Origin of the sequence: Myxococcus xanthus (assembly GCF_013116825.1) — a bacterium.
In the GTDB taxonomy this organism is placed as follows: domain Bacteria; phylum Myxococcota; class Myxococcia; order Myxococcales; family Myxococcaceae; genus Myxococcus; species Myxococcus xanthus_B.
The window spans coordinates 57,672-115,342 of record NZ_JABFNS010000005.1; the positions used below are offsets into that span (position 1 = coordinate 57,672).

The following is a 57,671-nucleotide window of genomic DNA, read 5'->3' on the forward strand; positions in this document are numbered from 1 at the left end:
AAAGGAGCGTGCACGGGTATAGCTGCCAGGACCGACGCCCCATTTTTCATGTGTCAGCCGGAGATGGGCGTCCGAGGCGAACGAACGGACACGTCGGGCGACACCTGGGGCCTCCAGGAACCGCTCTTCCTTGAGGGAGCCGTCCGGCCAGTACGTGAACGTGACCTTCTCCGACCACGAGGCACCGGCCATATCCGCCGCACGGGCCTTCCACTGGAGCAAGCCCGTGGAGGTTCCGCCACTGCACGCACCGGAAGGCGTCCCCGTTCGGTAGCAGAACACCTCGTAGTTGCCTTCGGGCTGCTGAACCCATGAAAGACGCCCGGCGTCGTACCCGTAGCGGGTCACCACGTCCACCTGCCCCGCCGTACGCACCGCCTGCGACGTCAGGTGGGGGCCATCCCAGGTCAACACGGTCGTCACGCCGCTGGCGTCAACGCGCTCCGTGATGTTCCCGGCAACATCGTAGGCATTGAACTGAGTGACGAGCGGCGTGCTGGCGGCGCCAGCGGGGAATCGCGATTCACGCATGAGCCGGTTCTTGCGGAAGCCGGTCGTCTCGGAGTCGGCCCAGTAGAAGTACTGCGTGAGCGGAGAGGCGCCGGCCGCGGGGCAATCCGTGGCGGCCTCGCTCTCCACCCAGCAAGGACCATGGACCTCGAGAACCCGGCCTAGCGGGTCCGGAGTCTCATCTCCCGTGCGCTGGACGAAGTAGAACGTCCCGATCCACCGCTTTCGCGAGGTCCAGGCCAGGGTGCTGCGGTCCATGTCCCAGGTCCACCCCGACTGAATGGTGGCCACCCGGCGGCCCGAAGCGTTGTATCGATGAAACGTCCGGGCCCGCTCACCGGCGCTACCCAAGAGACTCGCTTTCTCGATGGACGCCAGTTGCTGCTGCCCACCGGGCCCGTAGCTGTACGTGAAGAACTCCTCACTCAGGGCGCCGGTGCCCGTCATGTCCTGAGCACCGCGCAGGACCGTCGTCTTCTCCAGCGTCATGGCGGAGGCGCCGGTGCCTGCCCCAGGCGGCGCATGGACGTAGACCTCCCAGGCATCCCGCTTGTTCTTGGCGGCGCGCTCATAGGCCGGCGACGTCTCGGTCGCGCACGCCCATTCGTGGCGCACGCTTCCCGGGCTGCATGCGCCGGCCACGTCACATGAGTCCACCGTTTGGTAGACGCGGGGCACGCCCCCGGCCTCCGGGCCGGGCAGTGAGGTGTAGACCCGTGAAAACGACGCAGGCGACTCCTGCCCGTTTCCGCGGCCCGCCAAGGACTCCGTCACCGCCTGTGACCACGGTTCTGAGCCGCAGCAGTCACTGCCGGGCAGGCACAGGCTCTGGGCGATAGCGCTCGCGGGCAACAGGAGGAACACCATGCCCAGGAACGAAACGGAAGGACGTATGTACGGCTTCATCGAGGCTCCGCGACGGCGCCCGTCCAGCCCTCGGGCGGGACGCACACCTGCCCTCCGGCGGAAGGATGAATCTGGATGCAACCCCAGGTCTTCGGGCAGTCGTTCTCACTGCTGCATTGCTGGCTGCAGAAATAGTCCGTGTCGAGCCGCGGCCCCGCCCGCAGACAAAGTCGGGAGAGACACTCGGACTCGCCACCCGCGGCACAGCGCTCACCAAGCGCCTTGGTTCGCTGCTTGGCCGGCACGAACTGGTGGTCCGGCTGTACGATGGGAGCAGGCGTAGGCGCTTCCGTCTGCGATTCAGTGCTGGGAACGGGCTGCTCACTGCAGCCAGCCCCCCACGTCAAGACCAAGCCAAGACCCAAACGCAGCAGCGGCACTCGGACCGTCATGACGGGCTGCCAAAAGGGACCCCACACGCCATGGCGCGTTCGCGACGAGGTCATCACGTCTCCCCCTCTTTCGAAGCTCCGGACGATGGGACCCCTGCATCCGGAGCCCCCAGCGCGTCCGAGAAGCGTTTGACGGGGATCTTTACTTCCAAATCCTTCTTCAATCGGCTCTCCGCCTCACGCCGCGCATCAGCGCCCAAGCGGCCCTTGGCTTCTTCGAAGGACGGAACCACGCTCTCCACCGCCGCCAACGCCTGGACCACATGAATGCCGTAAGGCGTCTCGAACGGCCTGCTCAGCTCATCCTGCTTCAATGCCGCAGCGGCCTCGAAGAACATGGAATGCACCTGCCCCTCCCGGATGATGCCTAGCTCTCCGCCACGCGCCGCGGAGGCTTCGTCTTGACTTGTCTCGCGTGCCACGGCCTCGAAGGATTCCCCTCCGAGGATGCGGGCATAGAGCATGTTTGCTCTGTCTCGCGCGCCCCTGCGCTCAGCCTCCGTGGCATTGTCAGACCAGCGAATGATGATATGTCGCACGTGAACCTGCCGCCGCGCGAGCGTGCTCTTCACGTCGTCATAACGGCGACGCAGTGCCGCTTCGTCCGTGACATGCTTGAGCTCCTGTTGGAGCAGAGCCTGGGCCAGGACTTCGCGGCGGCTTGCGGCAAGCTGCGCGAGAATGTCAGGTCGCTTGTCGAGCCCTAAAGCGCTCGCCTGCTCTGCCAGGCGAGTGCGGTCAATCAAGGCCTCAAGATGCCCGTCCCGCGTGTCCGAGTTCACGGCGTGCTGAGCAGCATAAGCCTCAACGTCCGCTTGCCGCAGTTCCGCTCGCCCCACTTGCGCGACCACGTCATCGTCACGACAGCCCAATCCCGACCCAAGCGACAGAAATGAAACAGTCCAGAATGTGCGACACAGGAGGCGGCGGAGCACCGGTGTGCTCCGGACAGGAGAAGGGGAACTCATGGGAAATTGATGTTCTGGGATTGGAGACGTGAGCCGTTTTCGACGGTCACCGAACCGGTGGCTTCCAGCGTGTCAGGTGTCGCTACCGCGGCTCTGCCACGGACAGTGAAGTTGCGGAAATGCTGGACGCCTTCAGGCGTCCCAAAAAGCGGCGTCGGTCCGCTACGGGTCTGGGTGCCGATTCGGCCCTTGTTATCAAAAATAAGGTCTCCAAACGGTTCTTGATATGCCTTCAGGAAGACGGAACCCGCCCCGCCCTCACCGAAGCCAGCCGCGGAGATACTCGTCCACGTGTACGACGTTGTCTCCATGTCGTAATAAACAGCCACGCGTCCTCCGCCACCATTGCCCGTCCCCTCTGCCTTGATCGTGCCCGTTCCGGACAATGATCCGACCTCGAGCAGGATGCTCCCTCCCGAACCATGTTGGCCTACTGCACTGGCGTCGAGCGTCCCCCCCTGGGCCAGGGACAAGCTCGCGGCCTTCAGCAACAGAGCGCCGCCACCATTTCCGCCCTTCGTGCTCGTGTTCGCGGTTCCCGGCCCCCCCGAACCGAAGGTCAAGGGGAGCTTGTAGTCGCCGTACGCAGGCATGGCGGGATCGGTGCCAGGATTGGAACCAAGTCCGGCATGGCTGCCTGCGGCTGTATCCGACGCGGAGAGTTCATTTCCGAACGTCATTCCGCGACGGCTCTCATTCCCCGGCTGCCGGCCTCCCAGGTAGCCCTGGGCCGCGACGGAGATGTGTGAGGATGTTCCAACAACGACAGGGCCGGTAACGTCCAGTTCGAGCGTCGCAGGCAACCCGTCTACAAGACGCTGCTGCCTCAGGTAGGACTGATTGCCGGTCACGCTCAATGAGTTCAGGCTCAATGTGGCGCCACCGACCACGTTCAACTCCGAACTGATTCCGGAGATCGTGACCGCCACCCCGGGGGCGAACGCCCAAGGCTTGCGCAGGCTCACATGCGCGCCAGTCAATACATTCAGCACATTGAGTTCGCCCGATACGGAGCCGTGGAAGGTGAGCTCACTGCTCAACTCCGCGGTCAGCGCCACCAACGACACATCGCCGAAGACATCCACGAAGCTGTCTCCGCTTACTGTGATCCGGTCGAGGGCCCCGGCGTCGACGCGGGTGACTCCATTCGATTCCGCAGACGAAGACCATTGCGAGCCTTGCTTCATGATCAGTTCACCGTGTTCCTGAAGGTCGCTCTTCAGGAACACGGTACCCGTGCCTGCGTAGTATCCGGCTGCGGAGACACTGTTCCAATTGAAAGAGGTCAAAGTCGAGTCGTAGTAGATTGCCACGCGCCCACCGCCGCCCCCCCGCGCGCCGCTGTTCCCAACGCCATTGGCGGCAATCTTTCCAGTGCCGGTCAATGCGCCGACCTCGATGTGAACACCTCCACCCGCGCCCCCGTAACCCTCGTTGGACAGGCCCGGCACCGAACCGTTGGCAAGGACCTCTCCATCCAGCCGCAGGGTCGCAGTCCTTAGCCGCACCAAGCCACCACCATTACCACCAGACGCCGCTGGCTCGACGCCTCCCGCTCCGCCTGAACCCATTTCCACGGGAGACCTGAAGTCACCGTAGGCGGCCATGCGCTGCTGGGCCCCGTCTACCGTTGCAGCCCGGCCCCTGCCCGCGTGGCTCCCTGCCGCGAAGTAGAGCGCGGTCGGAGCATTCCCCTGTGTTCTGCCCCCGCGGCCGTTACCGGCTTGCCAGCCCCCCAGGTAGCCGCGGCCACTGACGTCGATCTTGCCGCCGCTGTAGAGATGCACCTCATTTGAGACGGTGAGATCCAGGAAGTTGCTCCCCTCCGTCGTCTGGGGGGCATGCGTCACGACTCCATTCTGCAGGACGAACATGTTCCTGAACGTATGCGCACCATCAATTTGGAGGGTCTGACCGCCCCGAATGATGATGTCCTGCCCGTCGAAGCGGAGGTCGTCAGCCGCAATGACAGGGGTGGTGTCCGCCGGATACCTTGCATCCAGCACCACGACGTCTTGGAAGGCCTCGCTCACTTGTCCGTGTTGGTCCTGAACGACCAGCGAGACCCGAGCCATACCACTGGATACGGGAAGGTAAGTCCGCCGGAGCGAACTGCCGCTTGACGGAGAAATCAAACGATCTCCCACCACAACACCGTCCACTCGGAACTCCGCCCAGGCGAGGCGGCGCTCATCCGTAGCATGGCCGAGGAACTCTCGCGGTTGTCCAACCACCATGTAGGTCTGCGAATTCAACGTGACGTTAGGCGGTAGGTTCGCGCGCACGGAGATGGTCTGGGCCAGGTTCGTGGTTGCGCCCAGATTGTCGGTTGTACTCGCCGCAATCTCCAACTGCGTTGCGGTCGCACTTAGCGTGATTGTTCCGCAAATCTCCCGACAGGTCGGTGTCGCGCACGCCCCCGGCTCAGTCATGGGGACCCCATCGACCGTGGCGACAAGGTCGACGATGCGGACGTCATCGTGCGCCTGTGCGCACGCCTTCACCGTATCCCGCTGGATTGGCTGAGTTGGCGACACCGAAGAATAGAAATATGGGGGCGGATTGGGCTGCAGAACCGTCGTGCGCTCGACTGTCGCCGTGCGGCCGCGCGAGTCAGTGGCGACAGCCCGGAACACCACATTGGGACGCTCACTGAGTCTGGGAAGTGTATAACTGACGGTCATGTTCGACGAAGTCGTCGAACCGATTTCGCCGCCGTCCGCATACACATGAATACTTGCCAGGTCCCGATCCACGTCGTTTGCCGACGGTATGATGGAAATGGTCGCCCCCTCCGTCGCGGACGTGGGCGGGCTGGTTGAGGCGAAGTTGATGGTCGGCGCGGCCCCGTCCGCAACCACGGTGTAGTCTTGGGAGACGCGTGTCCGGCGGCCAGCTTGGTCAATGGCGGTCAACGCCAGCGCTACCGATTGCCCGACAGAGTCTTCAGGAAGCAGGAGTGGGTGCTGAAGTGTAACGTTTCCTACTGCCTCTGGTGATACTGCGATCAATCGGCCATCCTGCTCTAGTTCGAGCCAGAGGACGCCGTCGTCGGTGCCTCGCAGCGTCAAGCTGTTGACGAACGGGCCTGCTCTCAGGGTCTGCGGAAGTCCAGTGGGAGTTACAGGCGGCTGCGTATCTCCAACAGTGCTTACCGGAATGGATGCTTCTGCCGTTCGACCTGCTCCATCCGAGATGAAGACGGTCAATGGCAGTGAGCCAGAACTCCCGAAGACGGGAGCTCGGAAGGAACCTTCGAAACGGTTCGGACTCGTCAGGCTCTGATGGAGCGTTCCGAGATGGGCTGCGCCCAGGCTCGCTGAAACGGTAAAGGGGGGAACTCCGTTTTTCTTGGTGGCAACTACATTCAGTTTTGCGCCGGAATGGATGACTGTGGCTTGGACTGGACTCGTTACTTTCATGCTTGGTGCTGTCGTTGTGCTCGGGCGCACAAAGACCTCCACCGGCAAGGACAATGAGGAAGCGCCTCCCGCACCATACGCACGAATTTGAACCAAGTAAGTGTTTCCGACTCCTGACCCAGGAACGAGCCAGCTCGCGGTCATGCTCGTTTCATCCAGCGCCATGACAGGGCGGCCATCGACGAACAGCTCCGCGCCATCCAACCCAATCCCCCGAGCTATCGCGACGAACCTGGCTTCGCCGCCAGCCGGTACTTCGATGCGCCCCTCCGCGTTCAGGATTCTTACAGTCGGAGTTCCCACAACGGGAGCAGTGTAAGCGCGCACGATTCCAGAGGCTCCAGCGCCGCTGTCCGCAACGAGAATCCGGCCTGACGAGAACTGGGCGTCCTGGGCATTCGTTGCCGCCAACAAGGCAAGGCGCTCCGTAGGCGCCTCAACCGGGAAGTGCCAGACTTCAACGCCAGCGCTCCCTTCGCTCACGATTGCCAACCTGCCCTCAATCCTGATGCGCTGTACGGTCCCCGCGGTTGGCAATGTTCCAATCAAACGCGGCGACGATTCATCGCTCAAATCAAAGACCGAGATTGAATTACCCCCGCTCGTAACAGCCAGGTGTCCATCCAGTGCGACCAATGTGGCCGGAACAGGGAGCGTCGTTTGCTGCCGGAGTTGCCCCGACGGCATCACCCCCATGAGCGCGACGCCGTGTCCCCCCATGGCCACCAGCGCCCGACGCTCGTCGCCTGCGATGTCGAAAGCCGTGCGTCCGAGTGCCAGTGATTGCCGATGGGTTCCCGATGGCCATAGCACGGAACTCACGGTGCCCGCCGAAGAGATTGTCCAGATGCGGTCGGACGCAACAGCGAGTCGAGTCACGGCACCGAGGGCCTGCTGAAGCGCATTCGAGGTACTGTCATTCCAACCAAGCCGCCCCTCTAGGTGCTCATCTGTATCGGCGACGCGGATGGCCTGACCGTCGAGCGCGATGACATCGCGCTTCCAAGTCTCCACCTGCCGAATGTCAGCCCCTGCCAGGGACACCTCCCTGAGGGTCGGCCCTCGTCCTCCGGAAACATCAATGGGGCGCAATCCGGACGACCCGGCCGCCACCAATGCGCCTCCCCGGAATGGCGAAAGTCCAAGCGCAAAGTTTCCGACCCCGATGCTTCCAGTGTCGATACCCGCAGACGATTCAGGCAGGCGCATGACCTGAACGCCCGTGTCACTGGCCACGAGCATGACTCCGCCCCGGATCTGGACATCGTTGGCAGGCAGCCGAGTTTGAGACATGACCCGAGGTGTCCACGGCTCGCGGTAGTCCACGACGAGCAACCAGCCGTCGTCACTGAGCGCATAGGCAATTCCGCGCACGACTGTCAGCGCCCGGATTCCTGCTGACACTGGGATAGCAGGGACCCGATAGTGCGTACTTGAAGTGGCGTTCCTTGCGAATCCGCGGAGCGTTCGATCGGTGCCAATGACGACAAGGTCCCCATCTCTCTCCGCAACCCGAACCTGATCCGGATCCGGGATCAGGTTGAATTCATACTGATGCACGCTATTCGTGCCATGGAGGATTGGGACGGATATCGATGAAGTGCCCTGAATGACAATCGGCCCTTCCGGATGGCCTCCCACGAAGCGTCTCACGGAGCTAGAACCAGAAGAACCAGTTTCGGCTACGACGGGAGAAGTCGGATCGCTTATGTCAATAGCCTCAACTCGATATGTAGAGTTGGTAGGGGAAATTCGGGTGGCATGAAACGTGTTGGATGCCCCCACGCTGGAATAGATTCCTTGAAGCTTCGACACCACCCGTGGGGATGTTGGCACGCTGACGTCAACAAACCAGAGGCCCTGCTCCCCAAGTGCCAGGGCCACATGTTGATCGAGAACCGCGAATCCAACAGGAGCCTTGGGGGTTGTCAGCGTCCCGAGCGCCTCAAGCGAGAGCTCATTCACCGGCCCACTCAGCTGTCCGATCCACAGGCCTGTCGACGTGGAGACATACACCCGGTCCCCCAACCGGGTGACGTGTGACGCTCTCTCAAGCGAAATACTTGCAACTTCTTGGGGCTGGACGGGATCGACCACGGTCCGATTCACCGAAAGGGTCGAAACGTTGCCCGACCGGTCCTCGGCTTGCGCAGTGAGCGTCAAAACCGTGCCCCGCAACATTCCGCCAGGGACTTGATACGCGAGCCCCCATCCACCGCGAGCCTGGCGAACCCCGTCAATGGACAACTCGAGGGAGACGCGTTCCAGGTCAGCGTTGTCGGTTGCGACAACGCCAGCGGTCAATTCGCTTCCTGCCGCGATGTACTCGCCCGATGGGGCGGTGTGGATGTCGGTCAGGACTGGCGGTGTCACATCATCGACGACATTGAGTACGAGGGTTGCCGGCTCGGACTCGTAGCCGACCCCGTTGCGTGCCACCGCGGTCACATTCACCGTCCGAGCTCCGCCGCCAAAGGGAATCCGCACAGGCAACAGTGCGTGGGTCCCGGCCCTCCGACCCGCCTCCTCTCCGTCTATCCGAAGAAGGATGCTCTCGCCTCCCGACGCGGTCTCGACAGCCACCTCAACCGTGACAAGTGCGCCTTCGTAGATGGGCCCAGAATCCGCCCGCCGCAGCAGACCAATGACGGGGCGTGACATCCCCGCTCCGTCATGCACCAGCACCGTCCGTGTCAGCGGTGTGCCTCGAGTCCCTTGTGTGTTCAGCGCAACGAACGTGACCTGAACCTCGCTAGGCGTTCCCGTCGGAACATCGGGAGCAAGGAGTTCGCCAGCCAACCTGGGCGACTCCAAGATGACCGGGGGGCCGCCCGCGATGGACACCTCTACCCGCGCGACCTGTGCCGGGTGGTCTGGCCGTACCACGATCGGGAAGTAGGCCCCCTCCCCAACCTCAGCGGGCATGCTCACGTCAGCAAGAGACGGCCCCTCTTCCTGCCCAGGAGCACTCAGCAAGACCTCGCGTTGCACCACGGCCTGCCGGCCCGCGAGGTCGCGAACCCTCAACTCCACGGACGCGGAAGAACCTGTCGTGGGCAGATCAACCCAAAGAGGAAGCCGCGTGTTCCGGCTCTCCACGACAACCCCATTGACGGACACGTCCGCCATGAATCCGTTGAGCGGGAGTGCGTCATCCGACACGACTGCGGCCAGCGGAACCCGCGTTCCCTGAGTCGCGGATGAGGGCAGGCTCAACTCGATCTGGGGGGTCGCGGGGCCGCGAATCATCGAAAGTTGCGCCACGCCTCTTGCCGTTCCAGCAATCAATGCCCCCGGGACCCAGGTGGCCCTCCCCTTGAGCGCCGGGTACACACCCGCGCTCATGGGCGAACCGCGGACATCCATGACGCGGGCACCCGAGGCTGTTCCCAGCACCAGGAGCTCACCAAAGGCCGAGGCATTCACCGCTTCGGCGCCAAGCGGCGCGTCCCCTCGGCTCATCAGTTGCGTTTGCTCGAGCTCCGTTTCGACCAGCGAGAAACAACGGACCGCGGTCCCTGCGACACAGACGCCGCCATCCGCAAGCGCCGCAATCGCTGTGTTCAATGCACTGCCGAGGGAAGCACGTGCGAGCTCCCGAGGCGAATGCACAGTCGCCACGTCCAGCGCGACCACCTCGGTGGCAGTCGTCGCAAAGAGCAGATTCCCTTCAGCGGCCAGGGACGTCACGTCACCCAACAGCAGATGGCGCCCCATGGAGCCGTCCGCGTGCCGCAACTCAATTCCTTGATCGGACGCAACAGCGATCCAATCCCGAGCGCCATTCAGCGCATTGGGCGCACGAACAAGTGGCACCGAGTCCGAGGGCTTCTGCTCGAGCGAAGGCAACGCGAAGCGCTCAAGTGTTCCCACCCCTCGTTTGCGAAGGGCCACGACGATCTCATTACCGACGAATACGGCGCCCACGGGCGTGCCAGTAAAGCGGTGAGAGGCCACTCTTGCACCCGACTGCCGGGTGCGGAGTTCAAGCTCGCCACCACTCCCACCATCCGAGCGAACGACCAGGACATGATCTCCCCTAGAGACCAAGGCCACGGGGGCCATGCTGTCCTCGGCGTCCTCTACGACGCGGACCTGGCCGACGGCCATCACAGCCAACACCCCTTGCTGCTCGGCGACCGCGGACGCCCCGCCCGGAGCCTGGACCGTTGCGCGCATGACGACGGCGGCACCTTCGGGGCCTTCCGGCAACAGCGTTTCTCGCGAAGCTCCATCAGGAGCGGTTTGCAGAGGCAACTGGATATCCGCGAGGCTGGCTGACAGTTCGGGAGGCACTCCTGCGTCTGTCGCACCGGTCAGAGTGAGCGTTGTCCCCCCCAGGAGCAGCGGACCGGAGGGCTCATGCGCGAGCGCGACCCCCACGTGGCTCTGGCCATCGTCCGCGACGTTGACCCGGACGCGAGCCGCCTGACTCGACACACCTGCCTTGTCCGTCACCTCCGCCGTGATTTCTAGTGGCGCCGTGCCTCCATCCAGCACTGGGGCCGTAAATTGCGCCTGCCAGGGCGGCTGCGTCAAAACCTGTTCATCGGTTCCCGCCGTGACACGAACAGATGCGATCGCAACAGCGGCGGCCGCATTGACGGTCACTCCGAACGGCTTGCCTTCCACAAGGTTCGTACCTGCATCTGGCGAAGTGATTTCGGCGAATGGCCGAGTCGGCGACGGATCTACTGTGAACGAGGCCGTGGCCTCGCCTTCGTTGGCTCTGAAATCACGTGCGACGACTCGAACCACGTGCGGCACAGCGCTCGTCACGAAAGGTGCTTGCCACGAGACTCGCCACGGCTGCCCATGCGCCAGACCGACCGAGGTTCCATCAACGAAGAACTCGACCTCATTGACGGCGTTCTCGTCCGAGGCAATGGCCTCCATCAACACGATCGAGCCGCCCACCACCTGCGCACCTGTCATGGGCGTCCGCACCACCACGGACGGAGGCACGGAATCCCGCGTCACCGTGATGACCCTCGGATCTGCGGCGGTGACCAGGCCCTTGTCGTCCATGGCGTACGCGGTCACAACGCGCTGTTCACTGGTCACGGAGCCTTTCAGTAGCCGCAGGGGAATAGCGCGAGTCAGCGTCACGCTCGCTCCCGTTTGACCCTCCAGTTTCGCCAGAGGGATGCCGTCCACGTGGAGCTCGACCGAGGTGACCCTCGAGTTGTCGATGGCCACGACGACGACGCTCTCCGTGCCACCCTCTCCCCGAGTCACGTCAGCGACAGGCTGCTGGATAGTGACCGCGGGCGGCGAGTCTTTGACGACCTGAATCTCCACGTTGACGGGATCACTGATGTTCCCGCTCGCATCCGTCGTCGTCGCCGTCAGGCGCTGGGAGGTGCCCTCTTCAATTTCGGACCACCGGTACTCATAGTGGCCACCGGGCGAGCGAAGCACGGGCATGTCATTCACGCTGAGGGCAGTCGTCACGGGATGCCCGCTGTCGTCCGTACCCACGACTTGGAACGACCAGTTCACGTCCGCTGCGAATGCGTCCTGGTCCACCACGATGGCGCCGCCCGAACGGCGGATCTGGACCGTCGGCTTCACGATGTCCAAGGTGCGGAACGTCCGGCTGTAGGCTCGGGCCACGTTGCCAGCGACGTCGGTGACTCCCGTGGCGGTCACGGCGTACTGCGTCGTCGAACGGAGGCTCTCCGCAGGGGTGAACCGCAGGGTTCGCCCATCCGCCAGGAGTTGAGACACACCCGAAACGGGGACACCCGACGGGTGGAGGCGCAACTGCAACAGGTCGGCGCTCGCGGTCGACAACGGCTCATCGAACCGGAGGTCGAACACGGACGTCAGTGGCACGTTCGCATTGCCGATGGTGTCCATGGGTTCGATGCGTTCCCACTCCGGGGCGCGCACGTCACCGCGGTAGACCGCATCTGGAACTACGACTGGATCGGAGCCGGGTTGAGACAGTGTGAGCGACAGGTGGCCAAGGGCTCCCTGGGGCACGAGTGCCTGCACGCGGGTGGCCCGGTTGTCCTGGGTCGACGCGACAGCGCCATCGAAACGGACTTCCAAACCGTGGTGGAAGCCAACGCCCGAAATCGTGACCCAGCCGCCCGCCATGTCCACGGTTCGCGGCGTCACGTCGACAAAGCTCATTGGCGCGACATACACGAATGGCGTCACCGCAGCGGCGCTCGCGCCGTCACCACGGACGACCCGGACCACCGCCGGCCCCGCGGCCACGGACGGAGGGAGCGTCACGGTCAGAAGGTCGTCCTGCACCTCCCCAACGATCACGGCCTCCACGCCGCCGATCAGCACCTTCGGAGCGGGCCGAAACCCGAAGCCCGACACCGTGACCGGAATCCCTCCGGCAATCGGGCCACTGGCTGGCAACACCTCATCCACCCGGAGGGACACCGGCGCTCCTCCCGCCCACAGGGGATACTCCCACGGAGCCAGGAGACTTCCCCCCTTCACGGCGGGCAGCGACGCCAGCTCCAACCGGGCCACGTAGGCTCGCTCCGAACCCAGAGGATCCGACGGAACGAACGTCAGCGCCGACCCTGAGGTCGCCGTGTTGCCCTTCACCTGCTGCGCGCCATCCCAGAGCTGCAGCGTTGAGCCCGACAGCACCGCGCCTGGCAACGCCGCGGGGAGTCCCACGGCAACGCTTCCGTTTTGAGCGATGGCTGCGCCAGGCAAAGGCCGCAGGGCATCGACCGTGGGGTATGGCAAATCAAAGACTCGCAGCGAGTTGGCGACGCTCACCACCGCGACACCATTGACGATCGCGGCGCTCGAAACGGAGCTCCCCGCGCTTGCGAAGGTGCGCTCCACCAACGTGGAGCCTTGAGACGTATCCACCCAGGAGACACGACTTCCCTTGCTGGCCATCAGCCAGGGACCGCTCAGGGTCAGCGTCTCGGAGGGACCGCCATTCGGATCCACCGCGGAGGCCAGGATCTGAGGCTCGCTCCAATGCGTAACGTCAAAGAGGTGCAACTGCGTCCCGGCGGACACCGCCACTCGGCTGCCTTCACGCGCCATGCTTCCCATGGGGCTTCCCAACCTGGGAATCTCGCCGATCAACGGCAGGGCGCTGCCCTCGGTGCTGCGCACTTCCAGCCGCGACTGGGTTCCGTCCTGAACGAGCACGAGCAGCGCGTCATCGACCACATCCAGTTCGATGACCGTCCCAGACCCCAGCGACGTTCGCGCGACGACTTCATACGCGCCATTGACCGAGGACATGAGTGCCAGCTCGTTCCCCCCTGCCACGGCGACGTAGGCGCCGGCCCCTCCCGCTGCGAGTGCCCTCAATCCGAGGTTGGGTGCGAGCGCGAACTGCACCCGCTCCAGTTCCAGGGGGCTGCAAGGCGCACTCGGGGAAGGTCCGCACACGTTCTCCGCGATGCTGTACCGGACGACTTCGCTGCGCCCCGCCAGGAACAGATCATCCCCGTGGATGGCCATGTCCACGGGCATACTGACGCCATTGATCGCCGGACCCACGACGCTGGGGCTCCCCGCCACGGCGAAATCCACGACAGAGAGGCTGCCGTTCGTGTGCGCCGCGAAGACAAGGTTGCCCCGGCGAGCCAGCACGGAGCCCATGTCGTTGAGCTGGGTGCGCTCCGCCAGGGTGAAGGTGAATCCTCCTGGGAACGTCCCCTGCTGTGGATTCGCTCCGGGGGTGAGCACGGTCAGCGCCACACGGCCGATCACCTGATCCGGGACGGTCACGAGCAACGCTCCCACGTCGTCCATGAGCACGGAGTGCGCAGGCACCGTGTCGAACAGGACCTGCGACCCAGGGAAGAGCCCCTCGCCCGTTACCCGCACCACCGCGCGGCTGTTGAACGTCGCATGCCTCGGCTGAACATCCGTCAGCACGGGAGCCACCAGGTACCGGTATGCCCCCAGCAACAGGTGAGACAATCCACCCGGGTTCGTGACTTCGACCGCCGCGGCCCCGGCCTGACCGGCGGGCGCCAGCACCCGCACGTGCCTTCCGTCGGATGCCAGTTCCTGTATTGGCGCGGGAATGCCGCCAATCGTCACGGTGCATCCGCTTCGGAACCCGCTTCCCAGGAGCTCGACTTCATTGCCCCCTACCGTCAGCCCGTAAGCGGGCGTCACGGAGGCAATCTCAGGACGCTCCGGCGAGGCATCCAGGCTGGTCCTGAACCGCACCCGCCCCGCCGTCCCCAACGTCGCGCCACGAAGGTCCTTCAGGCCCGCGCCGATTCGAAGTTCGTAGGCCGTATCCAGCGCCAGCGGTGAGTACGGCGTGAGGACCACCTGTCCCCCCTGCGCGTCCGCGAGCACCTGCCGTGCCACGGGAACCACCTCTTCAGGCGTCCGCTGGTACAGCGTCACTTCGGTGGCACTCGTGGCCTCTGGTAGCGAGGTCAACAGGACCTGCGCCGATTCACCCGGGGACACGACCTCCCCGTCACGTGGCTGCGTACCTCGGATGTCCAGCGTATCGAGCTCCACGGAGACGAGCGCTCCCGCGAGTGGCAGCGACGCGTCCGCTGGATCGCTCACGGGCAGCTCGACGGGCGTCCCTGCCCTGTCGAGGACCAACGTTCCCACGAGGAGATAGCGCCCCATGAACGCCAGGGTTCGAGCATCGCCCACGACCGTGGCGCGTCCCAACTGCACGGGCAACTCGCCTTCGCGAACGGAGAACCGCAGCACCTTGCCGCCTCCGGCTGCCACATACGCAACGCCTCCCGCCACCCGGGTCTGCTCGGCGGAGGCCCACCCTCCCACGAGCCCGTCCACCGTCAGGGTGCCCGCCGACGCTGGGTTCTGGATGTCGAACAGCTGGTAGATGGCGACCTGCTTCGCCTTTCCAAGCGAGACGAAGGCGCGCGTACCTTCTACCGTGATGTGCACTGCGGGGGCCGCGAGTGAGACCGTGCCGTGCGTGCTCAAGTCGCCCGTCCGGGCGTCGAGGACATGCAGCAAGGGTGCACCCACGGAGGCGCTCGAAACCAGCAGGTTGCCGCGGTACAGCGCCATGGCACTCACGCCGCCCGGAATGGCCCGGCTGCCGACGCGGAGCGGACGACGGCCGCCGTCCGCCAGGTCGAACACCTTCACGCCTTCCGCGTCACCCACGAAGAGCAGCGAGCCCCCCAGCGCGATGTCCGTGGCCGCACCACTGACCTCGATAGGGAGGAAAGGCTCTTTGATGACGGCGGGCTTCGAGACATCCACGATGCGGACGCCTCCCACCCCAGCGGCGACGTAGACCGTGTTGCCCCGCTTCAGCACGCGGTTGCTGCCACCTTCGCCCGGGAAATCGAGTGTGCTGATGACGGTGACGTGCGTCGGCTCGCTGAGGTTGGCCACCATCAGCCCACCCTTGCCCGTCTTGCGGTTCGCAGACAGCGGAGGCCCGCCATTCACGCCGTGGACATCGACCGTCGCTCCCAACGCCGCGTACGCCACGCCCGACTCGACGAGGACATCGCGAATCGGTGCCGTCGCCAGACGCGCTATCCCGCCTGCGCCATAGAGGAAGGAGCCAGGCAACGTGGAGGATGCAGAGACGCCCAGAGACACGGATACGTCGACCAGTCCTCCGGATCGCGCAGGCGCGACGGCTTCCGCGGCCTGGCTGCTCAAAACGCGAACGTCGAACGAGTCCGTTCCACCGAACGTCGCCTTCATCCCGGGGGCAAATCCCCGGCCCTGCAGGCGAACGCGGGTCCCGCCCTGCTGAGGTGAACGGTTGGGCGACAAGGCGCTCAGCAGCAATGGATCCCGGTACACAAAGCCGCCCAGGCGCCGGTCGAACAGACCACGCCGGTCGATGACTTCCACGGCTGCCGGGCCCGCGGCGCGCCCTCCTTGGATCTCGACGGCCGGCGGAATCGTCACTTCGAGCGATTTTCCATCGTCCTCAACATGCTCCACTTCGGCGATCTGGCCCCCTACGAGGACCTTGGTGTCCGACCGGAATCCACTTCCCGTGAGAATCGCGTGGGTCGGCTGGTCCGAGGGGCCCGCCGAGGGCGTCAGCGTCGCGATGATGGGTTGCAACGCGTCCGCAGCCACGACCTCGAAGGTGCCCACGAACGCCGAGGCCTGGGGCCTCAGATCGAACGACTCAAGCCCATTCAGCGTCACCGTGACCACATCTCCGGGCTCGAAATTCGCGCTCGGAGTGAAGACCACGGAAGACCCTCGGACCGAGTACTCGACGTCCCATTCCCCGTCAGCCGCGAATCCCTGCCCCGCCCGGAACACAGACACCGTGGCCGTCTGCGAAGTGAGGGACGACTTCAACACAGGTAGGGTGAAGTCCACCCTCACGTGCGTGTCAGGACGTGCGTGACCGCCTGAAGCGGGCATCATGCCGACAGGGAGCAGTTCGTTCGGCGGAACGGCTTGAACGGTGTTCTGGCCGCTCGTCGACACGAAGAGAGTACCCGCCGCCCAGCCCAGGCCCGCCAACTCCGCGCCCAGGTCGGAGTTCTGCACCAGCTTGATGTCCGCCAGGTCCGACAGGTCGTACACGTACAGTCGCCGCCCCACGGTCACGTAGGCACGATTCGCACGGACCACCAGGCGGCTCCGGACCAGCGTCTCATACGGGCGGTTGGCGGCGTCTACGGTGACTCGCCCCTGCCGAGCGCCCTGCCGGTCATAAATGGACAGGGAGAGCCCGCTCCCCTGGGTTCCCACCACATTCGAGGTCAGCGCAAACAGGCGCTCCGGCCCCAGGTCCAGCGCCAGGGCGTCCGCATCCAACGGCACTGTTTCCCGCAGGCGCAACGTCGGGGAGCTGACATCGAACACCTGCACGTTCCCCGAGGCCAGCGTGGAATCCACGGTCGAGACGTACGCCCACGGTCCCTCGATGCGCACTGCGGTGGCCAGGCCCGCGCCGGGAACGGTGCTGCCCGTGGTGACCTGTCGCAGCAGGAACGGCGTTTCCGGATGCGTCACATCCACCACGGCAAGGCCGGCCACATCGTTCGCAAGGAGGGCAATCGCCCCTCCCACGTCCAGGCCCCGCACGGGCGACTCCGTGGCGAGCCCTCCCAGTCGAAGCGGCCGCTCCGGCAGTCGGACATCGAAGATCTCGAGGCCCGACGTGCCCGGTGAGGCAACGCCGACGTACAGCTTGTCCCCTTCCAGCTTGATGTCCGAGGCCACTCGCGGCGGGAACCCGGGGAGCTTCATGGTCTCGCCAATGGGCAGGTCATAGGAGAAGACCCCAACCGGGACCCCGCCGCCTCCCGCACACCTGTTCTCTGGTGAGGACGCATCCGGAGGCATGAGCCGCACGGTCGCGATGCCGGCGCCATTCGCCTGGGGCGTCGTGAACTCGATCGAGGACAGGTCCACGATGTCCACGTCGACGCCCGCATTGTCGCCGATGCACACGGTCGAGAGCGGAGCCACGGCACGCGCGGACATCGACAGTCGCACGCGCGTGTGGCCCTCCACGGGTCCATGGTTCGGGCTGAGGGTCACCTGCCCGCTCAGGGGCTCCAGTGCCAACAACCCCGAGGGGAAATAGGCTTCGGGAAGCCCCTGGTCGCTCACCCAGACGTCGATGGGCCCCGCCGGCAGTGGCGGCAAGATGACCGTGAGCACCTTGTCGGACCTTGAGACAATCGTGGCCTCGACGTTCGACGAGAGCTTCACGGCGCTCGCCCCTCCCAGACCCTCCCCGTGCAGGAGGACTGCTTGCCCACCCGCGGTGGACACGGTGGACGGTTCAATCACGTCAACGACGGGTTGCTGGGCGTTCGCCCTGCCCGTCACGAATGACGTTCGCAGAGGAACCAACAATGCGCCCCCGCGCTGGTCCGTGACCGTCGTGTCGACCTGCAGCCGGTACTCGGCTTCGGGCTGCAACGGCGCATTGAGCGCCGCGACGATGGCGTAATCGAGCTGCCCCGGGTTGTTGCGGACCGACAATTCCAGGGGCACAGGCACGCCATCAGGCCCCAGCAGCCTCACCGAATCGCTCGTGACGCGCGGCGCCGCGAGCCGGCGGCTTGTCTGGACGACGAGCTGCGGCACGCTCGGAGGAACACGGGCCCCACGCTCCGGCGTGTAGCCCGTCACCAGCATGAACGGAGTCTCCAGCTCCGTCAGTTGGGTCTTGCCCGCCAGCAATAGCCGGTCCCCGACCGTCAACGCGTCGAGCGCGAACTCCGTGTTGCCCCCGCTCAGCAGCACGGGTTCGGCGGGCGTGGAGACATCCACCAGCACGACGCCGCCTTCACCGGCGGAAACGAAGAGGACATCCCCTACGAGACGCAACCGCTGTGGCTGCCCCGGCGTGTTCGACAGATTTTTGTCAAAGGGGATCCGGGTGATGATCGTGGGGGTCGTCGGAGTCGCGACGTTCACGAACGTGAGCCCAAATTCGGCTGACGCGACGATGGCCACATCACCGTGCACGACGACATCCGTGAGGTTGCCAGCGAGCGCAATCGACCCGACGACCTGCGCGTCGGCTCCCGCGGATCCGTAGATGTAGAGCCGGTTGTTGGCGGGTAGCGAAGACGCGTCCTTGTAGCTCGTGCGGGTACCGTAATCGAGCGACAGGTACGGAACCGGTGGCATCGGCTGGGCCGGATCGCACTTCATGTACTGGGAGCCCTGGTGCTCACCTGTGACGACGAAGAGCCGCCCGTTCTTCACCGTCGCGCCATAGGGCTGGAACGCTTCGCCGCCGCCCACCTGCGACACCAGGATCGGGTCCGAGGGGTTCCTCGCGTCGATCAGGCTCAGAATGCCGCTGGAGCCAATCATCGGCTTCAGGGGGAGACAGAAGTTGGGCGGAGGCGCGCCCGGGTCGTCTTGGAGGCCATTCGACAGGACCCAGGCGCCCACCGGCGTCGGGATCACGCGAGAGGCCATCATGCCTTCGGAGGAAGAAACCTTGGCACGCCCCAGCAACTTCAGGCTCTCGAGTGTTCCGTCGGGCTGCTCGGAGGTGCCGCGACCGTCAATCACAGACAAACCACTCTGGCCATTGGCGACATAGAGCTTGAGCTTGTCGCCCGAGAGCGCCACGTCCAGCGAGTCCGGCATCAACTCGACATCCGGCAACGGCGTTCCGCTGGGCAGCCGCCCCTGCAGCACCGCGACCAGCCTGTCGATCTGCGCGTTGGCCGAGCCGTCCGGATTCACGACCTGCGCGCCAGCAGCCCGGGGCCGCGTCGCCAGTTGCACGTCGAACGCCGCCATCCGATAGGACTGGGGGACCCGGCCGTCCCCGGTGAGCTCCCCTCGGTACTCCTGTTCGAACCGGTTGCCGCTGACCGAGGAGCCACCCGACGCATAGATGTAGTACGGCGACAGCGGGCTGCGAGACAGCGCCCCCGGCCGCACGGACAGCGCTTTCTCCTCGCCCAGGAACGGAAGCCCGTACCCCACACGATTGGGCGCGGCGCTTCGTTCAATGCCGTCGGGGGACACGACCACGACGGGCGCGTCGCCGAAGGAACCCGGCCCCGCCACGGCGCGCATCCGGGTCAGTGACAGCACCTGAACCTGGGTCGCGGGAATGCCGCGGACCCGCACCTGCGTGGAGCCGAGCGGATGGGCCCAAGCCGGCAGGAAGCCCGTGCCCTGGATGTCCACCGTACTCCCACCGCGAGGATTCAGGAACTGAGGGGTGGCACTCTCGACGTAGAGCGGCAGCGTGTACAGGTACCCTCCCTCACGGCGCGAGCTCAGCCCCGTGGCCATGCTCCGCACCTCCACGTCTGCCAGCCCAGGGCCACCGGGCGGAATCTCCACGGTGAGCCGCCCCGACGAGCGAGCGATGACGCTGGCGGGCACGCCGCCCACGAAGACCTCGACAGAATCATCGAAATCGAATCCGAGCAGCTCGCTGATCCCTCCGCCGGAGATCGGCCCCACGCGCGGAGCGACCTGCGTGAGCCTGGGCGCGCCTCCCTCTGCCCCTGCGCTCCAGAACTCGACCTCAAACGGGGCAACGAGTTGCGCGCCATCGCGGCTCTTCAGGGCCTCACTCAACGACAGCCGCATGGGTACATCCGGCGGCAGCGGCTGGGCGAGCTGGAAGACCATGGTGCTGCGTCTCTCTTCAGCGCTTCCGGCCTCCCACTCGCCGGCCACCAGCACGCCCCCTGCGGTGAGCTGGGCCGCGGACTCGACGGTCGTCGGGTCTACGGTGGTGGACAGCGTCACCGAGATCGAGCCGAGGTTCAGCGGAACCACGTCACCCGCGGACACGGAGGCGCTGGTCACGGACAGTTCAGTTCCCGGACCGAAATCCAGCGACCAGGTGCCCCCCGTGCGCTGACGCAGACTCACCACCCGTCCGCCCGGCGTCACGGCCGCCGCGAACGTGCTACCCGCATGCGCGCCGGTGACATGGTGCAGGAGGTGCGCCTCGCGCGGAGTGCTCACATCCACGACCGCCACGCCCGCGGCGCCCGCCGACACATAGGCCAGCGACCCCACCAGACGCACGTCGGTGGCGAACCCATGGACGTCAACCGCTCTCAGTATCTCCGGATGCTCAGGGTCACTGACGTCGACCAGCACCAACCCGGCACTTCCCGCCGCAACGGCCGCGAGCGGTCCCCGCAACCGCACACGCTGGACATTGAGGTCCAGTTCCCCCAGTACCGCGAGAGGCCCCTCCACCGAAAGCGTGTGCAGGCGCCCGCCCGTGACGGTCCCCTCCTTCGTTCGGGTTCCCACACCCGCCACGGCCCGCCCCGCTTCGAGCGCCACGGCCTGCGCGTGCGGGTCCGACTCGAAATCCCGAATGGGGAATGGCGCGTACGAGATGTCGAACGTGTGGAAGCCCGCGCTGGAGGCAGCCGCCAGCAGCCGGTCTCCACGGGCGTCCACATCGAACACGCCGGCCCCCAGGATGGCGCGCTCACTCTTGAGCTCAGGATTCGCTGGGTCAGAAATGTCGAACTCGTAGATCGCACCCGAGAGAACGGCACCGTCCTCATCTCGTGCGGAGACACCGCTGGCGAAGAGCCGGTGTCCCCCCGTCGCAGGGTATGACACGGCCCACAGGTCTCCCGCGCTTTCGGTGCCGACGATCCGGTCGTCGCCATCTTGGCCGTCTTCGTCCACGACCTCCGCCTGGCGGTCTGGGGGAATGGGGATGCCATGGTTCGCAGGCTCCCCTCGCGTGTAGACGCCAGACATGTCCACCACATGCAGGCCGCTGCTGCCGACCACATATGCGTAGGACCCAATGACCACCGCGTCGCGCAGGGTCCCTGCCAATGCCACGGAGGCGCCGACAGGCGCGTCATAGGTGAAGGCGTTTCGAAGCGTTTCGACGATGCCGTCGGGATTCTGGACTGAGACCTCCACCGTCCCAGCAGCACCGTTCGGAGTATAGGCCTCGAGCCTGTTCAGCCCCAGGACGCGAACGCGTTCGGCCTCGACGCCATTGAAGCGAACGCTGACTTGTCCGGCGACCGCGAACCCGTGGCCCTCAATGATGACGCGTGTGCCACCAGACGTGGGACCGCGCGAGGGCGACAGGCTCATGAGGCCCAACTTCCGCTTGTAGAGGAACGCGCCCGGCATCACCAACGACACGCCGGACAGGCTCGTCAACTCCAGGGTCGCGGCGCCTTCGCCCCCCCTTGGTGTGAGCAGGGTCACCTCCGTTCCGTCCTCGGACACCGAGGGCTCTTCCGCGGGGACCCCGTTGAAGGTCACCTTGAGACCTGGGCCGAACCCGCTGCCCTCAATGCGCAGCTCGGTCCCGCCTTCCACAGGGCCTTCCCGGACCGAAAGCTCCGTGACGCTCATGGGAACAACATCGCGCGCGGCCGCCGTGGTGAACTCCAGGGTGTAGGTCCCTGGCATGATCGCCCCGGTCGCGGAACTTCCCTCGACAGCCTCGCGGAGGCCCTGGACAACCAGCCGATACCGCTTCGTCAGTCCCAGCTCCTGGTTGGTGGGCATCACCGACAGCTCCGTGCCGACCACCGTCACCGTACCGGTGACGTCCTCGCCCTCCGCCGAACCATTGAGCTCGTACAACCGAATGGAGCTTTCACCTTCGGTGCCCCGCGACACCGGGACATTGAAGCTGAGGCGTACCGGCTCCGTGGGGCGGACATGCTCCTGGCCATTCTCCGGCGTGCTGGCGACCACCACGGGGAATGGCAGCCGAACCACGGCCAGGGCGTTCTTCGCAGCGCGCATATCGGTCGCCGAAATCGTCGCGACGGCCACGTCGCCGTCGATGTCAACATCGGACAGACTTATCGCCGGATACAGGTCGATCGCGTCGATGCTCCGAGGCGATGCCATGCTGGACGCCTCGACGAGTTGCAGTGATGCGGGACTGCCTTGCTGTTCGATGGGCGAGGTGATGCCTGCCATGACATGCGGATGGGCGGCGCCGTCGACGAAGAGCCCCGAGCGCATGAGGGGAGGCACGACCGCATGCACGTAGGGGCGTGACGTCGGCGTCAGCGAAACGGTTCGCAACGAGCGCGCCGCGGACAGCGCTTGCGGCCCGCGAATGTCCATCTCGCCGTAGTTGCCAGCCAGCTCCCCCAGGACCGAGAGCCCAGGCGTCGCGAGGTCGACGAGCAACGTGCTGGTCACCGCGTTCCGAGTGGCCTGGATCAGCGCATGGCGTCCGGAGGCCGCGACCCTCTGCACGGACACGGGGCCGAAAACGCCCGCCATCAGGAAGTTTTGCTTCGCGCCCAGCAGCAAGGGCCGGTTCGGGTTCGCGATCGAGAACATCTGCAGACCCGCCTCTCCGGCGGCGACGAGCGCGAGGTCCCCCACCAGCGAGACCGCGTGCGCCGTTCCAGGGAAGCTCACGACATCCACATAAGTGGGCGCCGTCCGTTGAGTCAGGTCGAAGACGAGCAGTGCCGCCTGCCCTTCCCCCTCGACGTCCACGTGCGGCAGGGACTTTCCGTTGGCGACGACGAAACCACGCGTTCCCCGGATCGCCAGCGCCACGGGCTCGTAGGGCGGCAGAATGGATCTGCCTCCGAGAACCGATGCGTCTTCGGGTGACGTGACGTCCACCGCGCCCAGTCCGCCCGGAATGCTCTGCGACAGCAACTCGGTGGGCGTCCTCGCCGCGGTGTAGACCTGCGCCGCCGACAACACCCAGGCCGTCTTGTCCTGGAGCACCACGGCCAGGGGAGCCCCCTGGGACAGCTCGTGATCCGACTTGCCACCTGGATGCCCCTGAGGATCGTAGCGGCCAATGACCCTGGAGACCGCGAGCCGGCTGTAGAGGAATGCACCGGGCATGTACGCGCGCTCGCCATCCGGATTCGTCACGATCACGTCGGCGGGGCCGAACACACCTGCGGGCGTCACGGCGACCAGTCGTCCGGGGGCCAGGACCCGAACCTGCGTCGCCGCGGTGCCGTTGAAGGTCACGGTCGCGCCACGCTGGAAGCCCGCGCCCGACACTTCTACCTGCGTGCCACCGGCCACGGGCCCCGAAGCGGGGGTCACCAACGATACTTGCAGCATCGGCAGATAGACGAAGCCGCCCACGATGGACGCTTCTCCGCCATCCGGATTGACGACCGTCACGACCGCGTGCCCTTCGACCCCAGGGGGCGTGAGGAGAACGACGCTCTTGTGGTCCTCGGCGACTTGCAGCACGCGTGCCTCGGAGCTACCGATGTAGACGCGGACCCCCGTCGCGAAGTGATCGCCGCGAATCGTCACCTGCGTGCCACCCGCGAGCGGTCCGGCCGGGGGCAGCACCTCGGACACGGATGGCAAGTCGTTGGCGGTCGCCCGGGTCTTGAAGCTCGCGATGAACGGCTCCGACAAGGCCGTTCCACCGAGGTACTTCACGTCCGTCGTCACCGAGACGAAGTACTGAGTCGACACGGCCAATGGCGCATCGGGCGTGAGGGTCACGGTCCTGCCGTTCGCCGCGATCGTCGCGGAGACCGACCGGCCGATCGTCGCGTCCCCTTCCCGGAGCTGGACGGACTGCGCCGTGACTGTGTTGGACGCGGGAGGCTTCGAGAACTCGATGGCCACTGGGGCGTTGACAGCCACCTGGGTCGCGCCGTCATCGGGCGTCATTCCCGTGACGACCATGCGCTCTGGCGCGAACGCCGCGCCCCCAGTCGCCCCGAAGGTGGTGAGCGGCACACCCGAGGCGATGGACACGGCGTTCGCACGCGGGAGATTGGCCTTGAGGGGCTCCTTCGGATTGAGCGGATCGTGCTCCAGGGTGCCATCCGGGCGCAGCTCGGACACCGAGAGCAGGCCCTTGTAGGGCACGCCCTTGGAATCCACCAACGAAGCCGCCACCACTGCGAGGTTGCCGCTCACGGCGACATCCGACAGCCCCGTGGCGCGCAGAGCCGCGTTCTTCGGTCGATGCGTCAAGAGCGACTTCAGCAGTGGCGTGCTCGGATGGGACAGGTCCACGACCGCCAACGTCGCCGCGGGGTCCTTGCACGCGACGTACGCGCGCGTTCCCTGCACCACGACACGAATGGCCTCGCCGGGCAGCGCGAGGTAACCGACCTCCTTGAAGGAGGGATCGCGCAGGTCGTGCACGCGCAGGCCCGCAGGACCTCCGGCCACGAGCAACAGGTTGCCTTGCACCGCGACGTCCTGGGCGGTGCCCGTGATGGGCCGCGTGTTCAAGCGGACCGGGGCGTCTGGGGCCGCGATGTCGACGACGGCGACGCCTGCCGCGCCGTTGGCCACGAAGGCGAGGTGCCCCGACACGGCCAGCCCATGGATGGATTCACCCGGGAGGTCAATGGAGCCCAGCCTGCGCGGAATCACGCCTGGCACGCCTTTTACGTCGATGAGCGTGAGTTGAGGCGGATACTGCACGGTGCTCAGGGGGCCCGAGCGCCCGGTCGCCACCATGGCCAGATCCCGCAACAACACTGCGGCTCGCGGAGGCCCGTCCACGAACGCCTTGCCCAGAGTCGTCGCAGTCCCCCCGCTGACCTGGACCACAGCCACCTGGTGGTCGTTCTCCTTCACCAGTCCGAGCAGCAGTCGGTCAAGAGGGCCCTCACGCATGAAGGACTGCTCCCCGCCCTGGAACGGTTCGAAGGTGAAGGCCGGCGCCATGCCGATCTCCACCTTCTCCGTGGCCGACATCCCCCGGTTGTTACTGGGGTCCATCGCGGCGGCGCGGAAGGACAACTCGGCACCGGCCCGGTCCGTGGGCACAGGCCAATTCACGCTGAACAAGGGCCTGTTCGCGGGCCCAGGGACGGACACCGTCGTCGAGTCGATGACGACGCCATCCAGCAGGAATTCGACGTTCGAGACCCTCGCGTTGTCCGACGCGGCGGCGGTCAGTGTGATGGATGTCCCTTCCGTCACCACATCCTGGCCGGGCGGATCTATCAGGTCGACTTCGGGAGCGACCGTGTCCTGCACGGATCCCAGGAGCACCGGTTGTGATTCCGTCTCCTGATCCGCGGAGTCAACAGCCACCGCGGTCAGGACGAAGGTCCGGTTGCCGCTGCCCAGCTCCGGATGGAACGTGGCGGCGTAGACCGTGGGCTTTCCAGCGAAGCCCGCCGGGGCATAGGAGGTCGCCACGTTCCGGCCATCCACGAAGAAGTGAACGGCCTTTACGGGCCCTTCACGATCCCTCGCGTCCGCCTCAAGCCGGACAGCCGCGCTTTCGAAAACCGCGCTGCCCGCCGGTGGACCGGTGATGGCCACCGTGGGTGGTTGGTCCTTTTCGACCGTCACGGAAACGGGGCTGCTGAACACCTCCTGGTCCGCGACATCACTCGCGCTGGCGCGGAACGTCAGGGTCACCGGCGGATCGATGCCCAGGCTGCGATCCGGCGTGTAGATGAACTCGAAGGGCAACTGGTTGCGTCGGCCAATCTCCACCTCGGATTCACCAGGGCGCGTCATGAAGAAGCGCACGTGCGCGACCGCGACATCGTCCGAGGCCTCCGCCACGAGGGCGGTCGGACGGCCTGCGACCATCTGCGAAATGGGCTTCAACGCGACGACGGGCGGAGCGTCTTTCACGACGCCCACCCTCACCGTGGTGGCGGACGTCTTGTCGGACGTGTCCGTCGCGGTGGCCTCGATAGAGATCTGGCTGCCCACCTTCGCCTGCGGCACGCGGTACGAGAACTCGTACGGCGGCGCGGGCATGGTGACGTGGTCCTTGCCATCGATCTTGAAGGCGACTCGAACGACGCCCACGTTGTCGTCCGCGGTGGCTTCGATGCGGAGGACTTGCCCCGCGATCATCTCCGATTGGTCCGCCGGACGCAGGAACGACACCACCGGCGGCGTCTTATCCTCCTGCACGGCCACCTGGACCACGGGGGCGCGCGCCTCCTTCCCGGACGTGTCTCTCGCCGTGGCCCGCAGCGTCAGCGTGCGGCCCTTTGAGCCAAACGGAAGCGGGACGCGGAACCGATAGGGCGCGGTTGAAGCTGAAAGACGCAGCGTCCCGCCGATGCCGCCTTCAACGACCGCTTCGACGGACGTGACGCCCACGTCGTCCTGCGCCGCCACCACGAAGGCGAAATCACGTCCCTCAGTCAACGTGACGCCCGTTCGAGGCTCGACGATGGCCACCGTGGGGGGCTGGTCCTTGACGACCGGGAGGTGCACCACCTGGCTGCGAACTTCGTGGTTGAACGAGTCCCGCGCGGCGGCCTGGAGCGTGAGGGCTTCCGCGCCTTCCGGGACAGGAACCCTGAAGACGAACGGCGGAGCCCGGAGCACGAGGCTCTGCTCCACGCCATTGACGTAGAGCCAGACACTGGTGACCGCTACATCGTCCTCGGCGGACACGGTCACCGTGACGAAGCTCTGTTCGACGACACGAGAGCCATCCACCGGCGACATCAGCGACACCGCGGGCTCGCGATCCCGGACGACGTCGACCAGTTGGAGCGCGAGCTCGTTCTCGTTGGAGTTTCCAGCGGAGTCCCGGACGCGCACCGCGATCAGGTAGGGCGCGGAGTCCCCTGCCCCCAGCTCATTCAACCGGGGGACCGTGAACTCCGCTCGGACCACCGGGCTGGAGTAGGAGTAGCCGTCCCGCTCACCTGCCGAGTCCGTGCTGAAGCCGCCCGCAGTCCGGATGACCCGAAGCTGGTCCAGGTTGGGGCCGACGAGGATTTCGAGCTCCTCGACGAAGATGTTGTCGATGCCCACGGCCTCCACGACGACCGCGCTTCCCTCCACCAGATCCTGGCCGAAGGAAGGCCGGAGAACGATGGCGGTCGGAAGCGTCTGGTCGGGGATGACCTGAACGGTGTGCTCCGACCAGGAGACGTGCCCTTCCTGGTCGGTGGCCACGGCACGAAGGGTGATTCGTGTGTCCGGACGGCTCGGGTCCAAGGCGACGAATCCCGGTGGCAAGCGAACGTTGCCCCGGAACTCCTTGACCCGCGACAGGTCTCTCCGGAAGTCGTCCGGCAACCGAGCAATGGCGCTCTGGAGAAGCGGGTCATTGGCCAGCGGGAAGCTGCCCTCCGAACCGTCGCCAGGCATGGCGCTGATGTCCTTCGCCTCGGCCCTGGACACGGACAGCGCCCTTTGACCATTGAGGAAGTACTCGACCCGGGCCACGCCCGTGTCGTCAGCGGCCACGGATGAAAGAACCAGGCCGAGGCTTCCCTCGGTGAGCGTGGCGCCGGCCACCGGACTGGCGATGGCCAGTGATGGAGCCTGCGGTTTGCGCCCCTCGATGACGAGTCGCAGTGACTGCTGCGCGCCCAAGGTGTCGGTGACCCTGACCTGCAAGACCGTGGGGGCACCATTCGCCCCGGGAGGCGGAGTGAACGTCACGGTCTCGGTGGCCTGACGCGTTCCCGCGGGCGGCGTCACGGAGCGCAGGGGGGCGCCCAGGTAGCTGATTTCGAGATGCGCCAGCCCGACGTCGTCGGTGGCGACCACATCCACCGTGTGCGGCACAGCCTGAAGCAGCCGGACATAGCCGCTGTTCAGCTCGGTCTCGGAGATGTTGTGGAGCCCTCCTCCTTGAGGCGTCAGGTCATACCTGAGCCGTCGCAACGCGACCTGCGGCGGTCTGTCTTCGTGGACATCCAGGTAGAGCGGCGGCGACACGGACGCATTGCCAGCCTGGTCCACGGCAATGGCCGTGATGGCGACGGGGACACCCGCCGTTGGCGCTGGAATGGAGATGGGGAAGCCGACATCCGTGAGGTCACGGCCTTCACGCGTCCCCCGCGGCGCTCCATCCACGAGCAGTTCGACGCGACGAACCTCCACTGCGTCACGGACCTGAACGTGCACGGTGAATGGCAGGCCCGCCACCACGGAGCTTCCCGCGATGGGCTGACTGATCCGGACCTCGGGCCCCAGGGTGTCGGGAACGGCCGCCACCTGCTGACTTCGCAAGGTCACAGCGCCCGCGAGGTCACGTACCACCGCGCTCAGGGTGACAGGGCTCGGAGACCAGCCCGCCGGCAGGCGATAGTCCGTTCTCACGGGGGTGCTCTTCCCGGGCGACACCGTCATCGCCCAGGGCTGCGCCGTCATCCGTTCACCACCCGCCCCGGCCCGGACCTGGACGAACTGGTTTTCGTAGCGAAGGCCTACGTCCGCAAGGGCGGAGGTCGCGTTCGTTCCAGGCTGAGCGAGGAACGCCACCCGGACGTCCTCCACGACAATGCCTGAGGGGAACGTCAGGTCCGCCTGGTGGGGCGCCGCGCTCAAGTCCACCTGGCGCACGCCTCCCGGATGCCGGGCGATGAAGGACTGCACGGAGGTGTTCTCCTCCATCCCAGGCGTCACGGTGAACTGGTAGCGGACCTCGGCCTTGAGGCCGGTTGCCGCTTCGGGATCGGCGATCAGAATGAGGCGCCGGGGGGCTCCAGTCACCACGCCCGTGGCCGGCGTCGAGACCTCCAACGCGGTGGGCCCCGCCGTCACCTCGAAGGCCTGCGCAAGCCCGAACTCCAGCCGGATGGCGGAACCGTAGGCGTTCCCGGACGCCCCTGGCGTCGGAAGCAGGAAGCGGCCCTCTCCGGTGAAGTTCGCGGGCGCGACGGTCGTCGCCAGCAGCCAGGCTGCGCCGATGCCCGTGTCTTCTTCGACTTCCACCACGGCGGCCTGCGACGCCTCCTCGAACAACCCTCCCCCGCTCGTCGGCTGAACCCAGCGCACCACGGCCGGGACATCCGCCACCAACTCACAACTCACACTCGCGTGGGTCGTGCGGCCCACCGCATCCGTCGCCTCGGCCTTGGCGGTGTAGCTCCGGGAACCAAACGTCCCAAGCGCGGGCAGCGTCAGGTTCCAGGTGCGCGAGACGCGCGGTCCGGGCGTGAAATCGATGTCATCAAGCGGCTCCCCGTCGGATTCCGCGCTGAACGTCTGAATGGTGCCGTCGTCCGTGACGTCGACATGGAGCTTGATCAGAGAACCGGCCACACAGGACTTGTCGGAGGGTGTGCCCTGGAACCGCATGGTGACGCGAGGGGCCTCCGAGTCCTGGGCCACGACGATGTCCAATGCCAGGTCCTGGGTCGGCGTGGCGTTGCCCGCCGGATCGAAGGCCCTGGCCCTGAGGACGTAACGTCCCGCCGTGACGCCTTGGAGTTTGACCGTGCCTTCGAAGCTCGCGAAGAACCGGCGGCTGATGAGGATTTCTCCAGGGGCGAGCGGATTCGGAACGTGGGTCTCCTCGTAGCGACTGTCCTTGGCGGACAGGAGGGTGTCCGCGCCCGCCAGCGGCACGAGCGTCCCGTTCTGAGCCGCCAGCTCCACCTCGACCTTCGCCACACGAACGTCGTCCTGGACCGCGACCCGCATGCCCAGCGCACCGTTGAGCCGCACGGAGAAGGGGCCGCCATTGCTCGGGGGCGCGGGGGCCAGCAACTCCGCTGTCGGGGCTTCGGTGTCCGCTCGGACCGAGAGGTCCACTTCGGCCTTGCCCGTCTTGCCCGCTGTATCCCGCGCCTCCACGCCCACGGTCGGCAGCGCGCCTTTGCTGACGATGGGTGCCCAGACGGTGAAGGACTGCTGGGCGCTGATGGGAATCACCGGTCCCGTTTCGGGAAGAACGCCCTGCCTTTGCCCTCCCGACAGCCCGATCATTCCGATGATGCCGTCGTCATCCCCCACCGTGGCGACGATGCGGACATCCTCACCTTCCTTGTAGATCGTCCCGGCGGCCGGTGACGTCAGCGTCACCACGGGTGGCAGGTCCTCGACCACCGCGACCTCGAGTTCCCGCTCCGCCGTGAGGCCGGACGAGTCCGTGGCCACGGCTCTCAGCTTCAATTTCCCTTCCGTGGGAATGGCGGAGGCAGGCAGCGACCACCGGTACACGTGGTACAGATTGTCCTCGGTGCCCTCGGTCAGCGCCCCCAGGCTGTGAGGCGCGAACAACTCGACCCTCGCGACCTTCACGTCGTCGGCCGCGGCGACCTCCACGGAAAGCGGCCGTCCCGCGAAGACGGGAGCGCCGAGGAGCGGCGCGCGGAAGGTCACCAGCGGTTTGCGGGTATCGGGAACCACGGTGAGGAAGGCCTCAGCCGTGGATTCACAGGCCTGGTCACACGCCCGTGCTTCCAGCCGGACGGGCCCTGGAGGCCCCTCGACGGTGAACGAAAAGCGGTACGGCGCCACCAGGTCGGTGCCCTTCGACTCGCCGTTCACGAGGAGCTCCACCGACGTGACACCCACGTCGTCGGAGGCGAGCACCTCGACGTGGATGTCCGTGCCCACGGTGGCTTCAGTCGGCGTGGAAGGCGCGAACGACACCAACGGCTTGGCGTCGTCGGTGGTGTTGACTGCCACCTTCGGTGCCACACCTACGTTGTTCGACGAATCGTAGGCCTTGGCCTCCAACGTGTGCGTCGCGGCAGTTCCCAGTTGGGCCGCCGTGAGCACCGTGTGCGTTACGAACGAGCCCCGCACGCTTCCTTGCGTCCCGGGCGCGTTGTCCGTGAAGACCACCGTGCCGTTCAGGAGGATTTCCACCTTGGACACGGCGACGTCGTCGAGCCCCGCCACGGTGACCAGCAGATCACTCGTCCGGGGCACCGACACGTTGTTCTTGGGAACGACGAAGGACACTGCTGGCGCCTTGGTGTCCGGAACCGCGGAGACCTTCACCTGAGTTCGAGCGGTGTTTCCCGCGGAGTCCCGGGCTTCAGCGACGACCGTCAACTCCGTCGATGCCGTGACGAACGGCAACGTGTAGGCGACGTCGTAAGGCGGTACGGCGGATCTGCCTACAACCGACTCCCCCACCAGCCACCGGACCTCCACGGGGTCTGACGTGTCATCCGTCACGCTCGCGGTCAGCCGGACCTGGCTTCCGCCCACCAGCACCAGGGATGACGCTGGGGATAGAATGGCGATGTGTGGGGCGGCGTTTGCCTTGGCTGTGACGGTGAAGAGCCTGGAGGCAACATTCCCAGCGCTGTCCGTCGCCACCAGTTCCAACCTGCGGGCGCGCCCCACGTCTGTGCGGGCAGGCGTCCACGCCAGATTGAATCGCTCGCTCCCCGACGCCGTTCCGCCCGTGCCTCCACGCGCGACACGCACGGCGTCCACGGTGGTGCCATCGACGCGCAGCGACACCTGGGTGCCAAAGGCCAGGGCGTCATCGCTCACGGTGCCCGTCACGCGGAAAGGCGTGCCCGCCACGGCATCCGCGGTGGCCGTTCGCGGCTGCTCCACGCTCAGGAGCGGTGGCGTGTCCCGGACGACGCGCACCAGCAAGGTGTCGGACCGGACCAGGGCACCGCCTCGATCCAGGGCTTCCACCCGGATGGCGAGGCTCGTCCCCGCCGTGCCAGACCGAGGCGTGAAGGTCAGCTCCCAAAGGGGCACGGGGATGATGTCCCCCGTATTCGGATGCCGGCGGATTTCGACCCGCGGGAGGTCCACGGAGCCCGCGAAGACGTCGTCGACGTAGTACCGCACGACCTGGAAGTCCTCGGTCGACAGGCCGCCACTCGCCCACGCCCCGCTCGTGACACGCAGCACCTGGGGGAGCCCCTGGACGAGCAGCGAGCCGGGCGTCGGCGCCTCGATGACCACGGGCTGGGTGCTCGGCGCGGCGACGCCCGCGACACGCACCTTCACCACCGGTGCTTCAACCCGTTGCCCACCGCTGTCCACGACAGCCGCGGACAGCGACATGGTGGCGCCACCATACGGGGGGGCCTGGATGCGCATGGAGTATGGTGCTTCCATGTCCCTGCCCGCGGGGACACCGTTGACCAGAAACTCGACGTACGACACCGAGATGTCGTCCGTCGCGGTCGCATGGAAATCGAAGGAGGTGCCAGCGGTCACCGTCGCGGGGGCCGCCACACGGATGGAGGGGAATCCATCGCGCACCGCGACATCGATGGTCGCATTGAACGCGTCATTGACAGCGCGAATCCGGGCCACGCCCGGGCGCAGGCCCGTCACCCTTCCATCTTGTCCCACCGTGGCGACATCCGAAGCCTCGGAGGTCCACACGGTTCCCAGGCTGCCCGTGGTGAGGTCCACGCGACGTTCACCCGTGGGCGCCGCGGGGTCCGACAGGATGCCCTCCAGGCGCAGCGCCAACGTCCCGCCCACGCGATCCACCGTGGGTTGCAGAGGCAGCAATTGGACCCCGACGAGGTCCGCGTCCGAGTCCACCACGACGACCGCGGTCTCGCTCATCCCCGCGAAGGTCGCGGTCAGCGTGGCCGTCCCATCATTCCTGGCCTGGACGACGCCTTCCGGCGAGACGACGAAGACGGAGGGATCGGAGGACGCGTAGACGACGCCCTGGAGCGCACCGCTGAGGTTCACATCCCCCGCCAGCGAGAAATGCCCCGTGACCTGCACCGGAACGGAAGAGCCGTACCCTCCGGAGAGCAGCAAGGGATTCGGGCTCAACGAGATTTTCACGAGCGGATCGAACGCGCGCCCGCTGGTGAACTCGACGGCGGAGGTAGTGACGACCCGTCCGTACGGGTCGTGGACGGCGACATCGACCACCACCACGCCATCCGCGGGAACCCGAGTTCCATTGAGCATGGGGACGACGAAGTCGATCTGCCCCGAGTTCTGCTCGCGCGGGCGCGACATCAGCCGCCGAACGCTGGCGAAGGCCACGGACTCCGCGTCACTGAGGCTTCCATGCACCCGTCGTAGGGCTTCCACCGAGGCGCCGACGAGCGTCAGCTCCGCGGACGCCACGGGCCCCTGCGCCTGCACGCTGACGACGAGGTGCGACAGGTCCTGGCTCGCGTTGACGCGCACCGCGCCTGCAGGAAGGACGGGAGGCGCCTGGGTCAAATCGAACTGGGCGATCAGCGGCGTCCCGGTGCCGTCTTCCGCGGGGGACGCCTTGATCCCCACCACGGCGTCCGAGGGCAGCTCCCGGCGCAGAGGCACCCTGACGTGGAACGGCACCGCGCCAGCCAGATCCCGGTTCACCACCAGGTCCCGGACGTCCACCACCGTGCCGGACGATGCCGAAGTCGCCTTCACGTCGACGCGAATCTGGCGGGCATCGCCTTCCACGGACAGGCCCAGGTCGAGCGTCGTCGTCCCCGGTCGAAGAGGCGTCAGCGGAAACACAGTGGCCACGCGCGACTGCGCATGGGCGCTGCCCGCGACAACGAGTCCGGCCACCAGCGCGACCAGCGCCAGGCCCCGCTTCAGGTCATCCAGGAGCACAGCTCCCCCTCGAGTCCGACGAAAACCACCCGCGGCGTGCCGCTGCCGCAATCCACGCCCACCACCTCGAATACGTCAGTGCTGCGCCACCGTATCGACGTCCACTGACGCCCCGCTCGGGGCGCCAGCTGACGGGAGTTCGATCGAGGCCTCTTTGCGCAACCGCGCCAACACCTGCTCGAAAGCGCGTCGCTGAAGCATGGGTGCCATCTGCCCCAGGACGGCTTCCCGGACCTCCTCGAAAGGAGGCACCCTGGGCGCCAGCCGCTCCAGCAGCACGAGGACGACAGCCCCCGTCGGCTGTTCAATGACGGGAGTCGCTTCTCCAGGCCGGGTCAGCGCGAGCGCCGCTTCTTCCAGGGCCGCGCTGCCAAACTCTCCGCGAGCCAGCAACCCGAGCTCTCCGCCCCGGCTGCGCTCCGGCCCATCCCCGGACTCCGCCACCTTCGCCACGGGTTCTCCGTTGACGACCCGGCGGCGCAAGGTCTCCGCACGTTGGTGCGCCTGACTCCACGAGGTGCGCGGGCTGCCTGGAGGCACCTCGACCAGAATCCGAGCGATCCGCAGCCGCTCGGGTTGAGCGAAGCGCTCCACGTTGGCCTGGTAATGGGCGCGAGCCTCGTCGTCCGTCGGAGCGCCCGCCGACTTCTCCTCCCGCGCCAACAGCGCCTGGATGGTCAGCCGCTCCTCCAGATCCCGAACTTGGCGACGGATTTCCGGATCTTGCGTGAATCCAAGACGCTCCGCCTCCATGGCGAGGAGTCGCTTGTCGACCATGGAGCGAATGAACTCCTCCCGCCCCGTCCCCTGCTGGAAGCGCGCCCTCAACGTGGGCGGCAGGCGCTGGCTTTCACGGAGGACCTCTTCCGCCGTTATGGCTCCACCCTTGTAGCGCGCCGCGACGTTCGCTGAGAGGCCGGCCGGGGCTGGAGCGGATCGCTCACATGCTGAAATACCGAGCAGGCTGCCGAGACAGATCCACTTCCACAGCACCTTCTGGCGTTTCATTGTGCTTTCGTACCCGCTATTCCGTGCGACTATAGAATTACTCTATATGTCAGAGAAATCGCAAGGCAGTTGTCCGGCAGCGAATAGATGACGTTCAATTGTGCCCGTCACGGATATGAGTCCGCAGGTGCGGACTTCAAGGTGGAGTGCTCGATGGTCAGGCAGTTGCGGTGGGTGGGAACGGCCTCACTGGCCGTTGGTTTGACGCTGGGTATGGGCGGATGCGATCGCACAAAGTCAGGAAGTCCTGAAAAAGACGAGCATCCAGTCGTCGCGCTCGTGGGAGAGGGGCGAATCACGCGTCAGCAGTTCGAAGCCAAACTCGCCGAACAGCCCTCTTTTGTCCGCGCTCGTTACTCAACACCGGAAAAGAAGAAAGAGTTTCTGGACAATCTTGTTCGTTTCGAATTGCTGGTCCAGGAAGCGAAGCGTCAGGGATTGGATTCCGATCCTGAGGTCCGTGCCATGCTCGAAAAGGTCATGGTCCAGCGGCTCGTGAAGGCACACACGGAATCCGCGGCAGGCGCGACGGTGAGCGAGGATGAGGCCCGCGCCTATTACGATGCGAATGTTCCTGAGTTCGTGAAGCCTCCCCGGGTGCGTGTCAGTCAACTGCTGCTGAAGGCCGCCCGGGGAAGTCCGGAGCGGGCCAAGGCGCTGACCCAGGCCGTTCGCCTGTCCACGGAGATTCAGCGTGGAGAGAGCGTGCCACGGGCTTTTGACACAGCCGTCCGCACCCACTCTCAGGACACCGCGACACAGCCCCAAGGGGGCGATCTGGGATTCCGGACGCGCGAGGAGCTGATTGCCGCTGGCGGTGAGGCCCTCGCGGACTCGGCGTTTGCCTTGAAGGCCATTGGCCAGCTCTCGGCACCCATCGAAACGGAGGCGGGCATCCACCTCCTCATGCTGCAAGGGCGGCAGGTGGGATTGGACCAGCGGTTCGATCAGGTCAAGGCGCGCATTATCCAGCGGATGGAGTCCGAGCGCCGCGCGAAGGCGCTGGATTCGTTGGTTCAATCACTGCGAGACAAGACCCAGGTCGCGGTGAAGGACGACGTTCTGGCCCAGATCAACCCGGAGACAGTGGCGGCTCCGCCCTCCCCCACCCCGGCCGAGCCTCTGATTCCTTGACGCCAAGCTGACCAGACCACCGGTGTGAGTCGTTGAAAAACCAGCCTTCAATGTAGATACGAAAGCTGAAGCTGGGTGAACCGGTGTCCTGACAGGAGCGGATTGGGCGGGTCGGCCAACTCCTGGGAGCGGAAGACCATGCTCAGGCCGAACTGGAACCCGCCCGCCCGGAAGGCCGCGCCGAACTCGCTGTCCCCGACGATGGGCGCCTTCCGGACGCTGATGCTCGGACGGAAGAGCGTGCCATCCAGGAACAGGTTCCTCGCCACCACCCTCACCTGCCCCCGGGCGTACAGGTAGGCCTCCCAGGCGCGTTCATCTCGAATGGCCATCAGCTCCGAGGAGGCCTCCCCCGGAGCCCGCTGAGCCTCCAGTTCCTTGACCACGGACGGCATGATGGGCGCCAGGCCATACGGCCGAGCCAGATAGCCCACACGGACCGTCCCTCCCAGGCTCGCGTTCACGAAGACCGTACCCAGCATCGCCCCGGCGGACCATGTCACGTCCACCACGGGGCTCCAGAGCAGCGGCTGCTCGCGAAGCGCGGAGAAGTGGAACGCGGGCTCGGTGGGTAACTGCTTCTCCCAACCCACCGGAATCCTTGCCACCGTACGCCCGAAGATGTCGTTCAGCGTCCGGTGGACCCAGCGCTGCGTCTGCGCCGCCCCGGACGCCGGCCCCGTGACGCCCACCGTGGCCTGGAGCGTCAGCCTCGACGAGTCCGCGGGCGCCCTCCCCGCATAGATGTGCTGGAAGAAGATGCCGCCGTGCAGCCAGCCTCCGTAGGGCCGGTCGTTCGGGTCCGGGAATACCTCCTGCTCCGGCAGCGGGACGATGCGGCTGGGCGTGTACATATTCTGCGCCAGCGAGCCGCCACAGAGGTACCGGTGCTGCACGCCGTCCGGAAGTCGCAGCGTCCGTGCGATGGAGCGGCACCCGTCGTACTCCCCGAAGTGCTCGATGCGGACGCCGTTCGTGTAGAGCCGGTCGCTCTTGGCGAGCACGTCATTCTCGAAGTGGAGGCTCGTGACGAACGGCAGCTTCTCCTCCACCTTCGCGGCGGAAGAAGCCTCCGCCTGGGCCAGACAGGATGCGGTCAGCAACGCGAGTGCCTTCAGCATCCCTCCAGTCTACAGCTCGCGCCCGTCAGCCCCCGAATGGCCACTGGTCATCAGGAAACACTCTACCCACCACGTCGGCCACCCCGAAGCTCGCGGCATCTTCAAACGCCTCCGTGCCGCCCAGCCCATTCATGCTCAACGCCGTGGGGCACAGCGCATACGTCTGCGCATGGGACGCCCCCATCAACAGCTTCAGCAGGTTCACCCGCTGCTTGGGCGCGCCGTAGGTCATGATTTCGAACCGCTCCGCCGCCGGCACCTTCGCCAGCGACAGCGCGTGGCGGCAGGCCTCCTCGAAACCCCCGACCTGATCCACCAGCCCCACGGCCTTCCCGCGCACGCCCGAATACACGCGGCCCTCCGCCAACTGGTGGATCTCCTCCTTCGTCCGCCCCCGCCCCTTCGCGACGATGTCGAGGAAGGCCTGGTACATCTCCTCCACCTCGGCCTCCAGCGTGGCCTGCTCCTGCGGCGTGAAGCCACGCGAGAACGAGAGCATGGCCGCGTTCTGCCCCCGGACCAGCACCGTCTTGTGCACCCCGAGCTTCTCCATCAGCCCGGACATGTCGAACTTGCCCGCGAAGACACCAATCGAGCCCACCATGGCGTGCGGCGCGGACCAGATCTCCTTCGCACCCACCGCCACCATGTACCCCGCGCTGGCGCACACCCGGTCCATGTACGCGATGACGGGTTTCTTCCGCGCCACGCGTTGCACGGCCTCCAGCATCTGCTCCGACGCCAGCGGCGTCCCGCCCGGGCTGCTGATGTAGACGACCACCGCCTTCGACCGTCTGTCCCGCCCCGCCGCGCGCAGCGCCTTCACCACCGTCTCCGCGGTCGCCATCCTCCCGCTGGCCCCCTTGCCCGGGATGATGATTCCAGACACGGGCACCACCGCGACGCGCGGGTTCCGCCGCAGTCGCTTCCAACGGACCGGCGGGAACGGAACCGTGGAGAGATAGGTCTCCATCGGCTCCAGCTCCGTCTCCTCCTCCCCGTCCCCCGGCTTCGCCAGCCCGAGGTGCGCGGGCAGGTTCGCCTCGCTCACCAGCGCGTCCACCAGCCCCGCGTCCAGCGCCCGGCGGGCACTGAAGGGCCCCTGGTCGATCAGCCCCCGGACCTCCTCCGGCGTCTTGCGCCGCCCCCGAGCCACCACGTCCACCAGGTCCGCGTAGCGCTCATCCAGGAACGACTCCACCGTCCGCGTCTGGATGTCCGACACGACGGGTTTGGTGAAGAGCTCCGGCGCCGTCTTGTAGTCCCCACGCCGGATGAACTGCGGCCGGATGCCCGCGCGCGACAGGCCTGTGCCCAGGGCGGTGGCCTCGGCGGCGTAGCCCACCAGCTCCACGCGGCCCATGGGGGGCAGGAGCACCTCGTCCGCCGAGCACAGGAGGGCATATCCCTCGTTGTCCACGTGGACCGCCCAGCCCACCACCCGCTTCCCCTGGGCTCGGAAGGCCCTCAACACCGCCACCAGCGCATCCCGCTTCGCCGCGGGCACGGTCAGGTCCTCCACCTCCAGGAGGATGCCCTTCACCCGGCCGTCCTTCGCCAGGAGCTCCAACGATTCGCGGAGGCGCTCCACGGACGTGACATCCGACGGCTCGGGGCGGCTTCCCCCCAGTTGCAACCGGCGGCGGCGCTGCTCGCGGTACGGCGGATTCCCCGTCAGCCGGAAGCGGACGTAGGCGGGCCGATGGCCGGCGGCCATCATCCGGAAGGGCGCGCCCAGCAGGGAGACCAGAAGGAGGTACAGGTTGGCGAGGACGATGAAGGGCAGGCGCAGCATGGCGTCCGGAATGGAAATGTGGGTCCCCGGCCCGTAATGGACGCTCACTCCGCGTGCAAGCCCTGTTCAGTCCATCCGTTGGGTCGTGATAGCCTCCCCCGCCATATGCGATACCTCGTTCCCCGGATGTTCCTCGTCCTCGCGCTCAGCTCGGGTGGTGCCGCGCTGGCCCAGCCTCGCAAGCAGGTCCAGGATTTCCAGGCCCCCCGCGAGATGACCGCCGAGGAGCGTGAGGCCGCCAAGCAGCGCGCCATGGGCAACAACCTCAACTCCTACGGCAAGGACGTCCAGCTCAAGCAGAAGCCGATTCCGTGGATGGCCATCGGCCTCGCGGGGCTCGTGTTCATGGTCGCCGTGCCATTCGGCATCCGCGCCTACCGGAACACGTCCAAGGACATTGACGGGCAGAACACCTTCGGCGCCAACCGCGGCGACGACGAAGTGGCCTGAGCCGGTTCCGGCTCGGACTTCACGCGGGCCGGACCTCCACCGAACCTCCCGCATCCACCGTGACGCGCACGGGCAGGAAGCGCTCCACGACCCGGGCGTGGGTGGTGAGGTGGTCGGTGATTCGCGCCGCCGTGAAGCGCGTGGTGCCCGGTGCCGCCGGCCCCAGGCGCCCGGCGGCCAGCAGCGCGGCGGGCAGGAGAATCTGATCGGCGAGGTGCTCGTCGAGCGCCCCACCCGTCTCCATGAACCGCGCCAGGGCCTCGCCTCCCTCGCGGCCCACCTCCTCGGCGGGACGGCCCCGCTCTCCCAGCGCGGTGAAGCCCGCGATGGTGTGCTCGAACTGGGCCAGGACGAAAGTGACGGTCCCCACCGAGCGCGTCACCGCCAGCGGGCGGTTGTCCGCCTCCGCCAGGATGCCGCGCTCACGCAGCGCCCCCACGGCGGCCCGCGACTGACGCTCGGCGATGGTGAACGGCAGCCCGCCGGTGAAGGACGACACGCGGACCTCGCGCAACATGCCTCGCGCGGGCAGCTCCACCAGCCGGGGCGGCTCCTGCGGCGGCCCCACCTCCGCGACAATCTCCCCCGCGCCCTCCGGGTAGAAGCCGGCGTGCACCAGGGACAGCAACACCGGCAGGCCATACGCATGTGCCACCGGCTGCCAGACGGTGGCCACGTAGTGGAAGCTGGGGCTGTGCGGCAGGTGCGTGCCGCCTCGCAGGGTCAGCCGTCCTCCGCCGGCCAGGGCCAGCGGATAGACGAGGCACTGGAAGAGCAACGGTGTGCTGCCCGCGGTACCCACCTCCAGCAGGTAGTCGCCGGCGCGCACCGGGGCCGGGGTGAAGGAGAGCTCGGAGGCGCCGACAGTGGCGCCCTCGGACGAAGCGGCACCGCCGCACAGGGCCTCGGCGCCGCGCACGCAGGCCAGGTGTTGGGGGCGCAGACCGGGCGGATCACGTCGCTCGCGCAGGCGCGTGATGTGGAACGGGCGGCCGGTGATGAGCGACAGCGACAGCGCGGAGCGGAGAATCTGGCCGCCCCCTTCGCCTTCACTCCCATCCAGCCGCACCAGCCCGGTGTCGGGCCCCTGGGTGCCGGTCATGTCCCTCCCGTTTCAGGTGCCACCGCGTGAATGAAGCCCCAGGGTAACAGGAACGCAAGGCTGGCACCGCCACGAGAACACCCTTCCCTTCGCCGCTGCACAGAAGCAGCCCTGATGGCGGCGAACGGAGGGTTCCGCGTGGGGGCCCTCACGCTACTCATCCAACGAGGGCAGCACGCCCACCTTGATGAAGCTGGGGTTCGCCGTGGAGTGGTAGACGCGGTGGAAGGCGCGCGTGAAGTGCTCCTCCTTCGCCTCGAAGATGTTGGGCACGTAGGTCTGCGGGTTGCGGTCGATGAACGGGAACCAGCTCGACTGGACCTGGATCATCACGCGGTGCCCACGCTGGAAGGTGTGGAACACGTCGTTGATGACGAAGCGCACCTTCGTCACCTCGTTGGGCTTGAAGGGCTTGGGCTCGCTGTAGCTGTCGCGGAACCGGCCTCGGAAGGGCTCGCCGCGCACCAGCGTCTGCTGATGGCCCCGGTTCTTCCTCCCCTGCTCTTCATCGCCCTTGCGCCACCCGCGCACCTTGCCCGGGTTGACGTCCACCAGCTTGACCACCCAGTCCGCGTCGGTGCCCGTCGTGGAAACCCACAACTCCGCCTCCAGCGGTCCCGCCAACGTGAGGTCGCGCTCCAGCGGCTCCGTTTCGAACACCAGCACGTCCGGCCGGCGCGCGGCGAAGCGCTGGTCCTCCGTCATGTAGTCCTTGCTCCAGCCCGTCATCATCTCCTGCGTGTACGGCACGGGCTTGGCTGGGTCGCTCACGTACTCGGCGAAGGACGCGCCCGTCGTCTTCGGCGCCGTCGTGGCCAGGCCACCCTTGGGCTGGAAGTACAGCCGCGTCTCGCGCAGCCCCTTGGGCGGCCACGCGTCGAAGCGGCGCCAGCGGTTGGCGCCCGTCTCGAACACCATGGCCTCCGGCACGTCCGGCTTCGCGCCGCCCTTGAGGTGGTGCTTGAAGAAGTCCAGCGCCAGCGTCTGGTAGGCCTCGCTGGTGGCGAAGCCGAAGTCCGCGTCGCCCAGGGACTCGCCACCGCCGCGCTGCCAGCCGCCGTGCGGCCACGGGCCCATGATGAGGCTGTTGGAGATGCCGGGGTTCTGCTTCTCGATGGCGGCGTAGGTCCGCAGGGGGCCGTAGAGGTCCTCGGTGTCGTACCAGCCGCCCACCGTGAGCACCGCCGCCTTGATGTTCTTCAGGTGCGGGAGCAGGTTCCGCGCCTGCCAGAAGCTGTCGTAGTTGGGGTGCGCGGTGACGTCCTTCCAGAAGGCGACGTCCCCCTTGAGGTGCTTCGCGTCCGCGTTGCCCAGGGGGCCCAGGTCCAGGAAGAACTGGTAGCCGTCCGGCGTGCCGTGCTCGAAGCGCTGCCACTCCTCGTTGTCCGTGGGATGGGGCCGGGGCTTGCCGAACGTGGAGAGGAAGTTGAACGCCAGCGCCAGGTTGAAGGCACCGTGGCGGTGCATGTCATCCCAGAACCAGTCGGCGATGGGGGCCTGCGGCGACACCGCCTTGAGCGCCGGGTGCGAATCAATGGCGCCCGCCGACGCGTAGAAGCCGGGGTACGAAATCCCCCACTGGCCCACGCGGCCGTTGTTGTTCGCCACGCGCTTCACCAGCCACTCGATGGTGTCGTACGTGTCGGTGCTCTCGTCGAAGTCCTTGGGCCCGGCCTTCTTCGGCTTGTGGGGGCGGACGTTGACGAACTCGCCTTCGGACATGTTGCGGCCGCGCACGTCCTGGAAGGCGAAGATGAAGCCGTCCTTCTCGAACGCCTCGGTGGGGGCCAGCGCGGGGGGATACCGGTCCACGCCATAGGGCGCGACGCTGTACGGCGTGCGCACCAGGATGATGGGATACCGCTTCCCCGGTGCCGCGTCCGCGGGGACGTAGACGGAGGTGAACAGGCGCGTCCCGTCCCGCATGGGGATGCGGTACTCGAACTTGGTGTACTGCGAGCGGACGCGTTCGGTTCGCTCGGGAGAGATGCTGTAGGGGCGCTTCGGGGCCGGCGGGGTGGACTGCGCCTGCGCCGGGCCTGCGACGGTGGCCAACAGGACAGCCGCGAGGCATCGGGTCACGGGATGCATGCACGCTCCTGGAACGATGACGCTGGAAGGCCGGCCCGCAACACCGCGAGCGGCCCGCTTGTTCCCGGAATCAGCTCCGCTCTTCCCCGCCGTCGTCCAGCCCGTACTTGCGCAGCTTGTCATGCAGGGTGGCCCGGCCAATGCCCAGCCGCCGCGCCGCTTCACTGCGGTTTCGGCCCGCCATGCGCAGCGCGTCCAGGACCAGGCCGCGCTCGTACGCCTCCACGCGCTCCTTGAGCCCCGCGCCGGGAGCCTCGTCCTGCGGCCCTGGACGGACCGGGTCCGATGGCGCCCCCGGGAATCCACTATCCGCGCCTGCCGGTTCGGCGGAGGGCAACTGGCCCAGGTCCAGCCGCCCCTCGCTGGACAGCGCGACCAGGCTCTCCAGCGTGTTCTCCAGCTCGCGCACGTTACCCGGCCACGGCAAGGCGCGGAGCTGCTCGAAGAAGCCGTCGGGGATTTTCAGCGGGCCGGTGTGGAACCGGTCGATGAAGCGGTCCAGGAACACCCGCGCCAGCACGGGGATGTCCTCGGGGCGCTCGCGCAGCGGCGGCACCCGGAGCTGGACGACGTTGAGCCGGTAGTAGAGGTCCTCGCGGAACGCGCCCTCCAGGGCCAGGCGGCGTAGGTCCCTGTGGGTGGCGGCGATGATGCGCACGTCCACCGTCACCGGCCGGTCCTCCCCCACCGGGCGCACCTCGCCCTCCTGAATCACGCGAAGGAGCCGGGCCTGGAGCGTGGGCGCCAGTTCGCCCACCTCGTCCAGCAGTAGCGTGCCGCCATCCGCCTCACGGAAGAGTCCGGGCCGCGCGCGGTGGGCCCCAGTGAAGGCGCCCCGAGCGTGGCCGAACAGCTCGGCCTCCGCCAGCTCCTCGGTGAGTGCCGCGCAGTTGAAGCGCAGGAAGGGCCGGTTCGCGCGCGGCGAGGCTCGGACGAGCGCGTCCGCCACCCGCTCCTTCCCCGTGCCGCTCTCCCCGGTGATGAGCACCGTCACGTCCCGGGAGCCCGCCAGTTGCACGAGCTGCGCGAGCCGGACCATGGGCTCCGAGACGAACACCAGCGAGCGGGACAGGTTCAGCTCACCCGAAAGCCGCGCGTTCTCCTCGCGGAGCCGCACCGACTCCAGCGCGCGAGAGACGACCGCCAGCAGCTCATCCACCTCGAAGGGCTTGCGGAAGTAGTCGTAGGCTCCCGCCTTCATGGCCTCCACCGCGAAGCGCTCGGAACCATGCGCGGTGATGACGATGACGCGAGGCGATCGGGGGACCGTGCTCAGCCGGCGAACCAGCGCCATGCCGTCCATCCGAGGCATGCGCAGGTCGGAGATGACCAGCTCGTAGGGCCGCGCCGACAGCTTCTCCAGCGCATCCTCGCCATCCACGGCTTCATCCACCTCGACGCCGGAGAGGCTCTTGAGCATCTCCCTCAGCGTGAAGCGAACGCCCGCGTCGTCATCCACCACCAGGACGCGCGTGGTGCCGCCCTCCCTGGCCTCATCCCACATTCGCGACTCCGTGCTGTGGCCGCAGGATCTCCGCTGGCAGCTCTCGCGGAAGCGTCAACGCCGCCTCGCATCCGCCTCCTACCGCATTCGCCAGCGTGACGTCTCCGCCGTGCTGTCTCGCCAGCGCGCGCGCCACCGTCAGGCCCAACCCGGAGCCCCTGGCCTTGGTCGTCACGCCCGCGTCGAACACTCGGGCCTCGAGCTCGGAGGCCAGTCCAGGCCCTGAGTCGCGTACGGAGACGCGGGCCTCGCCCACGGACAGCGCGCGGACCTCCACGGTGACACGTCCGCCCGCGGGGCAGGCCTCGATGGCGTTGTGCAGCAGGTTCATCAACACCTGCTTCACCTTGCGCGAGTCACACACCGCCTCCACGCCCTCCGAGCCCTTGCGCTCCAGCCGCACGCGGTGGCTCGCCGCCAGCCCTTCGTGCAGCACCAGGGCTTCGTCGCACAACGCGCCCAGGTCCACGGGGCTCACCGTCAAGGGCACCAGCGGCCGGGTGAAGTTGAGGAACTCCTCCAGGATGCCCTGCATCCGCACCACCTCGCCCGACAGCACCTGCAGGCGTTCGGCGGGCTGGGCGCGACCTGCTTCACGCGCCATGAGCTGGGTGAGGCCCTTCACCGTGGCCAGCGGGTTCTTCAGCTCGTGGGCAATCTCTCCGGACATGGCCTCCAGGGCTCCCGCATACGAGCGATGCGTGGCCAGCAGCTCGTCCCGGCTGGCGAGCGCTTCGCTCAGCATGTTGTCGAAGGTCGCCCGGATGGCGCCGCCCGCGGCGCTGCACACGCAGAGCATGATGGCGGTGACGAGCGCGCCCGCGACGAGCAGGACGGGCGACGGCGCGCCGAGGAACCACAGGGGCAGCCCCTGAACCAGCCCGGAAATCTGGACGAAGGAGACGGCCGTCAACGTGGACAGCTGCGCCATCAACAGCCGCGAGCGATCCCGGGGCGCCGCCGCGAGGCTCGACAAGAAGCCCAGGGGCAGCGCGGCGGGCAGCACGGGGCTGGCGATGCCGCCTGTCCCCACGATGATGCTCGTCAGGATGATCTGCCCCATCCACAGATTGAGCGGCACGCTGCGCGCGTCCACGCCGTCGCGCTGAAAGCGGCGGAACTCATGGAAGAAGTAGGTGAAGGCGGCCACCCCCACCACGCACATGAACACGCATCGCCAGGGCGCGCCGTCGATGACGGCGACACACACGGCGGACAGCAGCAGCAACAGCGATAGGAACAGGCGGACACGAACGAGCCGGCCGAACAGGCGCCCGAAGTGCTTGAGCTGGATGTCCTCGAAGTAGCGCTGGGTCCGCGAGTCCATGGGGCCTCTCCCGCTCACGCCTCCCCGCTCATCGTATGTCAGCCGCGCCCCCCTCGATGACCGTCAACTGGGGCGCCGCCTTTCGCTCCGGGGCGCGGGCCCCGGACACGCTCTTCCCTCCCGTCGCCGTGCGCTCGGTGGAGGACGTGCGGGGTTGGCTGGCCTGGGACGCGGCGCGGCGCGGCGCGGGCCGCAGTGGCAAGCCGAAGTACAGGTACATGTCGAGCAACATGGGTTGACTTCCCCTTGGCGGATGCGTGGACGGTGAAACGCATCCGGCCTGGAGCAATGGTGATGCCACCGGCTGTCCGGCCATTCACCGGGGCGCGCCACTTCGCGAGAAAGCGGCGAAACGCACCGTGCCATGGGCTCCAGGCGCCCTTTCGTGAAAAAGGATGAAGTTGCGTGAGGCAACCGCGGAGGTGTCGTGCGCGTGAAACCACCGCCGGGGTTCCGGCAGGGTGCCGGATTTCCGGCAGGTCCGCCGCACGGTCCTCCGGCACACGGGCGGCGCCGGATATCGGCATGGGACTTGCCGGGGCTCGTCCCCGTTCATGCGTTCAGCGATTCGTGCCGGGCCAGCATCTCGACGAACTGTTCGATCCGCCGAGCCCGCGTCTCCGCCTTCTTCGCGGTGTGGACGCGCCACAGGATGGCGTACCGGTTCGCCGCGTTGAGCGTGGCGAAGAACGCGGCCGCCTTCGCATTCGCGGCCAGGGCGCGGGCCAAGTCCTCGGGCATGGTGGCCTTGCTCTGGGACACGTAGGCGGCGTCCCAGCGGCCATCCTTCTTGGCGAGCTCCACGACCGCCATGCCCGACGGCTTCATCCGGCCCGCGGCGATGAGCGCTTCCACCTTCTCGCAGTTGATCTTCGACCAGACGCTCTTCGCGCCCCGGGGCGTGAACTTCTGGAGCCACGCGGTGTCGTCGAAGGCGTTCTTCTGACCGTCAATCCATCCCCACGCGAGCGCGACGTCGAGCGCCTCGGCGTAGGTGACGGACTCGATGCCCGAGCCCTTCTTCGCCAGCTTCAACCAGAGGCCGCGCGACGAGGCATGGTTCGCTTCGAGCCAGGACGCCCATTTGGCGGGCGACGCGAAGGCAATCGTGGGGAGCTCAGCGGCGGGGGCCTTCTTCGCGGCGGCCTTCTTCGTCGGACTCATGGCGGCGTCAGCGGATAGCACGGGCCGCCAGCGCCCCGCCAACGACCTACGGAGGATTCTCCGCCGCCGTCTTCGTGTCGCCTCCACCGCCCAGCAGCTTCTCCTTCAATGCGCTCAGGCCCTTGCTACCGGCGGCCCGCACGCCCTCGAAGGAATCCCCCGCCTCGCGGGCGAAGTCGTCCACGGAGCGCTGCGCGAGGCCTTGGCGGACCCGGTCGATCCACAGGACGGGCGCCAGGACCTGCCCTGCCTGCTCCGGTCCCAGGAGCGTGACGAGGATTTTCTCCGGGCCCCCGGCCCTCGCCACGAGCGCCTGGCCCAGGATGGCGGCGGCCCGCGCCTGGAGGAAGATGGGCAGCCGTTCGCCGTGCTTGCGCATCGCGTCCGCGCTGGCCTGGAGGTCACGCCGCTCGGTCTCGCCCAGGTATGGACTCTTCGCCAGGGTGTCGAGGTAGCGCGCGGATTCGTCGTAGCGCTCCCGGCGGAAGTGGATGAAGGCCCAGCCCCACCACGTCAGCTCATTCTCGATGCCAAGCTTCTCCAGGGAGCCCAGGCCCCGCTCGAGGTCGTCCTCCGCCGCACGCTCGCGCTTGAGCCCCATGCGGTTCCAGGCCCGCAGGAAGTAGCCCGTGGCGAGCAGCGTCTCGCGGACCTGTGCCGGCGTGGCTTCCCGCATCGCGGGAAAGTCGCTGGCGGGCATCGCCTCGGCTTCGGACAGGAACGCATTCAGCTCCTCCTCGGCCGCGTAGTGATAGCCCGCGCCGCAGAAGGCCATCCCCCGGCTGCCGCGAACCGACACGCGCAGCCCTGGCGGCCACGCGGGCTGAGGCGTGGCGCGCGACAGCTCGTAGAGCACCAGGTCGGTCGCGGGGACACGGTTGCCCGAGTCCGCCGCGTCCAGCACGAACCACAGCGCGGAGAGGAACGCGTGCTCCTGGCCCGCGTCGTAGCCCGGCAGCGGAGGCAGCTGGTCCGGCTGAAAGCGGTTCCACAGGAGGGGGAACTCGTCTTCGTCGCGCTGCTCCAGCGTCTTCTTGGCCTTGTAGAGCGCGACGCCCAGGTCCAGGTACGCCTTCGCCACGCGGAGCGCTTCTTCCTCGGAGGCGGGCTTCGCCGGCAGATCCCGCGTGTCCTCCAGCGTCCGCCAGAGCGCGGCGATCTCAGCGGGAGCGTTCGGCTGACCTTCCGCGCGCATCGTCAGCTTGAGCGCCCGGTACGGGACCAGCGAGTAGGCGTCGCGAATGCGCGCTTCGATCTCCTCCCGCTCCCGTGCGGCTCGCTCCGCGTCGGACTTGCGGCAGCCGCCCAGGGCCGTCAGCAGCATCACGGCGATGACGCGTCCCAAGCGGCGTGGCGCCGAGCGTGGTGTGGAGACCTGGTTCACCGCGTCCTTCGCGTCCTTGTTCATCGGGAAAGGAAGGTAGCACGGCGACCTTGACGTACCCATGGCCCCGTGGAAGCCGACACAGTCAGACGGTGGCGCGCGACGAGCCCGTGGATTACAGCGCCGCCAGCATGACTCATCAGGCTGCGGCTTCCGGGCTCTCCATCTTCCAACATCGAGACTTCCGCTTCTATCTGCTGGCGCGCCTGTGTGCGGTGCTGGCCGTCCAGATTGAGTCAGTGGCCATTGGCTGGCAGGTCTACGAGCTCACGGGCAGCGCGCTCGCGCTCGGATACACGGGGCTGGCGCAGTTCCTGCCGTTCCTGTCGCTGTGTCTGGTGGGCGGCCAGGTGGCGGACCGCGTGGACCGGCGGACCATCCTGGCGGTGTGTCAGACGGTGATGCTGGTCTGCAGCCTGCTGCTGCTCGCCTTTACCTTGGGCCATCTCCGCGACGTGCGATTCGTCTATGGCGTCCTGGTGCTCTTCGGCGCGGCGCGCGCGTTCCATGCCCCGGCGGGCTCCGCGCTCACCCCGCATCTGGTGCCGCCCGAGCACCTGACCCGCGCCGTGGCCATCAACTCCACCACGTGGCAGGTGGCCACCATTGGCGGCCCGGCCGTGGGCGGCATCCTTTATGGCTGGGTCGGCGCCGCGGGGGCCTACGCGGCCTCCGCGACGTTGTGCGCGCTCTCCGTCATCTGGATTCTCACCCTCAAGGTGCGGACCGGACGCGCGTCCGCCGAGCCCCTCTCCCTGTCGACCCTGGTCGCGGGACTCGGCTTCGTTCGACGGCAGCGCCTGCTGCTGGGCAGCATCACCCTGGACCTGTTCGCCGTGCTCTTCGGTGGCGCGGTGGCGCTCCTGCCCATCTACGCGCGGGACATCCTGCACACGGGGCCATGGGGACTGGGGCTGCTGCGCTGTGCGCCCGCCTTCGGCGCCGCGGTGGTGGCCGTCTTCCTGGCCATGCGGCCCATGGGTGGCAACACCGGCCGGAAGATGTTCATCGCGGTCGCCATCTTCGGCGCGGCCACGCTCGTCTTCGGGATGAGCCGCTCGTTGCCCCTGTCGCTGGCGGCGCTGGCGATAGCAGGCGCCGCGGACATGATCAGCGTCGTGGTCCGCCACACGCTGGAGTTGATGGCCACCCCAGACGACATGCGCGGCCGCGTGGGCGCGGTGAACATGATGGCCATTGGCGCCTCCAACGAACTGGGCGAGTTCCGCGCGGGCGGGTTCGCCGAGTACATGGGCGCCGTACCCGCGGTGGTCGCGGGCGCGGTGGGCACGCTGGCGGTGGTCGCGCTCTGGGCGTGGGCCTTTCCGGAGCTGCGCCGGGTGGACCGCCTGGAGTCCTTCGCGAGGACGAAGGAGCCTCCAGCGGCGCCCGCGAGTTGATGTCCCGCGATGCTCAAGCCTGCGCGCCGTCGTAGCTGACGCGCAGGCCGCGATGGGTCACGGTGATGCGGGGGCGGCCCAGCCAGCCACAATGGCGGCACACGGCGCTGGGACCGGAGGCGGTGACGCGCACGGGCAGGTCCGCCGCGCAGACGGGGCACCCCTCGGGAAGCGTGTAGTCACGCGAGGTTGCGTTCACTTCGGTCATGTATTTCAGGTAACGCAGTCACGCGTCGCCGCAAGCAGCCGGCCAGACACGCTGGCGTGCAGCCGGCCCTGGGCACGCCAGACTGGCCGCTGGCGCCCACTCGTTGCCCCGTGAGGGCTTCCGCCGCCGCGAGGCCGATTCCGTGGGCCCCCGTGACCAGCGGGCACCCACATGAATTCAGCTTCATGTTCATATCGGACTGGTGGAGCATGGCGCTGGCGCCGGCAGTGTCTTCACCTGCCCGCCCCCGCGTACTCCGCGGTAGAGGTCCGCCGCTGCCCGGAGTAAGGGGGGCAAACATGCCCCTTCGCTTCGTGAAACGACTTGCCCGGGACTGGTTCCTGCTGGGGATGTTCGGCGCCGTCATCCTGGCCGCGCTCTTCCCGGAGTTCGGTGCGTCGGGCGGAGCGATGCACGCGGACATCGTCGCCGACGTGGGCATCTTCCTGGTGTTCCTGCTCCACGGCCTGGGCCTGCCCGCGGCCCAGCTCCGCGCTGGCGTGGTGACGTGGCGGGTCCACGTGGTGGTCCAGGCCTTCACGTTCGTTGTGTTTCCACTGCTGTGGTGGCTGGGCGACGTGCTGGTGGGCCGCTGGATGCCAGCGGACCTGTCGCTGGGGCTGCTCTATCTCTGCGCGGTGCCGTCGACCATCTCCTCCTCGGTCGCGATGACAGGCGTCGCCCGAGGCAACGTGCCCGCCGCCATCTTCAACGCCAGCCTGTCCAGCCTGTTGGGCATCGTGTTGACGCCGCTCATCATCGGCCTGTTCGCCAGCGCCACCGGGCACTCCCTGTCCATGGGCCAGGCCATCCTCAAGCTGTCGACCCTCCTGCTGCTCCCCCTGGCACTGGGGCAATTGCTGCGCCCGCTGGTGGGCGGCTGGTTCGCCCGCTACCGGCCCTACACGAATGCCTTCGACCGGGTGGTGATCCTGGTCCTCGTCTATTCGTCGTTCTGTGACTCGATCGCCTCGGGACTCTTCTCCGACTACGGCGCGGCGGTGCTGGGCGTGGCCTTCGCGGGCGCGATGCTCATCCTGGCCATCGTGCTGATGCTGACCACGCGGACGGCTCGGGCGCTGGGCTTCTCCAAGGAGGACGAAATCACGGTGGTCTTCTGTGGGTCCAAGAAGACACTGGCCTCCGGGGTGCCCATGGCGCGGCTGCTCTTCGGCGCCAATCCCGCACTGGGGCTCATCGTCCTACCGTTGATGTTCTATCACCAGGCCCAACTCCTCGTGTGCTCGCTCCTGGCGGAACGCTACGCGAAGCGCCCGGCGGGGCAACCTGCTGCGTAGGCCTCGGTGCGCATCCCCCGCGGACCGGCACTGTGATAGGTGCGCAAACCACGTATGTCAGAGCCGCACAGAACGTCAGGGGCCTGGCTTGACCCAGCCGGTACAGCCCGGGCTGGAATGCACGCCATGGCCGAACGACTCGTCTTCCCGCCCATCGTGGAAGGGCTCTTCGTCCGGGGGCTCTCCGGGCGGGTGACGCCCCTGCTCAAAGAGCAGTTGCGAAGCGAGGGACTGGACCTGGACCGGCCACTCCTCCCCGCCTACTCCCTGGAGTCGTGGATTCGCTGCGTCACGCTGACAGCGAAGGCGCTGCACCCCCAGGAGCCCGACGAGGTGGCGTGGCGGATGCTCGGAGAGCGGATGATTGACGGTTACCGCGACACGCTGATGGGCCGCGCCCTACTCGGGGTGATGAGGCTGCTGGGGCCCTGGCGGATGCTGTCGAAGGCACAGCACGGATTCCGGACGAGCAACAACTACACCGAGGTCCGCATCACGGAGACGGGACCGACGGAGGCCGAGGTCTGGCTCAACGAGCCCGGAATGCTGCGCTACTTCAAGCAGGGCGTCATGCTCGCCATGTCCCGGGCCGCCGGTGGCGTGGCCGCGTCGGTGGATGTCCGCACCTTCGACGACCACTGCGTCACCTACCGCGTCTCCTGGAAGGACTCGAGCCGCTGAGGCGGCTTGCCCTGGGAGCCGCCCCTCTGCGACGGTAGTCCCGCGATGGCGCCCTGGCGCCGTTGGTGAGGGGGGGACGATATGCCGTCGAGCGAGCGCGCCAATCTTCCGCGCTGGAAGGGGCAGCAAGGCTTCTTCGAAATCTGGTTCCTGTGCGTGCTCGACCCTGGGGGCGAGCGCGCCTGGTGGTTCCGCTACACGATCTTCACCCCCGCGCCGGGAGCCCCCGGTGAGCCACGCGCCCTGCTGTGGGCGGCGGCCTTCGATTGCGCCGCCGCCACGCCCGCGCTGGGACTGAAGGCCATCCATCCCCTCTCCCACTTCTCCACCGAGGCCCCGGGCCGCTTCGGCATCCGGATTGGGGACGCGGAGCTCGCGCCGGGCCGGTGCCATGGCCGTGTCGCCTCGGGAGGCCATTCCATCGAATGGGATTTGCGCTACTCGCCGGAGACCGCGGAGGCGGTGCGGCGTGCGCCTCGGGGCGCCGACCTGCTTCCACTCACGACGCACGTGGCCCATGCCCATGACGACATCGCCTTCACCGGCGCCGTCACGGTGGACGGGCACCGGTATGTCGTCCAGGGCGCGCCGGGGCTCCAGAAGCACCTGTGGGGACACCGCCGGCTGGAGGAGCTGACGTGGCTCTACGTGCCACGCTTCCAGGAGGACCCGGAGGCCCGCCTGGAGGTGCTGTCCGTGCGCTCCCGCCAGCATTCGCTCAGTCCCCGGCTGTCGCCCCTCTACCTGCGCACCGCGCGGCGGGAACACCGGTTCCACGAGGCCCCGGACATGCTGTTCACGCGCCTTCAGTCGCCTCGGCCGGGCGAGCTGTGCTTCCAGGCCCGCTCGGCCACCATGGCCGTGAAGGGCCGCGCGTGGTGCGATCCCAAGACACTGGTGGGCTACGTCTACCGGGACCCGACGGGCTGGGACGTCCACGTGGCGCAGAGCGACGTGGCCACCTGTGCGCTGGAGCGCTTCACCCGCCCCCACCCCTTCGCGGCGTGGAGACCGGACGGACGGCTCACGTCCACCGTGGGCGCCCTGGAGTTCCACGCGCCTGAGCCCCTGGAGGGCGTGCGCTACATCGGATGGGATGAGACATCGGTCTCGGATGCACCGGGCGAGGCACCGCCCGCGGTGGCCGAAGGCACGTAGCGGCGCGAGTGCACAGGGCGCCGTATCCGCTCAGGCCATGGCCTCCAGCGCGGCGCGTATCACCGGATACGTATCCTGCGACGCAGTGCTTCCCATGAAGGTGTCCAGGTGTCCGTACCCCGCCAGAGCCTTACGCTGGTAATACGACGCGCCGTTCTCTTCGCGCAGCCACTCGTAGGTGAGCTCCGTGGACGCGGGCATGTACGTGCCATTCTGCTCTCCGGACACGAATGTGATGGGACGCTTCAGGTGCTCCGCGCGCAGGTACGACGGCGGCCGCTCACGGCCGTAACGCCGGAGGTTCTCCTCCCGGCCATGGTCGAAGCCCACCGCGTAGCCCGAGCGGGCCATCTGCGCCAGGTGACGGAACGTCAGCATGTTGCAGGGGCCGAACTGCTCGTCGAGCCGGTCATGCGTCTCCCGATTGATGCGCGCGTGCCGGAAGAGCTGCCCGTACATGAACGTCAGACGGCGGCAGACGGTGCTGTCACATTCATGGCGGCACAGGTCCACGAAGGCGCCGAAGGCGGCCTGGAACAAGGGGCTGCTCGGGTCCTCGTCCGGCGTCAGGTAGTCGCGGGTGATGTCCAGCACGTCCGGCAACCGCAGCATCGCCTTGAGCTGCGTCGAAGGCGGGACGATGTGGTGCAGCGCCACCTGCGAGGCGACCACGCTCTGGACGTCCGGCAGCAGCCCCGCGGCCATCGCCATGAAGAACGTCGCCGAGCCCGCGCAGTGCACCACCGCTTGCACGGAGTCCGCGCCGGTGCGCTCGCGGACCCACCGGACGGCGGCGGGCATGTCGTGGCGGGCGGCGTCATCCAGCGTGAACTGCCGCAGCGGCAGCTCCACGCTGGCGCGCCAGTCCAGAAGCCAGGTGTCATAGCCGTGGCGCACCAGGTGCTGCACGAAGTTCTCACGCACCGTGGGCAGCATGAACATGCCGCTCCACACCCCCGCGCCATGGACGAGGAGGACAGGCCCCTTCGCGCCGCCCTGGTAACGCGTGAGCTGCAACGGGACGCCGTCGCCCGCGGGAAAGTCGTGCCTTTCGGCGGCAGGAAGCGTGTTCATGAAGCGCTCCTCGAATGGGATGAGAATCCGTGCACCACGGCCTCGGCGATGCGCTCGGCCACCGCGCTGATGGTCATCACGGGGTGGAAGCCGATGGCTGTCGGGATGACGGAGCCGTCCGCCACGTGCAGCCCGGGATAGTGGAAGACCTCTCCCTCGGTGGACACCACGCCGCGTTCGGGAGCTTCCGCCAGATGGGCACCGCCCAGCGAATGCACCGTGAAAGGCCGCTTGAAGAGCTGCCAGGTGATCAGCGGCGCGAAGGTGGCACCGTACTGGGCCGCCAGGTCCCGCATCGCGTCCGTCATTCGCCGCACCAACTCCGCGTTCTCCCCGGCGAAGTCCCACGACACGTCGAGCTGCCCGTCATCGAGGTGCATCCGGCCGTTGGCGTTGTCCTGGCCGATGCCAAACAGGTTGGACGTGCGAGCCGCATCCACGTCGGCGCGCAGGGGCCGGCTCATCAGCCCCTTCTTGAGCGCCGCGTGAACGGCTGGGCCCAGGCAGGTCCACAGCGGTGCCCCCAGGCCCTGGAGCCGTCCGAGGTTCGGCTGTCCCAGGCCCGCGAGGACCTCCGTGGCGGGCTGGTTGAACGTGGCCGTCACCAGCGTGAAGCGCGGCTGCCGGTCGGTGAAGCGCATCACGGTGGATACGTCGGGGCCCACCCAGGGCTGGATGTCCTCGCGCGCGCCCTGCATCGACGCCAGGAAGTCCCCGTTGCCCGAATAACCATGGCCCAGCCGCCGGCTCACCCGAGGCAGCGTCCGCGCGACGTCCCGGCTGCGCAGCAAAATCTCCACCGTGCCCAGCGTCCCCGCGGCCAGCACCACCCGCGAGCCCTCCACGGTGTGCCGCTCTCCCGACACCAGGTCCTGGCAGTGGACGCGGTAACCCTCCCGCACCGGCTCCACGTGGGAGACGAGCGTACGGGCCAGGACCAGCGCCCCCAGCGCCTCCGCTCGCGCCAGGTACGTCAGGTCCATGGTGTTCTTCGCGCCGTGCTGACAGCCGAACTCGCACTCGGCGCAGAGCTGGCACACGCGCCGGCCCGGTCCCGGCGGCTCCGAGAAGGCCACGGCCACGGGCGGGTCGAACGTCTCGCGCCCCATGCCCCGGGCCGCGCGTTGGAAGAGGTCGCGCTTGCGCAGCGGAATCGAGGGGGGCACCGGATTCAACCGAAGCTCCCGCGCCACCTTGTCGAAGTATGGCTCCAGCGAGTCCCGGCGGTACGTCCGGGGCCAGCGCGGGTCCTCGAACACCTCGGCGTCCGGCCGCACGTGGACGTTGGCGTAGATGAGCGAGCCGCCGCCGACGCCGCTGGCCGTCACCGTGCCGATGCCGGACAGGAAGCGCACGTCATAGAGGCCCTGTGCCTTGCGCCGCGTGGGATGGCGCCAGAGCACCTCGTCCGCTCGCGTCACGTCCCGGGGAAAGTCACCGGGCCGGTAGCGCTTGCCGCGCTCCAGGACCAGCACGGACTTGCCCGCCTGCGCCAGGCGCAGCGCGCTGATGCAGCCCCCAAAGCCGGAGCCCACGACGACCACGTCGTACCGCGATGCCTTCGCCACGATGCGCCTCTCCTACTCCAGCTTGGTTCGCGCGAAGACGTCCCAGAGGTTGCCCATGAACATGCTCCCAAAACGCTTCAGGGCCTGGGCCTTCGCCAGCGGTGATGTCGTTCCCAGCACGGCAAAGGTCGTGAGCTGCTGCAGGAAGTCCGGCATGCCCAGACGGATGATGCCGCTGGCCACCGCGGGCGCATGCCGGTCGCTGCCCCGGCGGATGACGGTGTAGAGCGTGGACGTGTCCGACCACATGTCGAAGCCGTCGTCGTCCCGGACATGTTTGTAGCCATCCAGCAGGTACTGCTGGCCGTCCATGCCGGTGAAGGGCAACAGGTAGAGCATCCGCCGCTCGTAGTAGCTGTCCGTGTCCACGAAGAGGTTGAAGACGCCGTGGTCCACCTTCGCTCCGTCAGGAGGCGTGAGGCCGTGGACGTGGACGGTGCCTTGCGCGATGCCGGAATGGGCCTTCTCCGCGAGGAAGCGGTCCAGGTTGGGCAAGGTGATGGTGAGGATGAACTCGGCCACCCTGCCCTCTGACTTGCCCTCCTCCTCGGCGCCCGCGTAATCCGTGTCCGGCAGGTGGCCGTGGTTGATGAAGCCGCGCATCCGCTCGGTGAAGCGCAGCCCCACCACGGGCGTTGGCGACAACACCGTGCCTCCCTCTGGAATCACCACGCTCCGCATCGGATCCTCTCTTGGCACCACCCGCGTGGGCGCCACACTCGTGCTCATCCGCATCGACGCGCGGAACGGTTCCGCCGCCGCCCGGCCCGAAGCCGTTCCGGCCCGCTCTGGGGCGGTCCAGGCGGGGTTCCCCAGCACCTGGCGGATGGCGGCCTCGACGTTGCGCTCCGCCACCGCGGCGATGGTGGATGACGGGTTCACCCCGGTGCTCGCGGGCAGCGCGGCGCCATCCAGCACGTACAGCCCAGGGTGGCCGTGCACCTCACCGTCCGGGTTCAGCACCCCGTAGGCCGGCTCCTCCGCCATGGTGCAGCCGCCCAGGTTGTGGACGGACACGGGGATGTGAAGCCGATCCCACAGGGGGTTGAAGACGGCGCGCGCCCCGAGCGCCCGAGCGATGTCCTGGCAGATCTGCTCCTGCGTCCGGTACAGCGGCAGGTTGGAAGGCACGTCCCAGCGCACCTCCATGTCCTGAGTCAAAGGCCGCAGCGCGAGCCGCCCGTTGGCGCGATCCCTCCCCATGGCCAGGAACACGGCCTGGAAGCGCCCGCGCTCCTTTCCCATGACGGTTTCAGGCTTGGAGCGCCGGCGCAGGGCGCGGACCAGCTGCTTCTGGAGCAGGTCCGCCGGGACACGGAAGTCCCGGCTCATGTCCAGCACCTGAAGCAGCCCCGCCGCCTGCCCTGGGTGCCCGCCCTCCTGGAACAGGAACCACGTCTTGTCCGGCCCCTGCCCCTGGTCCACCACCAGACTGGTGGTGATGGTGGGGCCCTCGGACGGGTCCCACACCTCGCGCGTCTCGAAGGCGAAGGCCAGGAAGTCGCCGTTGGCCGAATAGCGGAACCCCAGCCGGTCACTGATGCGCGGGAGCGTGCCCCACTGGTCACGGCAGCGCAGCAGCAGCTCCGTGGTGTTCACCGTGCCGGCGCACAGGAACACCCGGCGGGCCTCCACGGTGCGCTCGGCGCCGCCCGCGGCATGGTCGGTATAGGTGACGCGATATCCGGCGGGAGACAGCGGCTCGATGCGCGTGGCCTCCGCCTGGGTGGTCATCTCCGCGCCCTGCTGTTCCGCGACGGCCAGGTAGTTCAGGTCCAGCGTGTTCTTCGCGCGGACGTTGCATCCGATGTCGCATTCGCCGCAGTAGTTGCATCCCTCCTGGGCGACGCCGAACTTGTTGGGCATCGGCTCGCCCGCGGGGGCGAAACGCACGGCGAGGTCCGGGTAGAAGAACTGCTGTTCGCGGCCCAGCTTGCGCGCGACCTCCCGCATCCGCTTCGCCTTGGTGGGCAGGCCTCGCGCGGACGCGGTGATGGGCTGGAGGTCCAGCATGTACGCGACCAGGTCGTAGTACGGATCCAACGCGGCGCGGCTGTAGCCCTCCGGCCAGTCAGTGTCGAAGGTCTCCGCCGGCGGGCGCAGATGGACATTGGCGTAGATGAGCGAGCCGCCGCCGTAGCCCGCGGCCTGGACAATGCTCATCCCTGGCAGCAGCTTCACGTCGAAGAGGCCCTGGCCGTATCGCCACAGCCAGCCGTTGAGCGGGTTGCTCCAGTCGCGGGGGAAGCTCCCCTTCGGGTAGCGCAGGCCGCGCTCCAGGACACGCACGGTCAGGCCCGCCTGTGCCAGCCGGCAAGCCGCCACCGCTCCCCCAAAGCCGGTGCCAATGACCAGCGCGTCGTACGTCGG

The 57,671-nt window shown here is 67.4% G+C and carries 23 protein-coding genes (2 of these 23 cut by a window edge); 7 read left to right on the forward strand and 16 right to left on the reverse strand.

The features are described 5' to 3' along the window. From HNV26_RS02575 to HNV26_RS02590, 4 genes are all read right to left on the reverse strand, one after another. Positions 1-999, reverse strand: the 5' portion of a protein-coding gene (locus tag HNV26_RS02575) for an RHS repeat-associated core domain-containing protein (RefSeq protein ID WP_171452761.1). Its footprint begins 2,724 nt before the window's first position; the window shows 999 of its 3,723 coding nt (coding positions 1-999); its start codon is at positions 997-999; its stop codon lies beyond the left edge, outside the window. 862 nt (positions 1,000-1,861) lie between these two features. After that, entirely contained in the window at positions 1,862-2,590 is a 729-nt protein-coding gene (locus HNV26_RS02580; protein ID WP_171439501.1) for a peptidylprolyl isomerase, read from the reverse strand. Between the two features lie 182 nt (positions 2,591-2,772). Continuing rightward, positions 2,773-33,834, reverse strand: coding sequence for an Ig-like domain-containing protein (locus tag HNV26_RS02585; protein WP_171439502.1), 31,062 nt, complete (start codon positions 33,832-33,834; stop codon positions 2,773-2,775). 75 nt (positions 33,835-33,909) lie between these two features. Beyond that, a complete protein-coding gene (locus HNV26_RS02590; RefSeq protein ID WP_171439503.1) occupies positions 33,910-34,611 on the reverse strand; it encodes a peptidylprolyl isomerase in 702 nt (233 codons plus the stop codon). A gap of 384 nt (positions 34,612-34,995) precedes the next feature. On the opposite strand from HNV26_RS02590, the gene HNV26_RS02595 reads away from it, so the two are divergent. Next, on the forward strand, positions 34,996-35,976 hold the full coding sequence (locus HNV26_RS02595; RefSeq protein ID WP_171439504.1) for a peptidylprolyl isomerase: 981 nt from the start codon (positions 34,996-34,998) through the stop codon (positions 35,974-35,976). Between the two features lie 47 nt (positions 35,977-36,023). On the opposite strand, the gene HNV26_RS02600 is transcribed toward HNV26_RS02595, so the two are convergent. Further along, positions 36,024-37,097, reverse strand: coding sequence for a lipid A deacylase LpxR family protein (locus tag HNV26_RS02600; RefSeq protein WP_171439505.1), 1,074 nt, complete (start codon positions 37,095-37,097; stop codon positions 36,024-36,026). A 25-nt stretch (positions 37,098-37,122) separates the two neighbouring features. Then, positions 37,123-38,940 carry a signal peptide peptidase SppA gene (gene sppA / locus HNV26_RS02605; RefSeq protein ID WP_171439506.1) on the reverse strand — a complete coding sequence of 606 codons (1,818 nt, stop codon included), beginning with the start codon at positions 38,938-38,940 and terminating at the stop codon, positions 37,123-37,125. 57 nt (positions 38,941-38,997) lie between these two features. On the opposite strand from sppA, the gene HNV26_RS02610 reads away from it, so the two are divergent. Then, on the forward strand, positions 38,998-39,342 hold the full coding sequence (locus HNV26_RS02610) for a hypothetical protein (protein WP_436410025.1): 345 nt from the start codon (positions 38,998-39,000) through the stop codon (positions 39,340-39,342). Positions 39,343-39,361: 19 nt separating this feature from the next. On the opposite strand, the gene rtcA is transcribed toward HNV26_RS02610, so the two are convergent. The 4 genes from rtcA to HNV26_RS02630 form a co-directional block, all read right to left on the reverse strand. After that, positions 39,362-40,444 carry an RNA 3'-terminal phosphate cyclase gene (gene rtcA, locus HNV26_RS02615; protein WP_171439507.1) on the reverse strand — a complete coding sequence of 361 codons (1,083 nt, stop codon included), beginning with the start codon at positions 40,442-40,444 and terminating at the stop codon, positions 39,362-39,364. Between the two features lie 153 nt (positions 40,445-40,597). Next, the gene (locus tag HNV26_RS02620; RefSeq protein WP_171439508.1) at positions 40,598-42,535 is read right to left on the reverse strand and encodes a CocE/NonD family hydrolase; all 1,938 of its coding nucleotides are present in this window, start codon (positions 42,533-42,535) and stop codon (positions 40,598-40,600) included. A gap of 70 nt (positions 42,536-42,605) precedes the next feature. Next, complete coding sequence (locus HNV26_RS02625; protein WP_171439509.1) at positions 42,606-44,039, reverse strand: sigma-54-dependent transcriptional regulator; 1,434 nt, start codon at positions 44,037-44,039, stop codon at positions 42,606-42,608. Next, complete coding sequence (locus HNV26_RS02630; RefSeq protein WP_171439510.1) at positions 44,029-45,366, reverse strand: sensor histidine kinase; 1,338 nt, start codon at positions 45,364-45,366, stop codon at positions 44,029-44,031. The genes HNV26_RS02625 and HNV26_RS02630 overlap by 11 nt, the downstream gene beginning before the upstream one ends. Before the next feature lie 35 nt (positions 45,367-45,401). Here HNV26_RS02630 and HNV26_RS02635 point away from each other — a divergent pair, with 35 nt between their 5' ends. Further along, entirely contained in the window at positions 45,402-45,605 is a 204-nt protein-coding gene (locus HNV26_RS02635) for a hypothetical protein (RefSeq protein WP_171439511.1), read from the forward strand. Positions 45,606-45,918: 313 nt separating this feature from the next. Here the strand turns inward: HNV26_RS02635 and HNV26_RS02640 are convergent, their stop codons facing one another. Together HNV26_RS02640 and HNV26_RS02645 are read right to left on the reverse strand one after the other, a co-directional pair. Further along, a complete protein-coding gene (locus tag HNV26_RS02640) occupies positions 45,919-46,530 on the reverse strand; it encodes a YdeI/OmpD-associated family protein (protein ID WP_171439512.1) in 612 nt (203 codons plus the stop codon). Between the two features lie 46 nt (positions 46,531-46,576). Then, on the reverse strand, positions 46,577-47,938 hold the full coding sequence (locus tag HNV26_RS02645) for a hypothetical protein (protein ID WP_171439513.1): 1,362 nt from the start codon (positions 47,936-47,938) through the stop codon (positions 46,577-46,579). A gap of 107 nt (positions 47,939-48,045) precedes the next feature. On the opposite strand from HNV26_RS02645, the gene HNV26_RS02650 reads away from it, so the two are divergent. Next, positions 48,046-49,314 (forward strand): MFS transporter, encoded by a 1,269-nt coding sequence (locus tag HNV26_RS02650; protein ID WP_216611731.1) that lies wholly within the window; start codon positions 48,046-48,048, stop codon positions 49,312-49,314. Positions 49,315-49,327: 13 nt separating this feature from the next. Here HNV26_RS02650 and HNV26_RS02655 read toward each other — a convergent pair whose 3' ends face one another. After that, entirely contained in the window at positions 49,328-49,522 is a 195-nt protein-coding gene (locus HNV26_RS02655; protein WP_171439515.1) for a hypothetical protein, read from the reverse strand. Positions 49,523-49,821: 299 nt separating this feature from the next. Here HNV26_RS02655 and HNV26_RS02660 point away from each other — a divergent pair, with 299 nt between their 5' ends. From HNV26_RS02660 to HNV26_RS02670, 3 genes are all read left to right on the forward strand, one after another. Continuing rightward, positions 49,822-50,820 (forward strand): bile acid:sodium symporter family protein, encoded by a 999-nt coding sequence (locus tag HNV26_RS02660; RefSeq protein ID WP_171439516.1) that lies wholly within the window; start codon positions 49,822-49,824, stop codon positions 50,818-50,820. Between the two features lie 126 nt (positions 50,821-50,946). After that, positions 50,947-51,501, forward strand: a complete 555-nt coding sequence (locus HNV26_RS02665; RefSeq protein ID WP_216611732.1) for a DUF2378 family protein — start codon at positions 50,947-50,949, stop codon at positions 51,499-51,501. 81 nt (positions 51,502-51,582) lie between these two features. Continuing rightward, positions 51,583-52,659 (forward strand): hypothetical protein, encoded by a 1,077-nt coding sequence (locus HNV26_RS02670; protein ID WP_171439518.1) that lies wholly within the window; start codon positions 51,583-51,585, stop codon positions 52,657-52,659. Between the two features lie 30 nt (positions 52,660-52,689). Here the strand turns inward: HNV26_RS02670 and HNV26_RS02675 are convergent, their stop codons facing one another. The 3 genes in view from HNV26_RS02675 to HNV26_RS02685 are tightly spaced (at most 12 nt apart) and all read right to left on the reverse strand, a layout consistent with a single transcriptional unit that may run on beyond the window. Beyond that, a complete protein-coding gene (locus HNV26_RS02675; protein WP_171439519.1) occupies positions 52,690-53,733 on the reverse strand; it encodes an alpha/beta fold hydrolase in 1,044 nt (347 codons plus the stop codon). Beyond that, positions 53,730-55,301: a GMC family oxidoreductase N-terminal domain-containing protein gene (locus HNV26_RS39175; RefSeq protein WP_366816736.1), complete on the reverse strand. Its 1,572-nt coding sequence runs from the start codon at positions 55,299-55,301 to the stop codon at positions 53,730-53,732. Before HNV26_RS39175 ends, HNV26_RS02675 begins: the two co-directional genes overlap by 4 nt. 12 nt (positions 55,302-55,313) lie before the next feature. Beyond that, positions 55,314-57,671: the 3' portion of a GMC oxidoreductase gene (locus HNV26_RS02685; protein WP_171439520.1), read on the reverse strand. Its footprint extends 6 nt past the window's final position; only the last 2,358 of its 2,364 coding nucleotides appear in the window; its start codon lies off the right edge, out of view; it ends in the stop codon at positions 55,314-55,316.

What these genes read in the sequence shown, in the direction of transcription:
- HNV26_RS02670 (WP_171439518.1), top strand. Translation starts at nt 51,583, where the DNA reads ATGCCGTCGAGCGAGCGCGCCAATCTTCCGCGCTGGAAGGGGCAGCAA.
- HNV26_RS02595 (WP_171439504.1), top strand. Translation starts at nt 34,996, where the DNA reads ATGGTCAGGCAGTTGCGGTGGGTGGGAACGGCCTCACTGGCCGTTGGT.
- HNV26_RS02590 (WP_171439503.1), bottom strand. Translation starts at nt 34,611, where the DNA reads ATGGTCGACAAGCGACTCCTCGCCATGGAGGCGGAGCGTCTTGGATTC.
- HNV26_RS02665 (WP_216611732.1), top strand. Translation starts at nt 50,947, where the DNA reads ATGGCCGAACGACTCGTCTTCCCGCCCATCGTGGAAGGGCTCTTCGTC.
- HNV26_RS02630 (WP_171439510.1), bottom strand. Translation starts at nt 45,366, where the DNA reads ATGGACTCGCGGACCCAGCGCTACTTCGAGGACATCCAGCTCAAGCAC.
- HNV26_RS02650 (WP_216611731.1), top strand. Translation starts at nt 48,046, where the DNA reads ATGACTCATCAGGCTGCGGCTTCCGGGCTCTCCATCTTCCAACATCGA.
- HNV26_RS02655 (WP_171439515.1), bottom strand. Translation starts at nt 49,522, where the DNA reads ATGACCGAAGTGAACGCAACCTCGCGTGACTACACGCTTCCCGAGGGG.
- HNV26_RS02645 (WP_171439513.1), bottom strand. Translation starts at nt 47,938, where the DNA reads ATGAACAAGGACGCGAAGGACGCGGTGAACCAGGTCTCCACACCACGC.
- HNV26_RS02640 (WP_171439512.1), bottom strand. Translation starts at nt 46,530, where the DNA reads ATGAGTCCGACGAAGAAGGCCGCCGCGAAGAAGGCCCCCGCCGCTGAG.
- rtcA (WP_171439507.1), bottom strand. Translation starts at nt 40,444, where the DNA reads ATGACCGGCACCCAGGGGCCCGACACCGGGCTGGTGCGGCTGGATGGG.
- HNV26_RS02660 (WP_171439516.1), top strand. Translation starts at nt 49,822, where the DNA reads ATGCCCCTTCGCTTCGTGAAACGACTTGCCCGGGACTGGTTCCTGCTG.
- HNV26_RS02675 (WP_171439519.1), bottom strand. Translation starts at nt 53,733, where the DNA reads ATGAACACGCTTCCTGCCGCCGAAAGGCACGACTTTCCCGCGGGCGAC.
- HNV26_RS02620 (WP_171439508.1), bottom strand. Translation starts at nt 42,535, where the DNA reads ATGCATCCCGTGACCCGATGCCTCGCGGCTGTCCTGTTGGCCACCGTC.
- HNV26_RS02635 (WP_171439511.1), top strand. Translation starts at nt 45,402, where the DNA reads ATGTCAGCCGCGCCCCCCTCGATGACCGTCAACTGGGGCGCCGCCTTT.
- HNV26_RS02600 (WP_171439505.1), bottom strand. Translation starts at nt 37,097, where the DNA reads ATGCTGAAGGCACTCGCGTTGCTGACCGCATCCTGTCTGGCCCAGGCG.
- HNV26_RS02625 (WP_171439509.1), bottom strand. Translation starts at nt 44,039, where the DNA reads ATGTGGGATGAGGCCAGGGAGGGCGGCACCACGCGCGTCCTGGTGGTG.
- HNV26_RS02610 (WP_436410025.1), top strand. Translation starts at nt 38,998, where the DNA reads ATGCGATACCTCGTTCCCCGGATGTTCCTCGTCCTCGCGCTCAGCTCG.